Below are 57,671 nucleotides of genomic sequence, written 5' to 3'. Positions count from 1 at the left end.
TAATAAGTCAATTTCGGTAGAATCGATGTCATTATAAAATACTTTACCCTCGGCAGGAGTATATAAACCGACTAATAATTTAACTAAAGTAGTTTTTCCAGAACCAGATGGTCCTACAAAAGCTACGGTTTGTCCTTGCTTAATATCAAAGTTAATATTCTCTACAGCTTTATATTTAGCTGTTTTGTGTTGGAAACTTACATTCGAGAAAAGTAAAGATCTAATAGCGCCCACGTGTTTAGGATTCTTTGGGCGAAATTCTTTTGGAGCGCTTAATAAGGTTTTAAAATTCTCCATTGAAACTTTTGTTTCATTTAGCGCAATTATAAAATTACCTAATTCTTGTAAAGGGCTAAAAATGAAAAAAGTAAAGAATACCATAGTAAGTAAATCACCCACAATGATTTTTTGTCCAAACAAAAAATAATATAGAGTAAACACTACACAGGTTCTTAAAAAGTGAACCGTAGTACCTTGAATAAAACTTAAACTTCTTATAAAACGGATTTTTTGTAATTCTAGTTGTAAAATTTTAAACGTATTTAAATTCAAACGTTTTTCTTCCTGGTATGTTAATCCAAGACTTTTTACAAGTTCGATATTTCTTAAACTTTCGGTAGTAGAACCAGCTAATGCATTGGTTTGATTTACAATTTTGCGAGAAACAATTTTTATCTTCTTACCCAGATAAGAACTTACTAAAGCAATAATTGGAGCAGTAACTAAAAAGATTAAAGAGATACGGTAATCAATACGAGCAACATAAACAATTACAAATATGAATCCGATAACAGTTTGAAAAATTAAAGAAATAGATAGTGTAATTAATTTTTCGGAATCAGAACGTACTTTGGTTAATTTACTTAATGTTTCCCCACTACGTTGGTCTTCAAATTCTGCAAAAGGTAAGTCGAGTGATTTTTTAATACCATCAGTATACATTTGAGCGCCGGTACGCTGGATGACTACATTGGTGAAATAATCCTGAAAGTTTTTGGTAATTCTGGAAATCATCGCCGCACCAAGCGAAAGACCTAGCCAAAAGGCTACAGATTTAATAAAACCGATTTCATTTCCTTTGTATTTAGCTAATCCAACACCGCAATCTTGCATTAATTTACCAGTAATAACAGAATCGGATAAACTGAAGCAGATGTTTATAGATGCCATAATCAAGGCTAGAAACAACAGCATTTTATGTTTGATTATATAAGAATAGAGTAATTTCATTTGAGAATTTTAATTTATAGGAGATGCAAAAGTAGTAAATAGATTGGCTTAGTAATTCTGATTATTGTATTAAGTTTTTAAATGTATCTCGCAAAGTCGCAGAGTCGCAAAGTTTAAAATTGCCTTTTTTTTTTGTTGTCTTTTTATCATTTTTGAAAAGCAATTAGCTAAATCAAAGACTTATTATAATTTTCATCAGTAGATTAAAGTTTAAAGATTGCTTTGCGACTCTGCGACTTTGCGAGATTTTTGTTTGATATGCTTAAAATGTAAGTTTTTACTTTAATTTAGTAAAAAAAATAAAAATGACAGAAAATGAAATTTCAAGTATTGTAGTTGATACTTGTTATAGGATACATGTAAAGTTAGGGCCAGGTCTATTAGAGTCTGTTTATGAGGCTATTTTGTATTTTGAATTAACGAAAAGAGGATTAAAAGTAGAAAGACAGAAGCCGTTACCCGTTATTTGGGATGAAGTAAAATTAGATATAGGATTTAGAGCTGATTTAATAGTTGAAAATAAGGTAATTTTAGAAATAAAATCGATTGAACAAATTTCAAATGTTCATCCTAAACAAGTTTTAACTTACCTCAGAATAACAAAAATGAAGTTAGGATTGCTGATTAATTTTAATGTACCAATTATTAAATTAGGTATTACAAGAGTTGTTAGTAATCTTTAATTTTTAGTCTGGATAAAAAATGATGATTTTCAGAGCATAAATTTTATTGATGAGATCTTAATTGTTTTTATCGGTTGCATCTTACTACAAATAGTATTGGGGATCTTTAATGAAAATAAAATCTCATCAATAAGTTGTGCCTTAAAATGATATTTTTAAACCTTTTTTTGTGACCTAATTACAGTTAAAATCTTTCTTTTTGTTGCTTATTATCATGTCGACATTATGGAAAAAAAATTACACTATTTTTTAGTTGCTTCTTTGTTAATACTGACTTCGTGTTCTAAAAACAATGCTGAACAAGGAGATGGGAATATAAAATTACCTAAAGCCAAATATTATAAATACATTGATTTTCCTTCAGATAATTATGAATCCACTTATAGGTATAATGGTAACAAAATCGAAAGTATTCTGGATGATAATGGATCAAAAACAGTTTTTACCTATACTGGAGATTTAATTACGAAAAAAGAAGATTTTTCTAATAAGAAGCTATTGGTTTATTGTACTTTGTATGAATATGAAAATAATAAGCTAAAAGAAGCTGTTCATATATTTAATAATCAGAAGTTCTTAAAAAAGTATACTTATAATAAGGATAAAACAGTAAGCTATAGCGTACATCTTTATAATGATAAATTGAATACTACAACAGAAATTGCGACTGGAACATTTACATTAGAGAATGGCAATATTATAAAACAGGTAGATAAAGAGAGTAAAGATTATGGCAGTGCCGATATTGTAGCTTTTAAGTATGATACAAATAACAGCCCACTTAAAAATGTTATAGGAATTGGTTTGTTGTTAGATGTCGACTATTCTATTAATAATATTATTGAAACTACACATACTACATCTTCACAGGATTTGGCGATGCATATAACTTCTTTTCGAAATTCAATAACGCCTTATAAATCTACAAATACAGCTACTTACACTTACGATTCCGAAGGGTATGTACTAACAAAAGCATTTTATAATGATGGAAAGTTAGGATACAGATTATCATACACCTATTAAAAAAGCGGAATGTCATTGCATCGTGCTTTCGTATTTATAAAAAATAGACGAAATTTACACGAAACAACGATTATGCAATTCAGAACCCAAATTCCTATTTCGCAAAGTAACAATCCTATCGATTATAATTCTAGAGTATTGTCCTTTGGTTCTTGTTTTGCAGTAAATATGGCAGAGAAATTGGATTATTTTAAATTCGATAATAGTTGTAATCCGTTTGGAATTTTGTTTCATCCGTTGGCGATTGAAAAATTGATAAACTTTGCAGTTTCACAAAAGACATTTACCGAGAGCGATGTGTTTTTTCATAACGAACGATGGCATTCGTTTGATGTACATTCAGATTTGAGCAACACAAATAAAGAAGATTTAATTAATAATCTGAATGAGATTATTAAAAAATTGTACCAACAATTAACTGAATCTACTCACATCATTATTACCTACGGAACTTCTTGGATTTATAGAAATATAGAAAGTAATGAGATTGTGGCTAATTGCCATAAAGTACCACAAAAGCAATTTATAAAAGAGCTTTTATCTGTAGATATAATAAAAGATAGTATTCAGAAAACAATAGATTTAATCACTTCGATGAATCCTGAAGCAAAGATTATTTTTACCGTTTCGCCAGTCCGACATATAAAAGATGGTTTTGTGGAGAATCAATGGAGTAAATCCAACTTAATTTCTTCACTGCACGACACCTTGAATACTGAATGCTATAAACTGCAAACTAAATATTTTCCTTCGTACGAAATCATGATGGACGAACTTCGTGACTATCGTTTTTATACCGAAGATATGTTACATCCTAACCAAGTTGCTATCGATTATATTTGGGAACAATTCAGTGAAAACTATATTGCTAAAGAAGGGATTCTTATCATGAAAGAGGTATCCGAAATACAAAAAGGACTTTCTCATCGAAGCTTCAATCCTGATTCTGAACAGCATCGTACTTTCTTATCAAAACTAAGTGATAAAATAAAAAAGATAGAACAGAAATGGCCTCATATTAAGTTTTAAATCCGTTCTTTGTTTTGAAGTTAAAGTAGAAATATACTTACAATAGTCCTTAATTTTAAAATAAGTTTGGATAATTATGTAAAGTATTGAGGTATATTTTTTACAATTTTGTAAATTGGATATGGTTAGTTAAATTTAGTAACCATATATCGATAATCTAAACCAGTTATTAGCCTTATTTTCTTTATATGAATAAGAAACGAATTTCTTTTCTGAAAAAAATACTTCGAGTGCTACTTTGGTGCGTCATTACATTAGTAGCATTATTGTTATTAATTACAATTTTAATTCAGGTTCCGGCAGTACAAAACTACGCCAAGGATAAGGCAATTACTTATTTGCAAAAAAAGATAAGAACCAAAGTAGCTTTAGATAGAATTGCCATTAATTTTCCTAAAGAAATCGTATTAGAAGGTTTTTATTTTGAAGATCAAAAGAAAGATACTTTACTTAGTGGAAAACGATTAGAAGTTGATATCGATTTATTTAAACTCATAAGTAGCGAAGTAGAAATAAATTCTATTTCACTTGAAAATACAACTGCAAATATTTCCAGAAACAAAGACGGAGTTTTTAATTTCGATTATATAATTGCAGCATTTGCTTCCAAAGAACCAGAACCTGCAGATCCCAATAGTAAACCTTTTAAAATATCGGTAGTTAAAATCAATTTGGATAAAATCAATTTTAATTTTAAAGATGATTTGTCCAAAAATGATGTTCGTGTTAAACTAGCTAATTTTCAAACAGAATTTAAAAAATTCGATTTGGATAAAATGGATTTTGATATTCCGAATATAGATTTAAACGGATTAAAATTAGTTCTAAACCAGGATTTAGTAGAGAAGATAGCTGAAACATCAGTAAAAACTGTAGATACAATTTCGAAAAGACCAGATTTTAATTTAAAACTAAATAAAATCAACTTGTCTAAAATCGATATTTCTTATGACAATAAAGATTCTAAACTCGCTTCAGGAATAACTCTGGGGAAATTACAGTTACTGGTTAATAAATTAGATTTAAATAATCAGTTGTTGGATTTTGATACTTTCGAACTAAAAGATCTAAAAGGAAATCTACAATTAGGCATAAAAGACAAACAACTTAAAACGCCCGATTTAGATTCTACAGCAATTCCTCAAGCAGGCTGGAAGTTAAAACTGAAGTCAGCCGATATACAAAATATTGCTTTTAAATATGATGATATGCAATCAAAACCTACTAAGAAAGGGATTGATTATGGACATCTTGATTTGGATAATTTTAATTTAAAAGCCGAAAAGTTGTATTATGCAAATGATACTGTTTCAGGGAGCGTAAAATCATTTACAGTAAATGAAAAAAGCGGGCTTAAAATCGAAACGTTTAAAACAGATTTTTTCTATGGGCCTAAAAATGCATATTTGGATAATCTGTATTTAAAAACACCACAAACTTTATTGCAAAAGAATATTAAAGTTGCCTATCCATCAATCGCGGCGGTAACTAAAAATATTGATAATCTAAGTTTAGACGCCAATTTAAGTCAGGCAAAAGTTGGATTTAAAGACATATTGCTTTTTGTTCCAGATTTACAAAATACCAATCCGTTTAAGAGTAATCCTAATGCAGTTTTATCTATAAATGCACGAGTAAGTGGGAAAGTAAAGGATTTAACAATTCCGCAGTTTGAAATGAGCGGAATAGGAACGACAAAAGTCTCTATTTCAGGAAAAATTACAGGAATGCCAGATGCACAAAAAGCATATTATGATTTGGATATAAAAAACTTTGTGAGTACATCTAAAGATGTGATTTCGTTTGTGCCAGCAGGAACAATCCCAAAAAGCATTCAGTTACCTTCTCAATTTAATTTAAAAGGAAAATTTAAAGGTTTAGTCAATAATTTTAAAACTAATTTGGCGCTAAATAGTAGTTTCGGAAATGCCAAAGTAGATGCTTTGTTTGATCAACGAATTAAAAAATCTGAGAAATATGATGCTACAATTTCTTTTTCAGAATTTGATTTAGGTAAACTAATAAAAAACGATTCAATAGGAAAAATTACGCTTAAAGCAAAAGTAAAAGGAAAGGGACTAGATCCTAAAACAGCACAAGCACATCTGGACGGAATTGTACAAAAAGCGGTATTTAATAAATATACCTACCGAGATTTAACTTTAAAGGGAGAGATTGCAAAAGGAGCATTTGCAATAAATTCAGGGATTAAAGACCCAAATTTAAATTTTGGTTTAGTTGCCAACGGAAGATTTGATGATAAATATCCCGCAGTAAAACTAAAATTAAACCTTGATATTGCCGATTTAGAGAAACTAAATCTTCATGCAGGCCCGATGAAAATTAGAGGAAATGTTGATGCAGATATTGCCAATAGTAATCCTGATTTTTTAAACGGAAAGGTTTTCTTGTCGAATATTCAGGTTTTAAAAGATGCACAACCAATTGTATTAGATTCCATTAAAATTTTGGCTTATGCCGATAAAGAAAAAAATAATATCAAGGTAATATCTCAATTCCTGAAAGCAGAAGTTGATGGAAAATATAAACTGACAACATTATCGGCAGCATTAAAAAAATCGCTATCAAAATACATGGATTTGCAAGTTCCTAAAACAAAAGGAGATTCAGATGAGCAGCGATTAACATTTAATTTATCTGTAGATAGTGATCCATTACTTTTTCAATTAGTTCCAAAGCTTAAAGGTTTAGAACCTATTAAAATTACAGGAAAATATAATAACGTAGTAGATTCTCTAGAGGTTAAAGGAACTATCCCTAAAATTATTTATGATACAAATACAATTTCTGATGGAAAGATAAATATAGAAGCAAAAGAGAATGCGTTAGAATATCAGGTTTCTGTAGCTCCGGTAGAAAGCGGAGAATTTAAAATTCCTTTTGTTAGTTTATCAGGTAAAATCGAGAATAACATCTTAGGGTATGCATTACAAATAAAAGACAAAGAAGATAAAGAACAGTATTTTATTAAAGGAGAATTGCTTCATGAAAATGCCAAAAACACTATAAAATTTGATTCAGATAATTTTGTATTGAATTATGATAAATGGAATTTAGATCAGGAAAATTCTATTGAATTTGGAGATAAGAGACTTTACATTAATAAGTTCTTTTTGAGCAATTCGGGTAATGAACTAAAAATTCAATCACAAAACGACGGAAAGAACGCGCCTTTACAAGTCGATTTTGTCAATTTTAAAATTGAGACCATTTTAAATATGGTTAAAAAAGATGAATTATTAATGCAAGGATTGATTGATGGTTCAGTTTTGGTCGAAAATGTGATGACAAAACCAACTTTTACTTCCGATCTAAAAATAGTTGATTTTGCTTTTAAAGGTGAACCAGTTGGTAATATTGGTATAAAAGTAGATAATAAAACCGATAATTTATTAGTAGCAAATGTTACATTAACAGAGAATGGAAATGACGTAAACCTAACAGGTAATTATAAAATAGATGATAGTACTTTTGATTTTGATATAGCCATCAATCATTTAAATATTAAGAGTATTCAAGGTTTTAGCATGGGTAATGTTACCGATGGTTCTGGTTATTTATCAGGAAAATTTAAAATTACTGGTAATGCCGATTTACCTAAAGTAAATGGAGAATTAGATTTTAATGACGCTGCTTTTAAAGTGACGAAGTTTAATTCTATTTATAAAATAGCCAATGAGAAAATTAGGTTTGAAAACGAAGCGATTGTCTTTGATAATTTCTCTGTTTATGATGAAAACAAGAATGAATTATTTGTAAATGGAAATATCAACTCCAAAGATTTTAGAAATTATGATTTTGCTTTAACCATAAAAGCAGATCAGTTTAGAGCCATTCACTCTACAGAAGCTGATAATGATTTGTTTTATGGGGATTTATCATTAGATGCAAATCTAAACATAAAAGGAACATTAGATAATCCAGTTGTTGGAGGAAATATAAAAATTAATGAGGATACAAAATTTACAGTTGTTATGCCTCAATCAGATCCTTCGATTGCCGATAGAGAAGGAATTGTAGAGTTTGTAAATGAAGATAATTTACTACTGAAACAAACTGCTGCGATGGAAAGCAAACTCAATCAATCGAAACTGATTGGAATGGATGTGAGCGTTGCTATCTCTATAGATAAAAAAGCAGAACTTACATTGGTAATAGATAAAGGTAACGGAGATTACCTGAGATTGCTTGGAGAAGCAGATCTTATTGGTGGGATTGATCCATCTGGAAAAACTACACTTACAGGAAAATATGAGTTTAGTGAAGGTGCTTATGAGATGAGTTTTAATATGATAAGACGAAAATTTGATATCCAGAAAGGAAGTTATATTTTATGGACTGGAGAGCCTACAATGGCAAATTTAAATTTAACAGCTATATATAAAGTAAATACTGCGCCGATAGACTTATTAGGAAACCAGTTAGGAACTATCCCGGCAGCAGAAAAAAACACATACAAACAAAAAATTCCGTTTCAAACTTTATTAAAGATGAACGGAGAATTGATGAAACCTGAAATCTCGTTTGATATCGTTCTTCCAGACGGTAACTATGATGTCTCATCAGATATTATAACAAAGTCTCAGGCAAGATTGCAACAATTACGTCAAGAGCCATCCGAATTAAATAAACAGGTATTTGCACTTTTACTCTTGAACAGATTTGTTGGTGAAAACCCTTTTGCAAGCGAAAGTGGTGGTACAAGTGCCGAATCTATGGCGAGACAAAGTGTGAGTAAAATACTTTCGGATCAATTAAATAATCTGGCAGGAGATTTAATAAGTGGTGTTCAATTGGAATTTGATTTGGAATCTACAGATGATTATACTTCGGGAACCAAGCAAAACAAAACAGATTTGAATGTAGGAGTTTCTAAAAAACTATTAAATGATAGATTAAAAGTAACCATAGGAAGCAGTTTTGGACTAGAAGGACAAGATAACAATGAGCAGGATACTAATATTGCTGGAGATGTTGCTATAGATTACCAACTTACCAAAGACGGACGATACATGGTTAGAGCATATCGTAAAAACCAATATCAGGTTGCTGTAGAGGGGCAGGTTGTAGAAACTGGAGTTGCATTTATTATTACGATGAATTATAATAAGTTTAGAGAATTATTTCATCGTAGTGAGAAAGAAAAAGAACTGATTAAAAAAGAAAAAATACGCAAAGAAAAGGATAAGCAAAAAGAGAAAGAAGAGAAAAAGAAAGAAGAATTAGATAATGAACAAGAGCAAAAAACGTAGTAATATGGAAACTAAATATCTAAAATATTTTATACTACTTTCTTTGTTTTTTGCTTTAGGATGTAGCAATACCAAATATTTGCCAAAAGGGGAATTGTTATATACAGGAGCTTCGGTAAAAGTAGAAGACACCATTCTTACAAAGAAAGAAAAAAAAGAACTACAGACTGAGCTAGAAGGTTTACTACGTCCTTTACCTAACAAACAGTTTCTGGGATTGCGTCCTAAATTATGGATTTACAATGTGGCTGGGGAACCTAAGAAAAAGAAAGGAACAAGATATTGGTTAAGAAATAAAGTTGGAGAAGCACCTGTACTTTACAGTAAAGTCGATTTAGATTATAACTCGGCAGTGTTGCGAAATTTTATTGAGAATAAAGGTTTCTTTAAAGTGAGGGTTAGTGCCGATTCTACAGCAAAAAATAAAAGAGCAACAGCAGAATATACCGTTTTTCCTAAACGACAGTATAAAATTAAAAGTGTTACGTTTCCTGATGATTCTTCGGCTATAGCCAAAGAAATAGGAAAAACTAGTCGTAGATCATTATTAAAAGTTGGTAAGCCATATGATTTAGACGTTATAAAATCCGAGAGAGAACGTATTGATTCCCGATTAAAAGAAAAGGGATATTATTATTTCAATCCAGATTATATCTTGGCACAAGTAGATAGTACCAAAGGAGATTATGAGGTAAATATAAAATTAAAAATAAAAGGCGAAACACCTGCAAAAGCCAAAATTGCTTATAAAATTAATGATATAGTAGTGTATCCTAATTTTTCGATTTTAAAAGATAGTGTAGCTTATAAAAAAGAAGACATCTTAAAATACAAAGATTTTACGATTATAGATTCTACAAATACATTTAGACCAAGAGTATTTGACAGAGCTTTGTATTTTAAAAAAGGAGATTTTTATAATCGATCAGATCATAATCTTTCCCTTAATCGATTTGTAAACTTAGGAACATTTAATTTTGTTAAAAATGAATTTAAAGAATCCGATAGTATAAAAAATGCTCTCGATGCATATTACTATTTAACCTTATTGCCAAAGAAATTCATTCGAGTTGAGGTTTTAGGAAAAACCAATTCGGCTAGTTATACAGGTTCAGAAATTAATGTAAACTGGAATAATAGAAATTTACTAAGAGGAGCCGAATTGTTTACCGTATCCATATTTGGAGGAGCCGATTTTCAGATTTCAGGACAAAATAAAGGAAATAATATCTACAAAGTAGGAGGAGAAGCCAGTTTAACCTGGCCAAGATTAATTACGCCTTTCAATTTCCAAGGCTCTAGCGAGTTTGTTCCTAAAACAAAAGCGACTTTAGGATATGAATATCAAAACCGAATAAATCTTTATGCCTTAAATTCTTTTAGAGGGTCATTTGGTTACTTATGGAAAGAAAATATTCGTAAAGAACACCAACTGGATATTATAGAAGTTAATTATGTAAGTCCAAATCATGTAACGCCTTATTATTTACAGCAAGTTGCAGAAGATGAATCATTATCTAAAGTACTCGAAAAACAATTAATCTTTGGACCTACGTATTCGTATACTTATACCAATACTATGCGAAAAAGAAAAAAGAATACATTCTATTTTAATGGAGAAATTGATCTTGCAGGTAATATTACAGGCTTGGTAACAGGAGCTAATGTCAAGAAAAACGATACTATAAAAATATTTGATGTTCCTTTTAGTCAATATGTTAAAGTAAGAGCCGATTTTAGACATTACTTAAAACTAGGAAAAGAGAGCCAATTAGCAAGTAGAATTATTGTAGGAGCTGGTTTGCCTTATGGTAATTCCTCTTCTTTGCCATCGATCAAGCAATTTGTAGTAGGAGGAACTAATAGTATTCGTGCCTTTAGAGCACGCTCAATAGGACCAGGTAGTTTTAAAAGTCCAGACACAACAAGTACATTTTTGCCAGATCAATCAGGAGATTTAAAACTAGAGTTTAGTACAGAATATAGAGCAAAACTTTTTAGTATAGTAAGAGGAGCCATTTTTCTAGATGCTGGAAATGTTTGGTTGGTTAATAATGATCCAAATAAACCCGGAGCAAAAATCAGTAAGAACTTTATGAAAGAACTTGCAATTGGTGCTGGAGCGGGATTACGCTTTGACTTATCATTCTTGATATTAAGAACCGATATTGCATTTCCGTTAAGAATACCCTATTTACCCGAAGGACAACGCTGGGTAATAGATGATATTAACTTTGGAAGTGGCTCTTGGAGAAAAGACAATTTAATACTCAACATCGCGATTGGGTATCCTTTTTAAGGATATCCCAACATCAATTTAGTAGTTAAAAATGTAGTTTTGTTAACATAAAGAGTTAAAAAAGCACCGTACTATTAACATCTATACCTTTAAGTAATTGGACGTTTGTTTTTAATAAATTAGATAAAAGCAATTTTTTAGATTTATCCTTATTACCGCTTATATCTCTGATAATTCTGTAAATATATCTTTTGGTGATATATTTAATTTTTCTGCTAGTTTTCATAATTAAGAGGTTTATGATTTGTTATCTAAAGTTACAAAAAATAACTTTTGGATTCATCAAGTTATCCTAAGAAATTTTGTGGCTTCGAACTATTATGTAACTATTCAAAATAAGAGATTTTTTTCTATCGACGTTATATTTATTTAACGGCGTTAGAATTTTACAATTCAATTAACAATTAAAAGGTTATTAATGTCTAATTTTGTAAAAAGATTAATTAAACATGAACAATAATATACCTATATCCTTATTAGAATTAGCATTTATTACTGAAGGTAGTAATGCAGCAGAAACTTTTCAGAAAACCAAAGAACTTGCACAACTAGCTGATAGTTTAGATTATAACCGATTCTGGCTGGCCGAACATCATAATATGGCACATGTGGCAAGTACTGCAACAGTAGTCTTAATTGGTTACATAGCAAGCCAGACTAAAAACATCCGTGTAGGTTCGGGCGGAATAATGCTTCCTAATCATTCGCCACTTATTATCGCAGAACAATTTGGAACGTTAGAAACACTTTACCCAAACCGAATAGATTTAGGGTTAGGCAGAGCACCAGGAACAGACTCGTTAACAGCACAAGCAATCCGAGAGGATTTTTATGAGCAATCACAGAAATTTCCAAAAAATGTACAAGCAATTCATGATTATTTTTCACCAGATAATGCTTCCGCAAAAGTACGTGCATTTCCTGCAGAAGGGGCAAATGTACCTGTTTGGATATTAGGATCTAGTATGGATAGTGCTGCTCTTGCTGCTGCAAAAGGATTACCGTATGCATTTGCAGGACATTTTGCGCCAAAGATGATGTTGCAGGCATTTGAGTTTTATCGCAAAAACTTTATTCCTTCAAAATATTTGAGCAGTCCTAAAACAATGGCTTGTGTAAATGCGATTGGAGCAGATACAAATGAAGAAGCAGAAATTCTCTCGACTACATTATATCAAATGTTCTTAGGATTGGTTCGTAATAATAGAAAACCAATGCAACCACCACTTGAGTCATTAGATGGATTGATGAGCGAAGAAGAAAAATTTCATGTAGATCAAATGACAGCTTGTACCTTTAAGGGAAGCAAAGAGAAATTAGAAAAAGATCTAAAGCATTTTATAGACTATTCAGGTATAGATGAATTGATGATTACAAGCCCAATTTTTGACCATCAGGATAAAATGAAAAGTATAAAAATTCTTAAAGAGGTTATCGATAACATCAATAAAGCATAGTGATGCTTTCTGAAAAAATCACTAAATTGGCTTCATAATAGCCATCATTAAAACATAATTATGTTGAGAAGAATTTTAGTCGGAATCGTAATCATAGTCGGAATTGTCCTTGCATTCAAGTATTGTGAATTCAAGAAAGATGATTCGACAAGTTTGGATTATAATACCAATTTAATACAACAACAAATTGTAAACGTTGGGAAACTGGTAGTTACCGAAGGGCATTTCTCTGAAGTAGTAACCTATAAAAACTCAAATAAGTATTTATTAGATATGATATCTTTCGAGAAGAAAGCATTGATTATTGTAAATGCAAACGTTACTGTTGCCTACGATTTGCATAAGATGAAATATGAAATCGACGAAAAAAACAAAGTAATAAAGATAGTATCAATTCCAAAAGAAGAAATTACAATCAATCCAGATATTCAGTATTATAATGTAGAGCAAAGTCAGTTAAACGAGTTTACAGGAGATGATTATAATAAAATAAATAAATCTGTAAAAGCGAGTTTAGCCAAGAAAATTGAGAAGTCTTCGCTTAAAGCAAATGCACAAAACCGATTAATCAGTGAATTGTCTAAAATTTTAATCCTGACAAATACAATGGGTTGGAAACTACAATACGACGGCAAAACAATCCAAAACGAAACTGATCTTAGTAATGATTTGAAGTTGTAGGTTATAATAAGGTTCAAAGTTGCAAAGGCTCAGAGTTGCAGAGGTTTAAAGCTGCAAAGGCACAAAGTCTTTCCCGTAATCTTGTCTTTCTCTCAAACTTGTCTTTCCGAGGAACGAGGAATCTCCACGAGTAGCTCCACAAACGTAAGACACTTTGTGTTAGTTTCTAGCGGAGATTCCTCGTTCCTCGGAAAGACAAGTTTATGGATGAAAATGTTTCTAACACTTCTCTTTATCAAAAATCAGATCCAAACCTCCTGAAATTAAGTGAGCAACTTCAGGTCTTCTTGTTTTTAAATTTTCAAGATTTGCTAATACTTCCTGTAATAATTGAGGTTGATTACTATTTTTTAAAAGTTCAGCTATTTCTACAGATAGTAACCAATCATTAGGATGATTTGCTTTGATTTTTTCGAATATAGAAGTTAGTAAAGTTTCATGAGAATTAGTTTCTCTTATAGTTCTAACTTGTTGGTATAATTCTTCTAGTTCATCACGCTCTTTAGAATGCTTGGCTTTGATGGTTTTTGTTTTTGGAATAGAATCGACTAAATCAAAACTATTTACATCGGCAGGTCCAGAAAAAGCAGAAACTACTTTTTTGCCAATTGCCATGTCATAATTACCCCACTCAGGTTTAAATAAAATAGTATCTCCGTGAGTTACGGTACAATTTTTAAAACTGATTAAAATAATCTCACCGTGTAAGTTTCTAGAGCCAGTAATGATGTCTCCTTCTACAATAATCCCGCCTTCAAATTCTAGTTTTATAGTTTCATTCTCGACTATTTTATAAGCATTTAAATCCATCGGACTCATATCTTCAATAGCCAGATTAAAGCCTTTTAGTTTTCCGATAGGACTACCAAAACCTTCAGAATGCGTTAAAATTCCGTGTCCAACTAATTCTTTTTCACGGTAAGATAATGCTGTTTTTCCTGTTGTTTGTACGTAAACGGGTTTTCCTTCTGCTTCAATAACATTAGTAAAAACTCCAGAAATTTGTAAACCTGTACTTAGTTCTATTGTTCCTAATGCATTCGAGTTTATTAATTTTTGAATGCTGGAAATTCCTCCCGTACGTAAAGCCATTTTATTAGCAAATTCTTCAAGAACAAGATTTAAATGAGCAAAAGTAGGCGTAACATATAGTTGAGGTTGCAATTTTGTGATATCAAAACTCTGGTTTGCTGCCGAGATATCGTAAGGAATTTTAGTTACATTATCGGTCATACACCAAGCACTTTCTCCAATTGATGATAATAAACCAGCACCGTAAATCTTAGGATTTTCGACTGTACCAATTAAACCATATTCAACTGTCCACCAGTGTAAGTTTCTTATTTGTGCCATTTCAGACAATTCGCCCATATTATTTTGCAAATCTTCAACTGCTTTTTCGGCTTGATCGATATCGGCTTGCGGAGTACCTTCGGCTTCTTTTAAAATCGAAAGTAATCGAATCGCTTCATACATTTGGTAATCTTTGTGCGAAGAAATGGCTTTGCAGCCAATTTCGCCAAAACGACGCAAGTATTCAGCATATTCAGGATTAGCAATAATAGGAGCGTGGCCAGCACCTTCGTGAATAATATCGGGTGCAGGAGTATATTCAATATGTTCTAGCTGACGAATATCCGAAGCAATTACCAAGACATTATAAGCCTGGAATTCCATAAAAGCATTTGGCGGAATAAACCCATCAACGGCTACAGCAGCCCAACCAATTTCGGTTAAGATTCGGTTCATGCCATACATGCTCGGAATATTATTGATTTCGATTCCAGTTTTCTTTAATCCGTCTAGATACGAATGGTGAGCAACTTTAGATAAATAGTCAACATTCTTACGCATTACATATCTCCAAACCGCTTGATTAATTGGCGTATAATCGCTGTAATCTTGAGGTTTAATAAATTGCTTTAAGTGTTTAGGCAATCTGTCCAATAACGGATTTGTTTCAATAGTTGGGTTCATTTCGAAATCGTTGTAGTTCTTCTGCGAAATTACGAATTTATGAAGCTATTTTTAGCTTTATTAGTAATTTTTTGTGTTATCATTTAGATAGAAAATTTGGAGTCTATTTTAGATTCATAATTTCTTTATCAAAATCTGACATGATTCTTTTGTGTTTTACAAAATTTTCTACATTTAGGCAGTTAGTTCCATTTTACAACTAGCTAATTTATATTAGAGCTATTTATGAATTTTTTCCAGCATTCCTAAAATATTCAATTTTGTAATTGAACATATAAGCCATATTAGCTGCTCGAACTTTTGCTTCTTCAGCAACAATTCCTATAAAAAGACCATCTACCGTTTTTGTGAAAATTTCCATCCATCTATTAAAATGGGATTGGTCAACTGGTAAATGTTTGTGTGGAGGGAATGGACTTCCGGAATAAGTATGTTCTTCTAGCAAAATTGTTTGCCAAAATCTATACATCTTTTCTAAATGTTCAGGCCATCTTCCTTGAATCTTTTCATTAAAAATCGAACCAATGAGTTCGTCTTTTTGAACTTTAGCATAAAAAGTATTCACTAATAGTTTTATGTCTTCGATTGTTGTAATGTCTAAAATAACCATGGCTTTATGTGGAAAAAAATTAAATACAAAAATAACACAAAACAGAGGATTTATCTTATATATTTAGTTAAATGAATCTAAAATGGTTCTTAAATAATTTGATCATTTATAAATCATAAAATGAAAAATAATGGTATTGAAAAGGATTACTAGGTTTTCAAGTAGTCCTTTATTTTTTATCCAATTAACTGCGTATATAAATCTTGATTTTCATTGAGATATTGAAACTCGAATCCCTTGGCAACCATATTGGTTTTAATATTTACGATGTCTTTTTTGTTTTTAAGTTCCAAGCCAACTACCACTGAACCAACTTCTCGGCTGTTTTTCTTGGCAAACTGAAAATAAGTGATGTCATCATTAGGACCTAAAATATCATTTACAAATTCTTTAAGCGCACCAGGACGTTGAGGGAACTGAATCATAAAATAATGCATCAATCCTTCGTAAAGTAACGAACGTTCTTTTATTTCGGCAGTGCGCTCTATATCGTTATTGCTTCCGCTTACCACGCAAACGACTGTTTTGCCTTTTATTTTATCTTTATAAAAATCTAATGCTGCAATTGTTAATGCTCCGGCTGGTTCTACAACCATAGCTTCTTCATTGTATAAGCGTAAAATCGTTGTACAAACTTTGCCTTCGGGAACAAGAATAATATCATCTAAGTTTTTGCGACAAATACCAAAAGTCATATCGCCAACTTGCTTTACTGCTGCACCATCTACAAATTTATCAATGGTTTTTAATGGTGTGTTTTTGCCATCAATAATAGATGTCTTCATCGATGGAGCACCTTTTGGTTCTACTCCAATAATTTTGGTTTCAGGACTTAAATGTTTAAAGACTTCAGAAAGTCCCGATGCAAGTCCGCCACCACCGATGGGAACAAAGACATAATCAATAGGTTCTTTGTATGATTCCAGAATTTCTAATCCTACAGTGCCTTGTCCTGCAATAACTTTTAAATCATCAAATGGATGGATAAAGATTCTATTGCTTTTTGCAGCATCTTCAGTTGCAGAGGCATAAGCATCATCAAAAGTATCGCCAATAAGAACAATTTCAACAAAAGATTTCCCGAATAATTGTACTTGCTTTACTTTTTGTTTTGGAGTTGTTTTCGGCATATAAATCTTGCCTTTTATTTGTAGTAAATTACAAGAATAAGCTACGCCTTGAGCATGATTTCCTGCGCTTGCACAAACAACACCTTTTGCTTTTTCAGTGTCATTTAATGATGAAATTTTATTATAAGCACCTCTAATTTTATACGAACGTACAATTTGTAAATCTTCTCTTTTTAATAAAATAGTCGATTTAAACTCGTCCGAAAGATTAAGGTTTTGAGTTAGTGGGGTAGCGGCAACTACTTTGCTTAGTTGTTCTTTGGCTATAATTACTTCATTAAATAAATTCATGGTGTTTTTTGGTTGTTTTTTAAAATAAAAAACCTCCCGATTTGGGAGGTTCTAATAAATTGTATTTTGTTTACTTATTTATATAACACCTCGCCATTATTGCATAATTACAATAATGTTAATAGCGATAATAATGTTATTTAAGTTTTTCATTGTTTATTATTTGAAAAAACAAATGTATTAATTATTTAATAAGAACAACAAAAAAGATTATTTTTTTGCAATTGTAGGTGGATATTGTGCTAATATTTTAGTCACAAAATTGGTTACTATTTTATCTTTTTGCTCTCCACCTTGTTGAGTTAAATAACCTACACCTTCACCTTGCCAGATCATTTCTTTTTTCTTAGCATCGATAAAATCAATGTATAAAGTTCCTTGGGTAGATGTTGTTACAGAAGTTTGATTTCCCATCATTAAGTAAGGATTCCATCCATATCCCCATCCGTAACCCCATCCAGCGCTAAACTGGTTTACATTCACTTCTTCTCTGGCTTTTGTAAAAATGTTTATTAATAAATCTGGATTATCACTTTTAGTAAAACCTTTTGCTGCCATTTGCTCATCGATAGCGCGTAAAATTCTTCTTTTATCTAAATCAGAAATCTCTACTTTATCAATACCGGCTTTAAAATAGGCATATGTTTTATAATTAGTAAAATCCACATTTTTATCATAATCTGAATAGACTGAAACAGAACTACAAGAGCTTAGAATAAAAAGGAATAGAATCGGTAAAATAAATAATTTTTTCATGTTTAAATAATTTAAAAGTTTAATATCGACTTTAATTTAGAATAACTTTTCGTCTACTATATTAGGGATGGTCACTTTTAATAAAGGTTGCGTGTCCATGGCTCTTTTTATTGCAAAAATTGCTTCGTCATTACGAGCCCAGCTTCTTCTTGAAATACCATTGTTAACATCCCAGAAAAGCATTGATGCTAAGCGTTTTGACGCCTCTTTAGACCCATCAAGAACCATACCAAAACCACCATTTATAACCTCTCCCCAGCCTACGCCACCACCATTATGTATAGAAACCCAAGTTGCTCCTCTGAAGCTGTCACCAATGACATTTTGTATTGCCATATCGGCTGTATATCTTGATCCGTCATAAATGTTAGATGTTTCTCTGTAAGGAGAATCTGTTCCCGAAACATCATGATGATCACGACCTAAAACGACTAGTCCAATTTCGCCTTTGGCAATAGCCTGGTTAAAAGCTTCAGCAATTTTTATACGACCTTCGGCATCAGCATATAAAATACGTGCTTGTGATCCTACAACTAGTTTATTTTCCTGAGCACCTTTTATCCATTTAATATTGTCCTGCATTTGTTGCTGAATTTCATCGGGAGCAGTTTTTGCCATTTCTTCTAAAACCTGAGAAGCTATAGCGTCTGTTTTTTGTAAATCTTCGGGTTTTCCAGAAGTACAAACCCATCTAAAAGGACCAAATCCGTAATCAAAACACATTGGCCCCATAATATCCTGAACGTAACTAGGATATTTAAAATCGATATTGTTTTCGGCCATTACCTGAGCTCCTGCACGAGAAGCTTCTAGTAAAAAAGCGTTTCCATAATCAAAGAAATAAGTTCCTTTGGCAGTATGCTTATTTATAGCATCGGCATGGCGACGAAGTGTTTCTTGTACTTTTTCTTTGAATAACTCAGGGTTATTAGCCATCATTTCATTGGCAGCTTCAAAGGTAATTCCAACAGGATAATACCCACCAGCCCAAGGATTATGTAGCGAAGTTTGATCAGATCCCAAGTCAATCTTAATATTTTCCTGGTCAAATTTCTCCCAAACATCTACTACGTTTCCTAAATAAGCAATAGAGACTACTTCTTTATTGGCTTTCGCCAAAGAAACTCTTTTTACCAATTCGTCAAGGTCTTCTACAATTTCATTAATCCAACCTTGTTCATGACGGATTTTAGTAATCTTAGGGTTTACTTCGGCACAAACGGTGATACAACCAGCAATATTTCCTGCTTTAGGTTGTGCGCCACTCATTCCGCCTAATCCAGAAGTTACAAATAAGTTTCCTTCGGGATTTAGTTTTATTTTTCTGAAACCATTCAATACTGTAATTGTAGTTCCGTGTACGATTCCTTGTGGCCCAATGTACATATAACTTCCTGCAGTCATTTGTCCGTATTGAGAAACCCCAAGTGCATTCATTTTCTCCCAATCATCCGGTTTAGAATAATTTGGTATAACCATTCCGTTAGTAACAACTACACGTGGAGCTTCGGCATGTGAAGGGAATAATCCCATTGGGTGTCCAGAATACATAGTTAGTGTTTGCTCATTTGTCATTTCCGACAAATATTGCATCGTAAGCAAGTATTGAGCCCAGTTCTGGAAAACAGCACCGTTACCGCCATAAGTAATTAATTCATGTGGATGTTGTGCCACAGCATAATCCAGATTGTTCTGAATCATTAACATAATAGCTTTTGCTTGTTCTGATTTTCCAGGATATTCGCTAATTGGTCTGGCGTACATTCTGTAATCAGGACGAAAGCGGTACATATAAATACGTCCGTATTTTTCTAATTCTTCAGAGAATTCAGTTATTAATTCCGCATGATGTTGCGGTTCAAAATAACGTAATGCATTTTTTAAGGCAAGTTTTTTTTCTTCTGCCGAAAGGATTGCTTTACGCTTTGGTGCATGATTTATAGCTAAATCGTATACTGCTTTTGGAGGTAATATAGATGGAATTCCTTGTTGTATTTGTTCTTGGAAAGTCATTTTTATAAAGTTGCTTAGTTGCTAAGATTCTAAGTTGCTAAGGTATTTTAGCTAGATTAACAACAGATTAATTTTTTGTTTTTTAGATTATTGTTGACCCGCTGGGGTTCAAATACTAATCGATAAATTCTATTTCTATAAAAATAAAATTCCAACGAATTTATTTTTTCAGCCTTTTAAAGGCGTAATATTTATAGAAAACAATACGATCAGTTGGTAAAAGCTCCATAGGAGCGAAATACCTATCAATGAAAATTCGATTTCAAATAATTATCTAATTTTTAAATTGACACATTTTCAAATTGACACATTTTCTAATTAACAACTAGGGATACCGAATATCCGACCTATGATAGGATTTGTGGATAGTAATCCTATATTTTTGAGAGCAGATATCCATATTTCGTATTTAAAGATTTAAGTATTTAAAGATTGAAAAATCCATTTAAGTAGAATTTTTTAATCTTCAAATTGATACATTTTCTAATTATCGTATTTTAAAGATTTGGAAATTTAAAGATTATATAATTTGTTTCAAAGGAATTTAATATTTCTTAGGGTTTTTAGGTTTTGGAGCAGTCGAATAATCCAAAAAACCAAAAGTCTAAGAAGTCTAACAATCTAAGAAGTCTAATAATCTATTTCCTAATTTCTCCTGTTTTTTTATCATATCCATAAGGGCAATGGCGACAACCACTTTTGCAGCAATACCCTCTTTTTAAATGATGTTTTTCGGTAAAACATTTATATCCTTCGGGGGTATAATAAAAATCTTCGCCCTCAATTAATTTATTTTCCTTATTTTGTTCATTCATAATTCTGAATTTGGCAAAATGCTATTTTTATGTTTAATTTTAAGTAAATTCAATTGATTATGATTTTCTTTGTATAGAAGTAATTTACTACTACAAATTTATAAATTTTACAGCGAATGTTTTTGATTATTGCTAAATATTTAATTCCGAAAGGATATCGAGGAATGGCTGTATTTCCGTTTGTATTGGTAAAATACCCTTCGGACAAAAACAATCAGGTTTTTGTTAATCATGAAAAAATACATTTACGCCAACAATTAGAGTTATTGATATTACCATTTTTTATTTGGTATGTAATAGAATATGTGGTGCGTTTATTTCAATATAAAAATGCAAGTTTAGCGTATCTGAATATAAGTTTCGAAAGAGAAGCGTATAAAAATGAGGCTAATATGAATTATTTAAAGAGCAGACCTTTTTTTAGGTTTGCGAAGTATTTAAATCAAAAATAAAATTAGATTTTGAATCAAAAGATCCATACCGTTTTTCCAAACAATATTTCACTTACAATTAAAAGAGAAGATTTGATTCATCCTTTTATTTCTGGAAATAAGTACCGAAAACTCAAATATAATTTACTTCAGGCGAAAGCCGAAAACCAAGAAACGTTGCTCACATTTGGCGGAGCATTCTCTAATCATATTGCTGCTGTTGCTTATGCAGGAAAAGAAAGCGGATTTAAAACCATCGGGATTATCCGCGGGGATGAACTTGTTGATAAAATCGAGGGGAATCCAACTTTAAAATTTGCTCAGGAAAACGGAATGCAATTTGAGTTTGTTTCTAGAGAGGATTACCGTCTTAAAAGCGAAATAAACTTTTTAGATAATCTAAAAGCAAAATTTGGAGATTTTTACCTGGTGCCTGAAGGGGGAACAAATGAGCTGGCAGTTCGGGGTTGTGAGGAGATTTTAACGCCCGAAGATGCCGAGTTTAATTATGTATGTTGTGCAGTAGGAACGGGAGGGACAATCTCGGGAATTAGCAATAGTGCGTTACCAAATCAAAAAGTTTTAGGGTTTCCAGCGTTAAAAGGGGATTTTTTAAAAGATGAAATTCGTATTTTTGCAAAGAATCAAAATTGGGAATTGATTACAGACTACCATTTTGGCGGTTATGGTAAAGTAAATTTAGAGCTTATTGCCTTTATTAATCAGTTTTTTGATGAAAATCAAATCCCTTTGGATCCAATTTATACAGGAAAGATGGTTTTTGGCGTTATAGATTTAATTAGGAAAAATTATTTCCCCGAAAATTCAAAAATCCTGCTGATTCATACTGGCGGATTACAAGGAATACAAGGAATGAATATGAAGCTGATGAATAAAAATTTACCAATAATTAAAAGCAATGTTTAAAAAAACACTCGTACTATTAATAACGATAACACTAATAGGTTGTAACGCAAGCAAACCTGCTATTGCAACAACCAAAAAGGCTGCTACTACCCAACAAAAACAAAGAGTAGCGATTCAAACTAAGAAAAAGCCGGTTTATACCAAGACAGATACTAAAAAAACTACATCAAATAATACGACTGAAGTTATCGAGTCGACTTCAAAAACAGTTGTTACCAATACTTCTATAAGTGATTACATTGCTCAATACAAAGATATTGCGATGGGTAATATGAAAAATTACGGAATTCCTGCAAGTATTATTCTGGCACAAGGTATTTTAGAGTCGGGTGCAGGAAAAGGAGATTTAGCCCTTTCATCTAATAACCATTTTGGTATAAAATGCCATAAAGACTGGGTTGGAGAAAGTGTTCGTCATGATGATGATTCGGCTCAGGAATGTTTTAGAAAATACAAAGATCCATCGGAATCGTTTCGCGATCATGCTTTATTCCTGACAGGAAAAAGCCGATATGCGACCTTGTTTACTTACGAAAAAGGAGATTATAAAGCATGGGCAAAAGGATTAAGAGCAGCAGGTTATGCAACAGATCCTAGATATCCAGAAAAATTAATTAGTTATATTGAGCGTTACGAATTACACCAATACGATAATATAGCTATGGGCAAAGACTATGTAGTAGTAGAGAAAACTACAACTGTTATTGCTGCAAAACCTAATACACAAAATAATAATAATTCGGGTAATCTTTCCTTGTACGAAGTGCAGAAAGGAGATACATTATATTCTATTTCTAAAAAATTCAACGTACTTGTTGATGATTTAAAGCAAAAAAATAATCTTGTAGATAACACCCTTTCTATCGGACAGAAGTTAATTGTGAAGTAAGATTTAATTCTAAAGAAACCAGATACATAAAAATATTTTTAATGAGCTTATAATTGATTTTTAGATTTAAACTTATCGTGTAAATCTAAAATCAGAACTCTAAAATCTAAAGTTAATAATGATATATCAAAGAAGCAGTCAGCTTTTTGCTGAAGCAGAAAAAGTAATTCCGGGTGGTGTAAATTCGCCTGTAAGAGCATTTAAAGCAGTAGGAGGAACTCCAATTTTTGTAAAAAGCGCCAAAGGAGCTTATTTATATGATGAAGACGGAAACAAATTGATAGATTACATCAATTCATGGGGACCAATGGTTTTAGGTCATGCGTATGCTCCAGTTGTTGATGCAGTAATTGAGAAAGCTAAATTAGGAACATCTTTTGGGATGCCAACAGAGTTGGAAACACAAATCGCAGCTTTGGCAGTTTCGATGGTTCCAAATATCGATAAAATTCGTTTTGTAAATTCTGGAACAGAGGCTTGTATGAGCGCAATACGTTTGGCAAGAGGATTTACAAAGAGAGATAAAATTATAAAATTTGCAGGTTGTTACCACGGACATTCAGATTCATTCCTGATTCAGGCGGGTAGTGGGGCTGTTACTTTCGGAAGTCCAAATAGTCCAGGAGTTACAGAGGGAACGGCTAAAGACACTTTGCTGGCAAAATACAATGATTTAGAAAATGTAGCGACATTAATTAACGCTAACAAAAACGAAATCGCAGCCATTATCATAGAACCTGTTGCAGGAAATATGGGTTGTATTCCGCCAAATAAAGGCTTCTTAGAAGGTTTACGTGAATTATGTACAGAAAACGGAATATTATTAATCTTTGATGAGGTTATGACCGGTTTTAGACTTGCACGTGGAGGAGTTCAGGAATTATTTAATATTAAGGCTGATATCGTAACGTTTGGTAAAGTAATAGGTGGTGGTTTGCCAGTAGGAGCATTTGCTGCTCGTGCAGAAATCATGAATTATCTGGCGCCAATAGGACCAGTTTATCAAGCAGGAACATTATCAGGTAATCCGCTGGCAATGGCAGCAGGATTAGCAATGTTGCAAGCGTTAGATAATGATCGTGCTATTTTTACTCGTTTAGACGAGAAAACAGCTTATCTAGAAGCTGGAATTGACAGAGTTCTTAAAGCTAATAATGTAGTTTTTACAATAAATAGAGTAGGATCTATGATTTCGGTACATTTTGATGCTGCTCCAGTTACTGATTTTAAAAGTGCTGCCAATGGGGATAACGAAACATTTAAGAAATTCTTCCACGGATTGTTAAATGAAGGAGTTTACATTGCACCTTCGGCATATGAAACTTGGTTTATTACTGATGCATTAACATACGAAGATTTAGACTTTACAATTCAGGCGATTGATAAAGTTTCTAAAACTTTTTAAATATTTTTTTCACCATTAAGAAATTAAGTTTCATTAAGGGAATTCAAAGGTTGCAATCCTGCAAGGTTTTTAAATCCTGAATATACTAAAGCTTAATTTTCTTAATCTCTTAATGGTAAAAACAAAAAAACTTCCAGTTTACGCTAGAAGTTTTTTTTTGGATTATTGTTTGTTTGCTCTGTCTTTCATTTTTTCTTTCATCTTCTCTTTATTTTCTTCTCTCATTGCAGTCCATTTTTTGTATTGGTCGGCATTTAAGATAGATTTCATTTGAGTTTCAGTCGCTGTTTTCTCGTCCATCATTTCTTTTTTAAGAGCAGCTTTTTCTTCGGCAGTTGGTTTTGCATTGCTGTCTTTTCTAGCTTTTCGAGTTTCCATGTATTTTTGTGATTTGGCACTTTTCTCGGCAAGTAATTTTCCAACTTGAGCTTGTTGGTTGGCATCTAGATTTAATTCGGTAGTCAGTTTCTTTAAATGTTTTTCATTTCGTTGTTCAGGAGTTAATCTTTCTTTTTGTTGCTTAGGAGTCGTTGTTGTAGCGTCTTGAGCAAAGCTTACCATTCCAACGAACAATAAAGCAGCGATAAATAATTTTTTCATGATTTGTTTGTTTTAAAGGTTATAGTCGTTAGACATTGATGAAATCAATAGGTTTAATTGATTTTTTTTAATTATAATTTATTTAACAGATGATAAAATAAAATTTGTTTCTTAAATTCGCATGGTGAAAAAAATGGTCTTCATATTGATTCTAGCTATTTTTCTAAAACCTGTATTCCCGGTTATAGAATATATTGTCAATTATGATTACATTTCGACCGTACTTTGCGAGAACAAGGCACAACCTGTTATGCAGTGTAACGGAAAGTGTCACTTGATGAAAGAATTAGCCAAAGCAGCCGATGCCGAAAAGCCATCTTCATCTGATAAAAAAAATACCCTTCTGGATAAAGTCGATTTAATGTTTGAATCAACTAAATTGTTTACCCTACAATTTTATCCAAATAATACCAAATCACAAATTAATGCGGCTTACGCTAATTTGTATTCTCATCTTAATGCGGATTTGTTTTTTCATCCACCAGCACGTATTTCTTAAATTTTAATTAAAACACTTTTGTGACCTGCTATTTCATTTGATTATTATCATTTGAAGTAAGCCTATGCACATACTATTTTAAAGACTTATTAAAGATATACAACTCAAAAATGAAAAAAATATTATATAAAGCAATAGCTATTTTGGCTATAACAGCTACTATTTCAGCATGTTCAAGTGATGATAATAATGAATCAGTTTCTGGAACTGGAAAAATCGGATTAAAATTTGATAACTCTTTTGGATCAAACGATTTAATTCTTGAAACCCAGCCAAACACAACTACAAATAAGGAAGTTTTAAAAATTACAACGGTAAAATACATCGTGAGTAATATTGTTTTAACAAAAACTGATGGAACTACATTTACATACCCAAAAGCAAAAAGCTATTTTATTGCTGACGAAGCAAGCGCGGCTGGTTACAAATTTGTCTTATCAGATGTTCCTGCGGGAGATTACATAAAAGTAAAATTCGGAATAGGAGTAGATAAAGAGCAATGGCAATTGGGAGCATCAGGACAAGGAGATTTTCTGGCACAAGCTCAAGCTGCCAAAATGTTATGGAACTGGACTGCAGGATATAAATTCCTTGCTTTCGAAGGTAATTTTACTTCAGAAACCGTTACAACTGCACTTCCTTTTATGATCCATACAGGACAAACAGGAACCGATTATAACTATACCGAAGTAACGCTGGATTTCCCAACCAAAGCCTTGGTAAGAACTAATATTTCGCCAGATGTACATATTATAGCCGATTTGTCTAAAATTCTTGACGGACCTAATAAAATCAAACTTTCAGATTACAACATGGGCGGAACAGGCGCTATGATTATGGGTGGAGCTGCTTTGCCTTTAATTACTGCCAATGTAGCAACAATGTTTAGAGTAGATCACGTACACAACGATTAATTTCATTTCTAGGAGCACAAAAGTTGTTTTTCATTAGGAACTCTTGTCCCGCTTTTTGCTATATCTTTTTTATTTTAAAGAAAAATAAAAAAGGATATCGTGGCAATCGGGGCTAGAATCGAGCTTTTGTGCTTCTTTTTAAATTTAGAAACCATGAGAATAAAATATTTTCTTTGGGTTATGATTCCGTTATTATATAGTTGTAGTGATCAGGATGATGAATATATAAATGTGCCTTTAGACTTTAAGGTGCCATCTAATTTTCCAGCTTTGGTTTATGATATTACCACAAATCCGCCAACAGAAAAAGGGTTTGAACTGGGTAAAAAACTATTCTATGATGGGCGTTTGGCCTCTGATGGAATCGTTTCCTGTGGGTTTTGTCATATTCAGGAAAACGCTTTTACACACCACGGTCATACTGTAAGTCATGGTGTTGGAGATGCTTTAGGAACCCGCAATGCACCACCAATCCAGAACTTGGCTTATCAGAGAACTTTTATGTACGATGGCGTAACCAATCATCTGGACTTACAGCCCATAATTCCGCTAACGAGCGATATCGAAATGAATGGCGATTTAAATGCTATTCTCGAAATGATGCGAGGCGATAAAACGTATCGAACTTTGTTTGGGCAAGCTTTTACCGATGGGGCTATTACTACGGAGAATATGCTTAAAGCACTTTCGCAATTTATGGTAATGGCAACATCATCTAATTCTCGTTTTGATAAATACCGTCGTAATGAATCTGGAGGAACTCTTACTGCCGATGAATTAGCTGGATATGCTTTGTTTAATTCTAAATGTGCTTCGTGCCACGCAACCGATTTAATGACCGACGATTCATTCCGTAACAATGGTCTTGCGGTAAATCCTAAAGTAAACGATGTGGGACGTTACAAAGTGACTGAGTTAACAAATGATTATTATAAGTTTAAAGTGCAAAGTTTGCGAAATGTAGCCGTTTCTGCTCCTTATATGCACGACGGACGTTTTGGAACGTTAGAAGCGGTTCTTAATCATTATGCCAGCGGAATTGAAGCTTCGGCAACTTTGGATCCAATCCTGAAGCAAAATGGAAAATTAGGAATCGAACTTTCGGAAATGGATAAGAAACAAATTATCGCTTTTCTGAAAACCTTGACCGATAATCAATTCTTGACAGATAAACGATTCTCGGAGTTTTGAGATTCTCCTAACAGGTTTTAAAAAACTTGTAGGTATGATAATTAATGTGAAGATATTTAAACAATTTTAATGGCTAGAAGGTTTAAATCTTGTAATCCTATAAGGTTGAAAAAAAACTTGCAGGATTAAATAATATAATAAAAATAGAAGTTTTAGCCCCGATTGTAGTGAAAAGCCTTTTTGAGAAAAGCCCTTATTTTTTCTTGGGTTTACAAAGTGACCAGCGGAAACTTTGTAAACGTATAGAAAAATGGGATTTTAAGAAAAGCTTGCAACGGAAAGCGGGTCCCGAAGCTATCGGGAGCTCCTAAAAAAATAAAATACAATGAAAAAAATAATAGTTTTAAGTTTAGTTCTAGTTTGTAATCTAACTTTTGCTGCAACGGTAAAAGATAGTATTTCGAGCTTTACATTTCAGCGTTTGGCAATGATGGAAGACTTTGATTGTGATGCTTGCGGTTGTTCGGCAAGTGGCGGAAGTATGGGTTTTAGCTCGATGTTAAACACAAATTTTGTTGGAATACGTTATTTCAATCAGAGTTATACGAGCCGTGATGGTATTTTTGCTAATTCTCCCTGGATTGATGAGAACTTTAATACGGTTCAGGCTTGGGCAAGAATTCCTGTTACAAAGAGAATTCAGATTTCGGCATTGGTTCCGTATCATTTTCATAATCGCGAATTAACGACCGGAACCGAGAGTATTTCGGGATTGGGAGATATTTCGGTAATGGCACTTTATACGGTGTTTGAAACGCAAAAGGACAGCACAGTTTTTACGCATAAAATAGAACTTGGTGGTGGTGTAAAAATGCCAACAGGAAAGTTTAATGAAGCTAATAATGTGGGGAGTGTAAACAAGAGTTTCCAACTAGGAACGGGAAGCTGGGATTATTTACTGGTTTCGGAATATGTAATTAAGAGAAAAAATTTGGGTTTAAACACAATGCTTAATTATGTTATAAAAACCGAAAATGAACAAAAATACCAATACGGAAACCAGTTTAATTACTCAGGAACGTTCTTTTATTTGTTCGATTTACCATCGGTACAATTAGTTCCTCAGCTTGGTTTTGCGGGCGAAGTTTATGCTACAAACAAACAACATGGCTTGGATTTGCCAAATACGGCTGGAGATATCTTGTTTGGGAAATTTGGTATTGAGGTTGGGAAAGATAAATTTTCTGTTGGTGTAAACGGAATGCTTCCTATAAACCAGAATTTATCTAATGGCGCAATGGAGGCTAATTACCGCTGGAGCGTAAACCTGAATTATAGTTTGTAAAGGGATTTAATATGTTTTTTTGATTTTATGGGTTTGATGGTTTAGTTTTACTAAGGTTTAATTTAGATACATGAAATTAAGAAAAATAACTGTCGAGGATAATGTTTATCTCTATATAATGACTGGTAAGGTCGATTTGCCTGCGCAGGTAGGAACATTGACAATAAAAATATTTTTAAAGGATTATAAGCTAACTCCATTATTAGTTAATTTTCTGACATGGGATGATCCGATAATTGGGCTTCCTTTAAATTTTGGATTTCCACTTGTTAAGTCATTAACTGACGAAAAAGAAGTTGTGAACCTGAATAGACCTAAATATGTTAGAGAATGTATTTTATTTGGTTTGCAAAAAGGATGGACTGGTAAAAACAAGTTGGAACCTCTTGATGGATTAGAGGTGTTACGTAATCTAGGATATGATGTTTCTGTCTTATCTGTTAAGAAGGGCGATAGTAAATAAAAAGACTTTTAATAATTTAAAGACTTCTATAACAATGAGTTTAATGACTTGTTGTTATAGGAGTTTTTTTATGTGTTGTCTTGCTGCTTTTGTAAGGATAGGTTTTTAAATTTGTAAAGAGATTGAAATAATTAAAATAGTTATTACTAAGAGAAAAAATGGAGTTTAATAAGAAAAGTAAAAATCGGGTTCTTAAAGCTGTAAATGGCGAGATGTCTTATAAGAAATTAACTGCTGCCGAGTTGCATCAGTTTGTGCAACATTGGAATTATGATGATGGAATTGAGCCTTTTGATTGGATTATTAAACAAAAACATTGTGATAAAGGAACTGCATTGTGTTTGTATTGGTTTCTTCAGCCAGATTATTTTTGCAAGTTTGCAAATGAGGATGAAGCAAAAGAGGATATTAACTATGAGAGTTATAAACTGATAAAAGAAATTGAGCAGCGATATTGTGCGGGTTTTTATGAAGATGAAAATTTCTCGTTTAACCCGAAAGATGAATTTCTTGATGAATATTCTAACACGAAATGTATTCCAGCAGAAATGCTTGAAAAATCTAATGGAGCTTTTTTTGAACGACAAGATATTGAATTTGCTTTTTTAAGAAAGCCAAATGAAAAGGAATTAAAAACAATTGATACTAAGATAAAAGATGCTATAAAGATTATTCAGATTTCAAATTCTGGTTTTATTTATGACGGAACAGATTCCGCAATACAAGCTATAATAGAAAGTGTTGAATACTGGAAAGGAAAAGAATTAGGGAAGATGAAAATTAAAAATCTGTCATATTTATGGATGGATTGTGTACATAAACAACATAGTTGGGATTGGATAATTTGGGACTGGGAAACGGGTAATAATATAGGCGTAACCAACTCGACAAAAGAACTAACTTGCCTTGCCGATACTATTATAAACCATACAATAGATGGTTTCCAGCCTAGTACAATAATTGCTAGTTTATATAAAGATTTAGATGGAGTAACTAATTTTTATGATTTAAAAAAAGATCCTTATAGCGGTATCGGATTGCTGTTTAGTTCTGACCATTTAAAATTTAGAGAATAAAATAATTGAGGTTGCATAGATTTAAGATTGTAATAAAAAAAGGTAACCATATAAGTAATGTAAGTCCATTTAAATTTTAGGCTGATTAAGTCGCGCTTATATTTACTTAAATTACTTATATGGTTAAAATAATTTCACTTTTTATAGGGCTTTACATAGTAGGAATTGCTTAATTTTGCAATCCAATTTTAATAAATATAATATGTTTCAGAATAAAAGTTTGTGGCTTGCAGTTTTAGTTTCTTTCATTTTTAGCTTTGGTTTTGCCCAGGAAAATGAATATTTATTAAAATTTAAAACTTCTAAAGAATTACAGAAGTTTTTAAATTATTCTAAGAAAACAATTCCGTTGGTAAGTGCACACCGAGGTGGTCCAACAGTTGGATTTCCAGAAAACTGTACACCAACATTTGCCAATGCAATAAAATATAATCCTACGATTGTAGAAACAGATATTGCTTTGAGTAAGGATTCAGTTTTAGTAATGATGCATGATAATACACTAGACAGAACAACAACTGGAACGGGTGTTATCGAAGGATATACGTATAAAGAGTTACAAGAGCTTTTCTTAAAAGATACTGAAGGAAAAGTAACTCCATATAAAATCGAAACTTTAGATCAAATCCTACAATGGGGTAAGGGTAAAGTAATTTATAATTTGGATATCAAGAAAGGTGTTCCGATGCAAATGATTATCGATGCAGTAAGAAGAAATAAAGCCGAGGCTTATTCGGTAATTATTACTTATACAGCAACACAAGCTGCTGAGGCTGCTAAACTTGCACCAGACTTAATGATTTCGGTTTCGGCAAGAGGAAAAGAAGATGTGGAACGTATGGAGAAATTAGGTGTAAAAGCCAATAAAATGATTGCATTTGTAGGTACTTCTGAACCAAAACCAGAAGTATATGAATATTTACACAGCCGAAAAATTTCTTGTATTCTAGGAACTATGGGGAATCTTGATAAAAGTGCTGCTGCAAAAGGAGATGAGTTATATTACAAACTTATTACCAATGGTGCTAACGTGTTATCATCAGATCGTAATGTAGAAGCTGGTAAACAACTATTAAAATATGCAACCGATAAAAAATTAAAATCGAAATATATTGTAATTAAGAAAATAAAATAACAAACACGAATTTCACGAATTTGCACAAATCTTAATGAGTAGCTTAGTTTGTGAAATTAATTTCACAAACGGATTAGTGACAATTCGTGAAATTCGTGTTTAAGATTGATTTATAATTTTGTGTCAAACGAGCTTCAATTGAAGCTCTTTTTTTTTGCCTGGAAATTTACTTTGCGATTATTTGTTTAATTTTAATGAATAAACAATTATAATTTTAAAGAAAGCATATATGGATTTAGATAGAGTAGCAGGCATGAATAAAATAACGTTTTTCTCGGCTCAGCCTTATGATAAGACTTTCTTTAATAAACATAATTGCGAGTTTGGTTTTGACTTAGAATTTTTTGAAACACAGCTTAATAAACATACAGTAAGTTTAATTCAGGGTTCGAATATTATTTGTGTTTTTGTAAATGATATTGTGGATGAAGCGGTGATAAAACAATTGGCAGAAAAGGGTGTGAAGATTATTGCTTTACGTTGTGCTGGTTTTAATAATGTAAATCTGGAAGCAGCAAAGAAACACGGAATTCATGTGTGTCGCGTTCCTGCTTATTCACCCGAAGCTGTTGCCGAACACGCTATGGCAATGATTCTTACACTTAATCGCAAAACACATAAAGCGTATAACAGAGTTCGTGAGCAAAATTTCTCGCTAAATGGGTTATTAGGATTTGATTTGCATGGTAAAACAATTGGTATAATAGGAACAGGGAATATAGGGAAAGCTTTCTCTAAAATAGGAAAAGGCTTTGGTTGCCGAATTCTTGCTTATGATATTGTGAGTAATCCCGAAATGGAAAAAGAGGGAGTTGTATTTACCGATTTAGAGACAGTTTTTAAAGAAAGTGATATTATCTCGTTGCATTGCCCATTAAATGAAAAAACAAAGCATATCATAAATAAAGATTCGCTTACGCAAATGAAAAACAGTGTTATGATAATTAATACTAGCCGTGGCGGACTAATAGAAACTGCTAGTGTTATAGAAGCGCTAAAAGATGGTAAAGTAGGATATTTGGGAATTGATGTATATGAGCAGGAGGAGAAATTGTTTTTTAGAGATCTTTCAGAAGATATTATAAAAGATGATGCAATCCAGCGATTAATGAGTTTCCCGAATGTATTGGTAACTGCACATCAGGCTTTTTTTACGAGCGAAGCATTAACTCAAATTGCGCTTGTAACGTATAATAATATCAAAGAATTGCTGATAAGAAAAGATCTAGAAAATAAATCGGCTTTATTGGTTTAAAGTACGTTTATTGCCAATGCATGACTTTAAGAAACCCTCTAAAACAAACGTATTTATTTAATTTTTTTGTAAATTTAACGGTAATAAAAAAAATAATAAAATCATGAAAAAGACATTTTTAATAGGCTTAGCAATGCTTAGTTTATATTCTTGCCAGAAAAAAGAAACGGCTACGGATACAGCAAAAGGAGTGGACTCAACAGCCATTGACTTATCAGTAACAACGGAAACCAATAAGGACTCAGCGGCAGTAAATAATAAAACAGCTCCAATAGATTCTAAAGTAGTCGATATGATTCGTAAGCAATTAACCACAGTTTTGTTAAACAAGGATTTGCCAGCAATGACAAAAGAAGACCGATTTTTTTACTATGATGCTTTCGATTTAAATAATGATAAAAAAGACGAGTACTTTGTAGGTTTCTCTAATCCTTATTTTTGTGGTACAGGCGGATGTTCTGGTTTTATCTTGAACAATGACGGAAGCTTATTGAATAAATTTACAGTAACCGATTTTCCTATTTTTGTTGGAACAACTGCTTCCGAAAAATTCCAGGATCTTATAGTGAGTAGTAAAGGAATTCTTTATAGTGTAAAAATGAAAAATGGTAAGTATCCTTCTAATCCATCAGTTCAGGAAAAATGGAAAGGCGCAGTTCCTGATCAATCTCAAGCAATCCTAGATATAGATAATAAAAAACTAGAGAAAATTTCTTTTTAAGGGAAATACAGAGATATAACAAAGAAGAGCTTCATGATTGAAGCTCTTCTTTGTTATTCAAAAGCAATATAGTTGCCTTCTGAAAATTCTGAATTATATTGTTTAAATAAAACTTTACGTGCTTGGTCTCCAGCTTTAATAACTCTTGATTTTGATTGGAAACATACTTGAGAAAAAATTGAAATGGAATCTAAATCAATCTTGGATTTATAAAATTCAATAGTTGTAATTAATTGTTTAATTGCATCATTTCTTTCTTTATTTCTACTTCGTGGTTTAACATCTTTTGATTCAATGAAATAAAGTTTGCTGTTTTCGAATATTACCCAATCGCATTTTTTTGAAACTTCATTTTTCATGATTGAATTTTCGTTTTCTAAAAATAAAATCTCTTTTAAATTTTTATTTTCCAAACAGAGGTTCCAATATTCTTCTTTAGTTTTGAGTTGAACTATAGAATCTTTAATTTCTTCAAGATAGTAAATAGAATCTTTTAACGTTTTGTAGCAAACATCTTTTATTAAATCAGGAAAATGAGCTAATAATTCTTCGGAACTCATAAATCTAATAATTTATCAAATTCATCTGCAAAAGTATCAGAGACAGAATCAATCATATTTTCGGCAATTTGTCCTAATTTATCATTCATAATCTTTTTTGCTTTTCCATTTTTTAATTCATAAGCAATAAAATTTTTTGGGTTTAACCAAGATTCTTTCTTTATAATTTTATTTACTTCTTTTGGATGTTTTTGTCCCTTGTCATGAGCTAACAATAAATTATTTATTGAGGCTAAAACAAATGGACTATGTGTTGTGAGTATTAAATTTTTTCTTTCGTATAAACAATTTTTAACTAAATATTTAATTAATTCGTGCTGTGCTTTTGGATATAAATTTAATTCTGGTTCTTCGACAACAAAATTAAAATTGTATTGTTCTTTTAATGATTTTGAATATTCAACTAAAAGTAGAATTGGGATTATTGATTGTAAACCTGAGGCAGATTCTAATAAATCAACTTTTTTATTCTCATTGTGATATATGTAAGAAGTTTTTCCCTCTCTTTTATATTTGAATTTTTTATTAATAATAGTTAATGATAATTCTTTTATTGTATGAATTGCTTTCTCGTATTCTTGTCCAATCTCTAAAAGATGTTTTGGAATTTGAATATTATTATTAATCAATCCTAAGGTATTTTCAATAATCAAGTGAAGGAAGTTTCTTTCAGAAGGAATATATAATGAATCAAATTTAATGTTTATTCCATATTCTGTTAATATATTTTCATAATGGAGAAAAAAATCTACTATTGAAATCTCATATGGTTTAGTACCATTATTGAAATAAGCATTTAATTTTTTAAAAATATCGTTAACTATTTGTGGAGTAAATTGATTTTCCCAATTAGATATTAAATCATGTTTCAGAAGATTTTTGAATTCGTCATTTTTCTCTTCATTAGACTTACTATTTTTTAAAAAATCTACAAATTGTTCTTTAATTAACTCTCTAGGATTTGTCTTTGAATATTTGTGATTTTTAAATGTAAAATTATAATCCCCTTTGGAATAAGTGATAATAGTTCCATCATTGGGAAATGATTTCATATTATACTTGTTCAGCTCTTCTTCAAATGTAATTTTACTATTTCTTCTAAAATTTTCATCTTCTAATATAGAAATTAACTTAGCCAAAGTACTTTTGCCAGAAGCCTGCGCTCCAATAAAAGTAACCATTTCTCTAACTTCGATATCAATATCTTTTAGAGGTCCGAAATTTTTAACAATAAGTTTTGCTCTTTCCATATTTTCAAAATTAAGGAAAATTTTTATATAAGGAAAAGGAGCTTCGATAAAAGCTCCTTTTTAATTTAATATGAGTTAAATAAAACTACCCTACCAATTCTACAGTTTTAAACTCACCTTCAACAGCAACTTTAGTTAAACCGTGCTTAGATAAGTTTTTCATAGAAGCATCCCATTTTTTACCGCTTAAATTAGCAGTAATTTTTAATTGCTGAAGATCCATTTTATTTTCATTTCCTTTCAATAAATCTACGATGAATTTTTCTTCATCAGAAAGTTCAATCTGAGCTAATTTTTTCTCAGGACGCATTTGTGGGAACAATAATACTTCTTGTATAGATGCATTATTTGTTAAGTACATAATCAAACGATCCATACCAATACCCATTCCAGATGTTGGAGGCATACCGTATTCAAGTGCTCTTAAGAAATCTTCGTCGATGATACCATTAGCCTCATCATCACCTTTTGCAGCCAAACGCATTTGATCTTCAAAACGCTCACGTTGATCAATTGGGTCATTTAATTCAGAATATGCATTTGCTATTTCTTTACCACAAACCATTAACTCAAAACGCTCTGTAAGTTCAGGATTATCGCGGTGCTCTTTACAAAGAGGTGACATTTCTTTAGGATAATCAGTGATGAAAGTTGGCTGAATGTAATTTCCTTCGCACTTAGCTCCAAAAATTTCATCAATTAGTTTTCCTTTCCCCATTGTATTATCCACTTCAATTCCCATTCCTCTTGCAGCTTCAAATAACTCTTCTTCTGTTTTTCCAGAAATATCAAAACCAGTAAAATGTTTGATAGAATCAGTCATTGTAACGCGAGCGTAAGGTGCTTTAAAGTTTATTTTATGCTCACCAAAAGTAACTTCGCTAGTTCCGTTTACAGCAATTGCACAATGCTCAAGCAAACCTTCAGCAAATTCCATCATCCAGTTGTAGTCTTTGTAGGCTACATATATTTCCATTGCGGTAAATTCAGGATTATGCGTTCTGTCCATCCCTTCATTTCTAAAGTTTTTAGAGAACTCATAAACACCTTCAAAACCACCAACAATTAATCTTTTTAAATACAATTCGTTTGCAATACGCATATAAAGCGGAATGTCAAGCGAATTATGATGCGTGATAAAAGGTCTTGCCGAAGCACCACCTGGAATTGATTGTAAAACCGGAGTTTCAACCTCAAGATAACCTGCATCGTTAAAATAACCACGCATTGCAGTATATAACTTTGTACGTTTAATAAATGTTTCTTTAACGTGTTGATTCACTGTTAAATCTACATAACGCATTCTGTAACGTAACTCAGCATCATTAAATGCATCGTGTACATTTCCGTCTTCATCAACTTTCGGTAAAGGTAGCGGACGCAATGTTTTACTTAAGAAAGTAAATCCATCTACACGTACACATTGTGCACCAACTTTTGTAGTAAACAATTCTCCTTCGATACCAATGAAATCACCTAAATCGGTTAGTTTTTTAAATACCGTGTTGTATAAAGTTTTATCATCACCTTCACACAAAACATCGCGATTAACGTATAATTGCAAACGTCCTTCGCTATCCTGCAATTCAGCAAAACAAGCTTTTCCTTGGTCACGAACACTCATCAAACGTCCTGCAACGATAACCTTCTTTCCTTCTTCAAAAGACTCCTTAATTTGCTTAGAAGTATGATTTACAGGAAAAAGATTAGCTGGATAAGGATTGATTCCTAAGTTGCGTAAGTTTTGAAGTTTTTCTCTTCGGATAATTTCTTGTTCTGATAATGCCATTTTGCGCTTTTTTTATAAGAGTGCAAAGATAAAGAAAAGAATGTAGATTTTAGAATGCAGATTTTAGATTTTTTGTAGCAGCAATTTATTGTATTTCAATCACCTTAAGTCCCGCTATGCGCTTGTATCTTTTTTTGCAGAAAAAGCAAAAAAAGGATACCGCTGTTATCGGGGCTAAGTTAGTTCGTATTGTTTTTATTAAAAGAGGGATAAAGGTTTAGAGGTTCAAAGACTCATTTTGTAACTCTCTGTGTGTTTTCTTTGTGAAGCTTTGCGAAATAATACGGAATAGTACGTTTCTGAAATAGCTTTTTTCTTTCAAAACTTGCTTATATTAGCAAATTAGATTCTAAGCCTTTTAAAAAAATGAAAAATTATTTCTTCTCTTTTTTGCTCGCAATACTTTTTACAAGTTGTCAAGTTACCGAAACAATAAATCTAAACGAAGATGGAAGTGGAACTATCGAAGCAATACAACTTAGAGATGAACATAGTTATATGCTTTTGATGGGAGAAAAGTATTCTAAAGAAGATAAATTTCAAGATACAACCTATGTTTTTCGAGATTATATTACAAAATATAACGAAACATTTTTAAAATATACTCAACCAGAACAGCAGTTGTTCCAAAAATATGCAAATGCAAAAGTGCATGCAAAGAAGAGTTCTTTCGATAAGGAATTTAAAACTTCTATTACATTTCCTTTTACCAAAATAGATGTTGTTCCTAATTTATACAATACTGAAGATTATGCAAATGATCTTGAAAACAATTATGCACTTACGGCAGAAAGTCATTTTTTTGATTTAAAATATAGCTTTGACGGAACAACATTTAAACGTATTGTTAAGGTTATTAATGAGGCTGAAATTGAGAAGAATAAAAGGCAAATAAATAATTTTAAATCTAAATTCAATATCTTAAATTTTACCCAAACCTATGCACTTAAGTATAATTTTCCTCGTAAAATAAAGTCGGTTTCTAATTCAGCGGCAATTCTTAGTTCAGACAAAAAAACAGTAACACTTACATTCCAGCTTTCCGACTGTTTAGAGAATCCTGAAAGTACAAATCTGGAAGTAGTTTTAGAGTAAAATCTAAAAGTATTAAGGTCTTTATATCTTAGAATCTTTGCCGTTATTTTTTTAAATAGACTTCGTATCTTTGAGAAAAAATATAATCTACTCATGAAATTAATAAAATTCCTCAGTCTTTCCCTTTTATTAGCGACGTTAACAAGTTGTACTTTTACCGAGAACATTGATATTACAGATAATGGGTCGGGTAAATTTTCGTTAGATATGGATGGTTCTGCACTTATGGCAATGGCAGGACAGCAACTAGGAAATGAAGTTGGTGATGCAACGAAAAGTATAGATTCTACTTTTTCATTTAAAGAAATGTTCAAGAACAAGAAAGACAGTATAGCAAAACTTTCTCCCGAAGAGCAAAAAGAGCTTAAAAAACTAGAGAATTTCGTCGTTCATATGAAAATGAATACAGAACAGAAACAGTTTATGTTAGATTTAAAAACTGATTTCAAAAATGTAAATGAATTACAGGATATGATGAAAACTATGAGTGCGCTTCAGAATATCGAGAAAAATAAAGCTTCGGATAATAAAATGCCTTTTAGCGGAGATTTCAGTAACAATAGTACCGTAAGTTTTAGCTATGACGGGAAAAAGTTTAATCGTAAAGTCATTTTGAACCCAAAAGAAACTAATAAACCAGCAGAGGATTCATTAGGAATGTATAAAATGATTTTTGCATCTTCAAGCTATGTTATAAAATATCGTTTCCCTAAAAAAGTAAAAAAAGTATCTAATACAAATGCTTTGTTTAGTGAAGACAGAAAAACAATAACTATCCAATATCCGTTTACAGATTATATGGAAAATCCAACTAAATTGGGACTTGAGGTAGAGTTTGAAAAATAATACAATGAACAAAAAAATCCAACTACAAGATTTAGGTCAAAAAGATTATAAATCGACTTGGGAATATCAAGAACAATTATTTAAGGATGTTGTTGACTTAAAAATTAAAAATAGGAGAGAAGAACTTGATTTACCAACTCCTAATTATTTCATTTTTGTAGAGCATCCACATGTATATACTTTGGGTAAAAGTGGCGATTTGAGCAATTTACTTTTATCCGAAAAACAACTAGAAGACAAAGGAGCTACTTTTTATAAAATAAATCGTGGTGGTGATATTACGTATCACGGTCCAGGACAAATTGTAGGATATCCTATTCTGGATTTAGAAAATTTCTTTACCGATATTCATAAATACTTGCGTTTCCTCGAGGAATCTATTATTCTTACGCTAAAAGAATACGGATTAGAATGCGGTCGAAGCGAAGGAGAAACGGGTGTTTGGTTAGGAGTAGGAACGCCGTTTGCCCGTAAGATTTGTGCGCTAGGCGTACGTGCTTCACGCTGGGTAACGATGCATGGATTTGCCTTAAATGTAAATGCCGACTTAGGTTATTTTGATAATATAATTCCGTGTGGAATACGCGGTAAAGCCGTTACTTCACTTCAGGTAGAGCTTGGTGTAGAAAAAGTAGATGAAGCCGAAGTAAAAGCTAAAATCCTAAAGCATCTGACAGAATTATTCGAAGCCGAATTCGTTTAAAATAATATGATTTTCGTAATGCGTTCCAAAATAGACATTGTCTAAGAATGGAACGCGTTTGAATAATTTTACTCTGAAGACTCAAGAATTATGTATGTTCTTTTATAAGACTTGTTGGGTTGTATCCAAATTGTTTTTTGAAAGCAAATGAAAAATGAGAAATGTTTTCGAAGCCTAAATCAAGATAAATATCAGATGGTTTTTTTCTTTCTCTTTGAATTTGAAAATGTGCTTCCTGCAATCTTTTCTGCATCAACCAGCGATTAGGAGTGTCATTAAAAATCTTTTTAAAATCCCTTTTAAAAGAAGACAAACTTCTGCCAGTTAAAAAAGCCAATCTTTCCAGACTTACATTAAACTTATAATTTCGATATACAAACGCTTCTAGATCTAGTTTTTCGGGAATACTTTGGTCAAATAAAATACTCGAAATTTCAGGATTAGTCTGTAATAATATCAATAAAAGTTCTTCCCTTTTTACTTTAGAGAACGTTTCGTCTATAACTCCACCTTCGTTGTAATAAGGCATTAATGAACGTATGAAATTAGGAATCAGAACATCTTTTTTAAGAATGATAAATGCATTTTTAGAGTTTGATTTTACATTCGCAATAGCGTGATTTTTTTTAAATTCTGTCAAAAATGCTTCATCAAAAATGATTACTACTTTTTCAAATTGTCCGTTGTCTTTTTGTTTTTTGTATTTAGCCAGATGATTTTTCCTTACAATACAATAATCTCCCGATTTAATAGTATGCATTTCATGTCCATCATAACCTTCGATTTCTCCCGCAGCCAGATATAAAAAGATATGCTCTGGAACAAATTGTTCAGGTGAAATTTCAGGGCCAATATGACACGATTTTATTTCGGTAATTTTCATCTTGATTCAGCTTAAGTTAGTGCTAATTTACACCTTTCCACCATTCTTTAAAAACTTGTGTACTATCATTTAAATTTACAACTTCACCAATCATAGGTGTTACTAGTGGTAAATGAGCAGTTTTGCTAAGTGTCGATAATTTATTCAATGGTTCATCCCAAGAATGCATTGCTAGTTTAAACTTTGAAGAATGCACAGGGAAAAGTCTTTTTGCTTTTAAATCTTGAGCTGCTTTAAGTACTTGTTCAGGAAGCATATGTATGGCTTCCCAAGCCAGATTATATTGTCCGTTTTCCAGAATTGCAAAATCTATTGGGCCGAATTGCTCTCCAATTTTGGCAAAATGTGTATCGTAGCCGCTATCGCCACCAATGTATATTTTAATACTTGGCGTTTGCAAAACATAAGAAAGCCATAAGGTATTATTTTTAGAAAAACCTCTTCCCGAAAAATGTCTTGCAGGAGTTGTATGTACTTTAAAACCATCTTCTAAGACAATTGTTTCATTCCAATCTTTTTCGATTATTTTATCTGTAGGATATCCCCAACGTTCAAAATGTCCTCCAACTCCAAGACCACAAATTACTTTTTTTACTTTAGATTTTAAAGTAACTATAGTTTCATAATCAAGATGGTCGTAATGATCGTGGCTAATAAACAAATAATCAATTGTAGGTAAATCTGCCACGGTGTAACCATTTGATCCTTTAAATGCAGTTACAGTTCCTGGTAATGGCGAAGCATTTCCGCTAAATACAGGATCAATCAGAAAACGTTTTCCATCTATTTGCATAAAATAAGACGAATGCCCAAACCAAACCAATACATCGGCATCTGGAGAAAGATTATGCAAATCGGTTTTTATAGATGGGATAGAATCAACAGGTTCGCGTCTTGGATGATTTCCAAATAATTGATCATAAAGAATACCTCCAAAACTGTAGCCGTTTGTTAGATTAGGTGTGTCATGCGTGTTTTGAAATTTTCCATCGCTATAATTGCTAGATTTTTGTATTAATTCTAAACGATTACCTTCTGGCGCTTTACCAAATTTTGGATGCATCATATATAAAAAAGTAACCAAGGTTAAAAGGACTAAAATGCTTATTACTACTATCATAATTCTTTTTGTGATTTTTAGAAATCGTTTCATTCGATTTATTTTATTTTTGATTTGTTTTATGGAATCAAATTCAAGTAAGCTATATGTGGTTGCAACACTTTTTAATTAAATTTCCCATAAGTATCTGAATTGATGTTACAAAATTGCATCAAAATAAATTGTGTCACTTTGTTTAAAAGTCCAATTTTACTTTATTGAAAAGTTCACTTTAAATCTTTGGCATAAAAAAAGCTAACATTTTTTAAAGTTAGCTTTGTTATAGAAAATTATGAATTGTTTTAGTTTTTAATTTTATTAAATCCTGTTACATAATCATATCCAAGTTTCCCTTTTACCATACATAATTCAATTTTGCCACCTTCGGTTAGTTCTTCATGAAGTGCTTTTTTTATCGAAAAGCGTTCTTCCGTATTATTTTCAGTGATAATATGAATGAAGTGTTCTTTGTTACGCGATCCGCTGGTTCCTTTTCTTATAATTGTATAGTTTTTATATGATTTATCGGTAGCCGCATAGAAATGATTTATAAAACTAGTTGAAGCAGCTGTAAGTAAAAACATCCCGACAAATAGCCCAAAGTGGACTGTGTACCTTCTTTTATTTTCAAAATATACAGAAGGATTTGTAATTTTTAAAATTATTGTAAGCAATATGGCTAAAGCAATTCCTGCGAAACCTGCTCTCCAAAATAGTTGAGTACCGTTTATAGTGTTGTCAATTTTTCTTATTTCAAAAAGCAAAAATACTAAACTTGTAAAAAATAAAGCAGAAGAAAAATAATATAGAAACTTGTCAAATGGTTTGGCAACTTTTTCAAAGGTAACTTTAGGAGGAAAGAAGTCATAAATTATAAATGGTGATAAGCTTATTATTAAGAGTAAATTGTACATTCCGATTAAAAAAAATGGCAGAGGAACTAATCTGAAAGTTCCTTTCTCGTCTCCAAATAAAACAATAGGAATTATACAGAGCCCAATATAAAGAAGTCGTTTGTAGAACTCTTTTCTCATTCCAAAGGACTCAAATTTCTTCTTTTTTAAAGGGGTATATTTACGTTTAAACATTTTAGATTTATGGATTTATTTGAGGTTATAATCTAGGTTTATAGTTTGTTATTGACTTTTTAGTTTTTTCATGAATTCTCCAAATGCAGGAAAAAAATCTTCAAAAAGAGGATGCTTTCTATTTTTAAGCATTACTTCACTGAACATTTTTAAACCAATGGCAAATTCTGTAGATTGATTCTCATCTCCAAATAGTTTCTTTTCTTTAATTTTCTTGATAATTGTAAAAATTTCATCGTGATTTTCAAATTCCAATGATAAAGGTTCAGCTAAAGTTGCATCTTCTTTCATTAAAGAAACTTGTTCCAGAGTAAGTCTGTATTTATTTGCGCGTTTAGTCATGATTAGTTTTTTTTTATTGGTTTTTGTCTAGAATAATCAAAGAGGTTTTTGTAAATGTTGCGCTTAGCTAGATTCGATGATATGGGATTTGAATTATTGTAGTATTTAGAAAACTAAAATACAAATTAAAGCTGTAATTCTATACAAAGACTAATCTTCAAACAGTAGCTCCAACTGATCTGGCAATAACCTAAAAGACATTCTATGATACTTAGTAGGTCCATATTTCTTAATTGCTTCGCGATGTTCCTTGGTAGGATATCCTTTATTTTGTTTCCAATTGTACATCGGGAACTCTTCATGAATTTTATCCATATACTCGTCTCGATAGGTTTTGGCAAGTACAGATGCAGCAGCAATGCTCATAAATTTGGCATCGCCTTTTATAATGCTTTGATTTGGAATCGATTTTAATAACTCAATTTCCTTTTCAGAAAATTGTTTTCCAACGGTATTTTTCAAACCTAGTTTTGCATTTAGCATTCTATTTCCATCAACAATAATAAACTCAGGAATTTGATTTAGTTTCAGGATGCATTCCTGCATTCCTTTCATTGAAGCATTTAGGATATTTATTTCATCAATTTCATCTGGATGTAAATGAGTAATAGCAAACGAAATGGCTTGTTCTTCAATTATAGGTTTTAATTTTTCTCTAGTTTTTTCGGATAATTGCTTACTGTCGTTTAGTGTTTTATTCTCAAAATTTAGGGGCAAAATTACGGCTGCTGCGGTTACTGGTCCAGCAAGGCAGCCACGACCAGCTTCGTCGGTTCCGGTTTCTAAATCATATCCTGAAAAATTGAGTTGTAGCATGTTCTTTTTTTAGAATTACAAAGATTAAATTTTTTCTGGGAAATAGATTAATGAAAGTACCGAAACTTATAACATGAGGACAAATTAATCTTCTAGTATTTTTACCTGTAGATGTTAAAATTTAACATTTTTTTTATTGTTAATATGGCTTATTAAAGGTTTGTTATTTATCACAATAATTGTCAAAAAATCTAAATCACTGTTATTTTTGTAAATTTTTTCTTTTTTGTTAACGTTTTTAAGTAGGAAAAATAATAATTAACAAATTGTTAAAATTGTTATTGTAAGAAAAATTTATCATTTTTGACGAATTATTAACCAAAAACAATTTAAAATGAGGGTGAAATTTAAATGGATTTTAACATTATTAACAGCATTAACCATGCAGTTTTCTTTTTCACAGGAAAGGAATATTTCTGGAATTGTTTCAGATGCAACAGGCCCTATACCAGGCGTGAATGTTATCGTTAAAGGAACAAAAAATGGAGTACAGACGGATTTTGATGGTAAATATTCTATCAAGGCAAAAACAGGAGATGTGCTAGAGTTTTCTTATATGGGATTACAGGATAAGAGTGTTGTAGTTGGAGCTTCTTCGGTGATTAATACAAAGATGCAAGAAGGTGGGAATGAATTGGATGAAGTGGTTGTTGTGGGGTACGGTGTACAGAAAAAAAGAGAAGTAACAGGTTCTATATCTAAAATTGCAGGTCGAGATATTGCAAATTTAGTGACTCCAAGTTTTGAAGGAGTGTTAGCAGGAAGAGCGACAGGCGTTCAGGTAACAACAAATACAGGTATAATTGGGCAAGCTCCAAAAATAAGAATAAGAGGAGTTGCTAGTATATCAGGAAAAACAGATCCATTAATCGTGGTAGATGGTATGCCAATATTTACAGGAGATGTTGGCGGTGCATCTGCAACTAACGGATTGGCAGATATTAATCCTGAGGATATAGAGTCTTTTGATATATTAAAAGATGGAGCCTCTACAGCTATTTATGGCTCTAGAGCTGCTAATGGAGTTATTTTAATAACTACTAAGACTGGTAAAAAAGGGACGATGAAGCTAAACTATTCAAGTACTTTGGGTGTTGCAAGTGCAGCTAAAAAATATGATTTACTACAAACTCCTGATTTCTTAATAATCTCTAATGAAAAAAGAACTAACCGTGGCCAAGCACCGTGGGCTATTGGAGATACTTATAATACAGATTGGCAAAGTGCTGTTTTAAGAAATGCACCCCAAATTAATAATACATTATCATTAAGTGGAGGTACAGACAAAACAAAGTATTATTTGTCTTTGGGTTTGACTGATCAAAAAGGGATCAATTTAGCCAATGAAATGAAAAGATATTCTATAAGAGCTAATATTGATCAAGAAGTAAATAGATGGCTAAGTATTGGTACAAATATAAGTTTAACAAGAACTGAATATAATGGATTAAGCACTAGTGCTAATGGTATCTCAGGGAACATTTTTAATGCCATTAGACAATTACCTAATACACCAATTTATAACTCTGCGAATCCTACTGGATATAATCTTTCAGATGATAATGTTACTGTTGGAAAATGGGAGAATACAGATCCAGCGGGTGATAATATAACAAACATAAGATATATATTAGACCATAATAAGTATTACTCAAAAGTAAACAGAACCTTAGTAAATGCTTTTGCAAATGCAAAAATCACTTCTGATTTGAGCTTCAAATTACAATTAAGTAGTGATGATTCCAATACAGGAGGATTTCAGTATTGGAATCCAATTCATGGTGATGGACGTAATGCGAATGGATATTTAATAAATGACAATAGTGAATATTTTAGATGGAACTGGCAGAATATCTTAAACTACAAGAAGACCTTTGCTGAAAATCATAATATAGGAATTACTGCAGTTGCAGAATACCAAAAACAAAAGTATCAATATTTTTATGGTTCTGGAAGTGATATATTAAGTGATTTTTATAATGAGAATTTAGTTACTAATTCTTATACAACTAAAGATTCTGGGGGATCAGTTACAGAAAATGGAATTATTTCATATTTAGCACGAGCCACCTATAATTATAAAGAGAAATATTTTATTCAGGGATCTATAAGAAGGGATGGTATTTCTAAGTTAGGAGTAGATACAAGATGGACTAATTTCCCTGGTGTTTCAGTTGGTTGGACAGTTTCTAAGGAGAATTTTATGGACTCAATTGGTAGTACTGTTTCAGATTTAAAGATTAGAGCATCTTATTCAGAAGTAGGAAATACTGAAATATTAGATGGTGCTAATTATCCTTATTTAGGGCTTACTATAAGTTCTCCTTATGGAAATTTAAATGGTTTAGGGTATTCTCAATTCGGGAATGATCAACTAAAATGGGAAGCTAGTAAAAAAATAGATTTAGGTATTGATTTAGGTCTATTTAAAAATCGTGTTAATCTAACGTTTGATTATTATAGAAATAATATAGATGGTATTGTTTTGGCAGTTCCGACTGCTCCATCATTGGGTATTCCTAGCAGTACGATTAATAAAAATGTTGGAAAAATGTACAATGATGGGTATGAATTCGGCGTGAATTTTAAAGCAATTAATACTGAGAATTTTTCTTGGGATATATCTACCAACTTGACACTTGCTAAAAATAAGGTAGTGAGTTTGAATCAAGGACAAGATATAATTGGAGGATCATCTACCGATTTTGTTAATATAGCTCCTAATTTAATAATCAGAGAAGGAGAATCAATAAACTCTTTATATGGCTATAAATATTGGGGAGTGAATAAAGCAAATGGTAATCCGGTTTACTATAAAGGAGATGGATCATTAGTACAAGGAAATATTTCTACTGAAACTTATTCGGTTTTTGATCCAAATAATCCAACTGATTTATCTACTGCATCTTCTTTAAGTGCTTCAACTGATAAAGTAATCTTAGGAAATACGCTGCCAACTTATTATGGAGGGTTTAGTTCAACGATGAAATACAAAAGAATTGATTTTGGATTCATGTTTAGATTTAGCGGTGGGAATAAAATATTTAATGGAACAAGAAGAGAATTAATGAACCAGAATTTAAATAATAATGGAACTGAAATTTTAGGGAGATGGCAGAGCGTTGATAACCCTGGGGATGGTTGGACTCCTAGATTGTATGCAAGCTCTAATACTTTCACGAATCTTTCAGGAAGTGCAACTTCTAGGTTTGTTGAAAAAGGAGATTTTATATCTCTGGATAATATAAGTGTTGGGTATTCTTTACCAAAATTGCTATTAGACAAAATAAAAGTTGATAGTTTTAGAATTTTTGCACAGGCTCAAAATATTTGGTTAATCACTAATTATAAAGGTCTCAATCCTGAAATGGAAACATTAGGAGTGGACATTAATGGTACACCACGTAGTAAAGTTATTTCAATGGGGATAAATGTAAGTTTATAAAAAATATATGAAAAAAGTAATAAAAACATTTCTATTTTCTGTAATCGTATTCGGGATGAACGCATGTACAGAAGAGAAAATATTAGATCTTAAGCCTGTAAATAATATAGCCGAGAGCGATGCATTTTCAACACCATCGTTCATTGAGTCTTCGATGAATGGAGTTTATAATGCAGCGGCTATTGGTCAGTACACTTCAACTAGTTCAAATGGAGGTAGAGGATATGTATGGGGGGCTGCTTTTGTGGAACAAGGAGAGTGTAGAGGAGAAGATGTTGTAAATACAGCGACATTTTACCAACTTACTTACACGGCTACTTACGATGCTACAACTGCTAATAATGTGTATTATTGGGTAGATGGTTACAGGTTAATTAATAGATGTAATTTAATGATTGAAGGAGTTAATACTGCTGTCTCAAAAGGAATTATTACTGCAGCAGTTGGAAATGATTATATTGGACAGGCTAAGTTTTTAAGAGCAATTACACATTTTGAATTATTAACTTATTTTGCAAGACCATACAATTTTACTCCAGCAGCCACTCATCCTGGGATACCATATAGAGAGGTAGGTATTAATACTCAAGGGAAAATAGATTCGGAAGCTTTAAAACCTAGAAATACAGTGGCAGAATGTTATGTAAAAATTTTAGCAGATTTAAATGATGCTGAAAACTTGATAACAACTAAAACGACTGCTAAGGCATCTAAAGGTGCTGCAATCGCTTTTAAAACAAGAGTATATCTTCATAAAAGAGATTGGGAAAATGTTATTACTGAAGGAAATAAATTAAATGGAGTTTATTCTTTAACAGCAAAACCAGTTGAGCCATTTATATTGGCTAATAATTTGACAAATTTAGAATCAATATTTTCTATACAACATTCTTCAACATCTAACCCTCAAACTAATGGTGCTTTAGCAAGTGTCTTTAAATCTAGAAAATTAGTAGCTATTAGTCCTATTATTTGGAGAAACCCAAGTTGGTTGGTAGATGATAAAAGAAGAGAAGATGGAGTAATGGTTACAACTGTTTCTGGCAGAAAGTATACTAATAAATATACAGATGTCACAAATATGACTGATGCAGCTCCAGTAATTAGATATGCAGAAGTAGTTTTAAATATGGCTGAAGCTGAGGCTCGTATGGCAACTCCTAATTTAGTTAATTCATTGGCATTATTAAACTCTGTAAGAAATAGGTCTCTTGCTATTCCAGAAACACAAGCATACACTGCAGCTTCATTTAGTTCGTCTAATGATTTGGTTAAAGCAATCTTGATAGAAAGACGAATTGAATTTTTAGTTGAGGGACGTAGATGGTCCGATATTCATAGACTTCAAAATGATGATATTGCCCCAATTGACGGAATTCCTGCAAAAATTGCTAATGGCACACCAGATGGTACTTTATTTACTTTGGGGACAGCTTATTCAGGACCTTATGGTGTAGCAGCTATATCTAGTGAAGGTTTTAAATTTTTATGGCCAATACCACAACTAGAAATGAACACTAATCCAGGATTAGGCCAAAATCCAGGTTGGTAAAACAAAACGAACTTTAAGTACGTTTTAATTAAATTATTAAAAACTGCCCAAAATATTTTGGACAGTTTTTTTTTGGATAAAAATTAGTACAAATTCAAAATAGTAATATTTAGAATATATTTTAAGGAAGATATCATGACTTAGAAAATTGATCCGGAAATTTTAGTAATCAGATTCAGGATAAAGTTGAGATGTAATTTTAAAAGCAGTTATATTAAAAACATTTTCAGTTTATAATGTTTTAATTTTGTTATTTTATTGTAAGTTAAAAACTACTTACGTGTTAAAATATTTAATTCAAGACTAGGAATTAACTTACTTTATTTGTTAATTATTTGTTAAAATAAATATTAAATAAAGTTTAGTATTTTAAAGATAAAATTAGGGATAATGCTATTTATCTACTAATTTACTGAGTTGACACGTGGTAGTGTTAAAGAAATATTAAAAAAAAAGTTTTCAAGAGCTTGGTTTTACTTGTTATTTTAAGAAATTATTATGATGTTTGCGGCATACTAATTCAAAATTTAAAAAATGAAACTAAAGTTTAACGGATTCTTAGTGCTACTGGTAGTACTTATGACGCAACTCACCATTGCGCAAGAAAGAACTGTTTCTGGAATTGTTTCCGATAATGCAGGAATGCCTTTGCCAGGTGTAAGTGTATTAGTTAAAGGAACACAATCGGGAACTCAAACTGATTTTGATGGAAAATATTCTATCAAAGCAACTCCAAGCCAAGTCTTGGTATTTAGTTATATTGGGATGAAATCTCAAGAAATTACAGCTAGTTCAGCTACAGTAAATGCTAAGTTAGCAAGTTCATCAGTCGAACTTGAGGGCGTTGTTGTAACTGCATTAGGGATTAAAAGAGAGAAAAAATCTTTAGGTTATGCTTCACAAGAGATCAAAGGTGCTGATTTAAATTCAGGTGCTGCAAGTGGAAACTTTCTTAATGAGCTTTCTGGTAAGGCAGCTGGTGTAAACATCAGAAAAAATACCAACTTTGGTGGTTCTACAAACGTAGTATCCAGAGGGGTTAAAAACCTTACAGGAGATAACCAAATGCTTATCGTTATTGATGGTATGCCAATTAATAATGCTAACACTAACTCAAGTGTAGGTAAACAAACAGAAGGTGCTCGTAATACATATGATTACGGAAATGCAGCGATGGATATTAACCCAGATGATATTGAGACTTTAAATATCCTGAAAGGTGCTGCAGCTGCTGCATTATACGGATGGCAAGCTGGAAATGGGGTAATCATGATTACGACCAAAAAAGGTAAAGCAAGAAAAGGAATGGGAGTTACCATTTCTAGTGAATTTACAGTAGGTACAGTTGATAAAAAAACTTTTCCTGTTTACCAAAATAAATACGGACAAGGTTACGGACCAACTTACGATGATGCTGGTAACCCAAAAGGAATTCCAGTGGGACCAACAGGAGCATTCTTTACTATAGATAGTAACGGAAATCAAGTTGCTACTACAACTGATGATGCTTCTTACGGTGTTGCTTTTGACCCAAATCTTTCTATTTACCAATGGGATGCTTATACTAAATATTCTCCAAATTACGGAAAGAAAACAACATGGAAAGCAGCTGAGAATGGACCTATTACATTCTTTCAATCAGCTACAACCTTTAATAATTCGATCTCTATAGAGGATGGTACAGAGAAAACAAATTTTGTTTTGAACTACAACAACTATAAAGAAAATGGGATTTTACCAAATAGTGAATTAAAGAAAAATAATATCAGTCTTAAAATTAACCATAAGTTCACAGATAAATTATCAGCTAGTGCATTTGCAAATTATATGGCGCAAACTACAGTTGGTAGAAATACAACTGGATATGGAGGAGACAACATTATGGGGTCATTCCGTCAGTGGTGGGCTACCAATGTAGATATCCAGGCTCAAAAAGATGTTTTTGAAAATTCTGGAGGACAAAACATTTCTTGGAATATGGCAAATCCTGCTAACGGTAACACTAGTGCTAAGTATGCAGATAACCCTTATTTTACAAGATATAAAAATTACCAATCTGATGAGAGAAACCGTTTTATAGGATATGTTCAATTAGATTATAAGGTAGCAAATTGGTTATCTGTAACAGGAAAAGCTAGTACAGATAGTTATTCTGAATTACGTGAAGAAAGAAAAGCAGTTGGTTCTTTAAATGCAACTTTTGGAATAAACAGATTAGCTGTAGGTTCAGGATATCAAAAATATGCGGGTATGTTTTCTGAGCAAAACTATCAGCTTACTTTGAATTTCAATAAGAAAATAACACAAGATATTTCATTAAATGGTTTAGCAGGTCTTAACGCTTTAAGAACAAGACGTACTTCTACACTTGCTTCTACAGATGGTGGACTTATTATACCAGGAATTTTTGCATTATCAAATTCATTAAGCCCTTCTCCATATCCTGTAGAAGAGGAAGATAATTCGGGAGTAAATAGTGCTTATGCTTCTGTTTCTTTAGGATATAAAGACTTTTTATTCTTAGATGGAACGGTACGTAATGATGTATTCTCTACATTACCAAAAGGAAGTAACTCAGTAAATACATTCTCTACTTCTGCGAGTTATGTTTTTACAAATCATATTAATCAGCCATGGTTAACTTTCGGTAAATTTAGAGCGAGTTATGCTGAGAACCCACAAGGAAATATTGATTTGTATTCATTACAAAGTGTTTTTAGCAAATTCAATAATTTTGGTTCAAATCCATTGTACTCAAGACCAAACATAAGTGCTAATCCAGACTTACATACTGTAAAAACTAAATCGGAAGAGCTTGGTTTAGAGATGCAATTCTTTGATAGAAGAGCTGGATTTGAGGTAAGTGTATATAAAAGTTTAAGTTCAGATCAAATATTCCCTGTAGATTATTCTACAGCAACAGGATATTCTTCAAGATATGCAAATGCTGGTTCTGTTGAGAATAAAGGTATCGAGGTACAGTTTAATTTGACTCCTGTAAAATTGAAAGATTTTCAATGGGATGTTTTTGTAAACTGGTCTAAAAATGAAAATACAATTAAAGATTTAGCACCTGGAATTGAGGTGTTAACATTAGGAAGTTTTCAAGGGGGTGTGAGTATAGTTGCAAAACCAGGTAACGCTTTTGGTGATATTATTGGTAAAGATTATGTGTATGCGGCCGATGGACAAAAAGTTACTAAAGGAGGTACTTATTTAATGACAGAGTCGGTTACTAATGTTATCGGAAATGTTACTCCAGACTGGATTGGTGGAATCCGTAATAAATTTACTTACAAGCAAGTTTCATTAGGTTTCTTAATTGATATGCAAAAAGGAGGAGATATTTTCTCTTTAGATCAATACTACGGACAAAACTCTGGTTTATATGAGTCTACTGCAGGATTTAATGAGTTAGGAAATCCAGTAAGAAATACATTAGCTAATGGTGGTGGAGTTATACTTCCAGGAGTAAATGTAGATGGTACTCCTAATACAACTAGAACACCAGGACCAGAAGTTGCAGGAGGTATTTATGGATATAATAAAAATCCACAGAAAGCTTTTATTTATGATGCAAGTTATATAAAATTAAGAGAGGTAACTATTACATATAGTTTCCCATCAGCGTTGGTTTCTAAATTAAGTTTAACTGATTTAAGACTTTCTTTAATAGGTTCTAACTTATGGATAATTCATAAAAATCTTCCAGATGCAGATCCAGAAAGTGGTCTTAGTTCAGGTAACTTGTCTTCAGGTTACTCAGGAGGTTCACTACCTACAACAAGAAACATTGGTTGTAACCTAACATTAAAATTCTAAATCATGAAAAAAATATTTTTATTAATATCTTTTGTTAGTATTGCTATCTCATGTAGTACTGATATTACAGATATGAATGTTGATCCTAAAAAACCAACATCGACCAAACCAGAATATATGTTTACTAATGCTCAAAAGAAATTAGTAGATCAGATGGTAAGTACCAATGTAAATAATAACGGGTTTAGATTGTTTTCTCAACAATGGGCAGAAACTACTTATCCTAGTGAAAGTCAGTTTGATCTTACGACTAGAAAAATTCCAGATAATCATTTTCGTATTTTGTATAGAGATGTTTTAGCTGATTTTTATGATGCTAAAAAGATGATTAATGGTCAGGTGACTGAAACTGAAGACGCTGCTATTATTAAGCAAAATAGGTTAACTCTTATTGATATTTTGGAAGCTTATACATATAGTATCTTGGTAGATACTTTTGGAGATGTTCCATATAGTCAAGTAGGAGATATTGTAAATTATCCTTTGCCAGCTTATGATGATGCTAAAACAATTTACAAAGATCTTATAAAAAGATTGACAGATGATGTTGTAATATTGAAAAAAAATGCTGCAAGCCCTAATTTTGGTAGTGCCGATATTATTTATGCAGGAGATGCAGCAAGTAATGGAAAATGGGTAAAATTTGCCAACTCATTAATTGTGAAATTAGCAGTAAATATTTCGGATGTAGAACCTGCTTATGCAGCTACAGAACTTAAGGCAGCTTTGGCTTCAGGTGTTTTAACAAGTAATGCTGAAAATGCAAAGTTGGTATATTTAACTACATCAGGGAATCAAAATCCGTTATATGCTGATTTAGTTACGGCAAACAGAAATGATTTTATTCCAGCTGAAACTTTTGTTGCAGCAATGGACGCTGTTGTTCCAGGTGGAGATCCTAGAATGGTGAAGTATTTTGTTAATGGTACAAAACCAACTCCAGTTATTCCTCCAGGAAGAACTTTTGTAGGAGGTACTTATGGAGAAGCTAACGTTTTTGAAACGTATTCGCACATAACTGCTACATTAAATAATCCTGTATTTCCAGGAACAATATTTGACTTTTCAGAATTACAATTCTTGTTGGCAGAAGCTGCTGAGAAAAATTTAATTCCAGGAGGATCAGCTGTGGCTAAAGTTTATTATGAGGCAGGAATAACGGCTTCAATGGCAGATTGGGGAGTACCAGCAGCTAGTATTACTACTTACTTAAGTCAACCGAATGTGAATTATTTAAATATTCTAAGTGGGGCAACTTGGCAAGAAAAAATAGGTAAACAAGCTTGGTTTGCTCTTTATAATAGAGGATTTGAAGCATGGACTTCGTACAGAAGGTTAGATTTTCCAAAATTAAAATCACCTACTTCTGCTATAAATAAAAATATATTGACTGTTCCAGTAAGATATACATATCCAGGAGTTGAGCAATCAATAAACGGAACAAACTATAATAAAGCTGCTGCTGCTATTGGTGGTGATTTAATGAATACTAAAATATTCTGGGATAAATTCTAGTTTTGATTATAATAAATCAAGGATAGATTTGGTAGAATAAACAATAAATATTTTGAGTTTTTAGAGCCCCGATTGCATTTTTGTAATCGGGGTTCTTGCATAAAATAGGATTCATTGCGTTTTTATATTAATCTATTGTGTTTTTTTATTTATACGTTTTTATAATTTACCTTTGCCACACTAAAATAGTCAAAAATAATATCTATATATAACCCTTTCAAATGAGAATTCTCTTTTTAATTTATCTTTTAGTACTACCCACACTATTGTTTTCTCAGGTAAAACCATTAGACATGAATGGAGAACATCGTGGTCTTAATGATACTATAAAAGCCAAAAAGAAAGTTGCAAGAATAGATCAATACCGGTATATAACGCTGGAACGTGATACAACTTACGTAGATACATCGCTTACAATTCAAAATGAATACAATCATAATTATTTACGAAAGGATAATTTTGGACTTTTGCCATTTTCTAATATCGGGCAAACATACAATACATTACAATATAGCTTAACAAGCTTTACTCCTTATCCAGAAATGGGGTTTAAAGCTAAACATTTTAATTTTCTAGAAGCGAATGATGTTAAGTACTACTCGGTTGCAACACCATTAACCGAATTGTATTTTAAATCTACGATTAATAAAGGGCAGACATTAGATTCTTTTATAACCTTGAATCTATCAGAACGATTTAATGTGTCCGCAGAATATAAGGGATTAAGGTCTGAGGGTAATTATATCAATCAACTGTCGAGTACAGGGAATTTTAAATTTACAACAAGTTATAGCACAAAAAAAGGACAGTATCATATTAATGCGCATTATACCTACCAAGATGTTTCGAATGAAGAAAATGGAGGGATAACAACGCCTGAGGATTTTGAAAGTGGTGATCCAGATTTTAAAAACCGACAAAGGCTGGAAGTGTATTTAACAGATGCAAAATCGTTTTTAAAAGGTAAGCGACTGTTTTTTGATCACGCATACAGAATAAATGAAACAGAAGGAAATAATAATTTGTATGTAATGCACCAGTTTAATTATGAAAATAAATTTTTCGAATACTATCAGCCAACAGTTTTATCAAGAGTAGGTAATGAAAATGTACTTCGATTTGGAAATTCGTATGTAACAAGTAATATCAATGATCAATCTCATTATAATAAAATGTATAATAAGGTAGGAGTTGCTTATGAAAATGTATTATTAGGGAAATTTCATTTTTTTGTAGATGATTTTAGAAGTAATTCGTATTATGGAAGAGTTTTGCTTTTTGATGATGGAACAATTATCCCTAGTTCATTAAGTCAGGATATTAATAGTTTTGGTGGACAATATGAATATCAAAAAAATAAATGGAACGGAAGATTTTTATATTCAAGATCAATAACAAGTCAGTCGCTTTCGGATTTAGAAGCAAAGCTTAAATATGATTTTAGCGATAAGATTAAATTTTTATTTGAGTATCAAAACATAAACAAACTACCTAATAATAACTATAATTTATACCAAAGTAGTTATGTAGAGTATAACTGGTCGAAAAATTTTAAAAACGAAAAAATTAATTCATTAAGTGCTAGCGCTATTACGCCATGGGTTAATATGTCATTTCAATATTCAGTTTTGAATGACCATTTGTATTTTGAGGATCAATCAACAGCTGCCGAAGCTGCTTTGAAAACACAAATTATAAGACCAGCACAATATAGTAATACAATTAATTATCTAGAGGTAAAGGCAAGTAAAGAATTTAAATTTGGCAGATTTGCATTAGATAATACCGTTTTATACCAAAAAGTAGATCAAACAGATGCTATTTTGAATGTGCCAGAAATTGTTACAAGAAATACATTGTACTACACTAATTATTTCTTTAAGAAAGCACTTTACTTACAAACAGGAATTGTGTTTAATTATTTCACCAGCTATTATGGTAATGATTATAATCCTGTAATTGGTGAATTTTTTGTTCAAAATAAGAAAGAAATCGGAAATTATCCGAACTTTGACTTTTTTATAAACGCCAGAATTAGACAAACTCGAATCTTTTTAAAAGCAGAGCATTTTAACTCATCGTTTTCGAGTAGTAATTACTATTCAGCACCTAATAATCCATATCGTGATTTTGTCATCCGATTTGGTTTAGTTTGGAATTTCTTCCAATAAAATTAATTAATAATAATGGGAATCAGACCGTATAATTTCCAAACTTAATATAATGAATTACTCAAAAAATATTTTAGAAACAATTGGCAACACACCGTTAGTCAAACTAAATAAAACCGTAGCAGGAATTGATGCATTGGTTTTAGCAAAAGTAGAAACTTTTAACCCAGGAAATTCTGTTAAGGATAGAATGGCTGTAAAAATGGTTGAAGATGCCGAAGCAGATGGGCGCTTAAAGCCAGGAGGAACTATTATCGAAGGAACCTCAGGAAATACAGGAATGGGACTGGCTTTGGTTGCAATTATAAAAGGATACAAACTTATTTGTGTAATCTCGGATAAGCAATCAAAAGAAAAAATGGACATCTTGCGTGCAGTAGGCGCTAAAGTAGTAGTTTGTCCAACAGATGTAGAGCCAACAGATCCGCGTTCTTATTATTCTGTTTCAAAAAGATTAGCAGAAGAAACTCCAAATTCATGGTATGTAAATCAATATGATAACCCATCAAATGCATTGGCACATTATGAACAAACAGGACCAGAAATTTGGGAACAAACAGATGGAAAAATAACTCATTTTGTCGTTGGAGTAGGAACAGGAGGAACAATTTCTGGAGTAGCAAAATACTTAAAA

Annotated in this window: 45 protein-coding genes (2 of these 45 cut by a window edge); 29 read left to right on the top strand and 16 right to left on the bottom strand. The window is 32.0% G+C overall.

Translation table 11 applies throughout. From position 1 onward, the window contains the following. Positions 1-1,230, bottom strand: the 5' portion of a protein-coding gene (locus ACJ6WR_RS05655; protein ID WP_409417288.1) for an ABC transporter ATP-binding protein. It extends 516 nt beyond the left edge of the window; 1,230 of the gene's 1,746 nt are visible here — the first part of the coding sequence; its start codon is at positions 1,228-1,230; the stop codon falls past the left edge of the window. 305 nt (positions 1,231-1,535) lie between these two features. On the opposite strand from ACJ6WR_RS05655, the gene ACJ6WR_RS05650 reads away from it, so the two are divergent. The 7 genes from ACJ6WR_RS05650 (at position 1,536) to ACJ6WR_RS05620 (ending at position 13,678) form a co-directional block, all read left to right on the top strand. Then, the gene (locus ACJ6WR_RS05650; protein ID WP_039111437.1) at positions 1,536-1,913 is read left to right on the top strand and encodes a GxxExxY protein; all 378 of its coding nucleotides are present in this window, start codon (positions 1,536-1,538) and stop codon (positions 1,911-1,913) included. A 225-nt stretch (positions 1,914-2,138) separates the two neighbouring features. Continuing rightward, on the top strand, positions 2,139-2,939 hold the full coding sequence (locus ACJ6WR_RS05645) for a hypothetical protein (RefSeq protein WP_039111436.1): 801 nt from the start codon (positions 2,139-2,141) through the stop codon (positions 2,937-2,939). A 72-nt stretch (positions 2,940-3,011) separates the two neighbouring features. Continuing rightward, positions 3,012-3,968: a GSCFA domain-containing protein gene (locus tag ACJ6WR_RS05640; protein WP_409417920.1), complete on the top strand. Its 957-nt coding sequence runs from the start codon at positions 3,012-3,014 to the stop codon at positions 3,966-3,968. Between the two features lie 188 nt (positions 3,969-4,156). Next, the gene (locus tag ACJ6WR_RS05635; RefSeq protein WP_409417287.1) at positions 4,157-9,241 is read left to right on the top strand and encodes a translocation/assembly module TamB domain-containing protein; all 5,085 of its coding nucleotides are present in this window, start codon (positions 4,157-4,159) and stop codon (positions 9,239-9,241) included. A 4-nt stretch (positions 9,242-9,245) separates the two neighbouring features. Next, on the top strand, positions 9,246-11,540 hold the full coding sequence (locus ACJ6WR_RS05630; protein ID WP_409417286.1) for a BamA/TamA family outer membrane protein: 2,295 nt from the start codon (positions 9,246-9,248) through the stop codon (positions 11,538-11,540). 449 nt (positions 11,541-11,989) lie between these two features. Continuing rightward, positions 11,990-12,997: an LLM class flavin-dependent oxidoreductase gene (locus ACJ6WR_RS05625; protein ID WP_039111431.1), complete on the top strand. Its 1,008-nt coding sequence runs from the start codon at positions 11,990-11,992 to the stop codon at positions 12,995-12,997. Between the two features lie 60 nt (positions 12,998-13,057). Beyond that, positions 13,058-13,678, top strand: a complete 621-nt coding sequence (locus ACJ6WR_RS05620; RefSeq protein ID WP_039111430.1) for a DUF4230 domain-containing protein — start codon at positions 13,058-13,060, stop codon at positions 13,676-13,678. Positions 13,679-13,897: 219 nt separating this feature from the next. Here ACJ6WR_RS05620 and ACJ6WR_RS05615 read toward each other — a convergent pair whose 3' ends face one another. The 6 genes from ACJ6WR_RS05615 to ACJ6WR_RS05590 form a co-directional block, all read right to left on the bottom strand. Further along, complete coding sequence (locus ACJ6WR_RS05615) at positions 13,898-15,655, bottom strand: aromatic amino acid hydroxylase (RefSeq protein ID WP_409417285.1); 1,758 nt, start codon at positions 15,653-15,655, stop codon at positions 13,898-13,900. A gap of 223 nt (positions 15,656-15,878) precedes the next feature. After that, positions 15,879-16,265, bottom strand: a complete 387-nt coding sequence (locus ACJ6WR_RS05610; RefSeq protein WP_086894156.1) for a group III truncated hemoglobin — start codon at positions 16,263-16,265, stop codon at positions 15,879-15,881. A gap of 176 nt (positions 16,266-16,441) precedes the next feature. Continuing rightward, positions 16,442-17,686: a threonine ammonia-lyase IlvA gene (gene ilvA / locus ACJ6WR_RS05605; RefSeq protein ID WP_409417284.1), complete on the bottom strand. Its 1,245-nt coding sequence runs from the start codon at positions 17,684-17,686 to the stop codon at positions 16,442-16,444. A 210-nt stretch (positions 17,687-17,896) separates the two neighbouring features. Further along, on the bottom strand, positions 17,897-18,442 hold the full coding sequence (locus tag ACJ6WR_RS05600; protein ID WP_039111423.1) for a DUF4136 domain-containing protein: 546 nt from the start codon (positions 18,440-18,442) through the stop codon (positions 17,897-17,899). Positions 18,443-18,478: 36 nt separating this feature from the next. After that, positions 18,479-20,455: a urocanate hydratase gene (locus ACJ6WR_RS05595; protein WP_409417283.1), complete on the bottom strand. Its 1,977-nt coding sequence runs from the start codon at positions 20,453-20,455 to the stop codon at positions 18,479-18,481. Between the two features lie 638 nt (positions 20,456-21,093). Beyond that, positions 21,094-21,270, bottom strand: a complete 177-nt coding sequence (locus tag ACJ6WR_RS05590) for a DUF5522 domain-containing protein (RefSeq protein WP_165571403.1) — start codon at positions 21,268-21,270, stop codon at positions 21,094-21,096. Positions 21,271-21,386: 116 nt separating this feature from the next. Here ACJ6WR_RS05590 and ACJ6WR_RS05585 point away from each other — a divergent pair, with 116 nt between their 5' ends. From ACJ6WR_RS05585 to hemL, 4 genes are all read left to right on the top strand, one after another. Further along, entirely contained in the window at positions 21,387-21,722 is a 336-nt protein-coding gene (locus ACJ6WR_RS05585) for a hypothetical protein (protein WP_409417282.1), read from the top strand. A 9-nt stretch (positions 21,723-21,731) separates the two neighbouring features. Continuing rightward, positions 21,732-22,628 (top strand): 1-aminocyclopropane-1-carboxylate deaminase/D-cysteine desulfhydrase, encoded by an 897-nt coding sequence (locus tag ACJ6WR_RS05580; protein WP_409417281.1) that lies wholly within the window; start codon positions 21,732-21,734, stop codon positions 22,626-22,628. Then, the gene (locus ACJ6WR_RS05575; protein ID WP_409417280.1) at positions 22,621-23,517 is read left to right on the top strand and encodes a glucosaminidase domain-containing protein; all 897 of its coding nucleotides are present in this window, start codon (positions 22,621-22,623) and stop codon (positions 23,515-23,517) included. Before ACJ6WR_RS05580 ends, ACJ6WR_RS05575 begins: the two co-directional genes overlap by 8 nt. A gap of 118 nt (positions 23,518-23,635) precedes the next feature. Continuing rightward, the gene (hemL, locus tag ACJ6WR_RS05570; protein WP_086894150.1) at positions 23,636-24,922 is read left to right on the top strand and encodes a glutamate-1-semialdehyde 2,1-aminomutase; all 1,287 of its coding nucleotides are present in this window, start codon (positions 23,636-23,638) and stop codon (positions 24,920-24,922) included. A 162-nt stretch (positions 24,923-25,084) separates the two neighbouring features. On the opposite strand, the gene ACJ6WR_RS05565 is transcribed toward hemL, so the two are convergent. Then, complete coding sequence (locus ACJ6WR_RS05565) at positions 25,085-25,522, bottom strand: hypothetical protein (RefSeq protein WP_409417279.1); 438 nt, start codon at positions 25,520-25,522, stop codon at positions 25,085-25,087. A 133-nt stretch (positions 25,523-25,655) separates the two neighbouring features. On the opposite strand from ACJ6WR_RS05565, the gene ACJ6WR_RS05560 reads away from it, so the two are divergent. From ACJ6WR_RS05560 to ACJ6WR_RS05520, 9 genes are all read left to right on the top strand, one after another. Continuing rightward, positions 25,656-26,021: a hypothetical protein gene (locus tag ACJ6WR_RS05560; RefSeq protein ID WP_039111590.1), complete on the top strand. Its 366-nt coding sequence runs from the start codon at positions 25,656-25,658 to the stop codon at positions 26,019-26,021. 110 nt (positions 26,022-26,131) lie between these two features. Then, on the top strand, positions 26,132-26,935 hold the full coding sequence (locus tag ACJ6WR_RS05555) for an MbnP family protein (RefSeq protein WP_323488863.1): 804 nt from the start codon (positions 26,132-26,134) through the stop codon (positions 26,933-26,935). A 153-nt stretch (positions 26,936-27,088) separates the two neighbouring features. Continuing rightward, the gene (locus ACJ6WR_RS05550) at positions 27,089-28,126 is read left to right on the top strand and encodes a cytochrome-c peroxidase (RefSeq protein WP_409417278.1); all 1,038 of its coding nucleotides are present in this window, start codon (positions 27,089-27,091) and stop codon (positions 28,124-28,126) included. 325 nt (positions 28,127-28,451) lie between these two features. Beyond that, positions 28,452-29,411: a transporter gene (locus ACJ6WR_RS05545; RefSeq protein ID WP_323488865.1), complete on the top strand. Its 960-nt coding sequence runs from the start codon at positions 28,452-28,454 to the stop codon at positions 29,409-29,411. Positions 29,412-29,481: 70 nt separating this feature from the next. Beyond that, positions 29,482-29,874, top strand: coding sequence for a hypothetical protein (locus tag ACJ6WR_RS05540; RefSeq protein WP_086894146.1), 393 nt, complete (start codon positions 29,482-29,484; stop codon positions 29,872-29,874). Positions 29,875-30,032: 158 nt separating this feature from the next. Beyond that, a complete protein-coding gene (locus tag ACJ6WR_RS05535) occupies positions 30,033-30,950 on the top strand; it encodes a DUF4274 domain-containing protein (protein WP_409417277.1) in 918 nt (305 codons plus the stop codon). A 202-nt stretch (positions 30,951-31,152) separates the two neighbouring features. Beyond that, a complete protein-coding gene (locus ACJ6WR_RS05530; protein WP_409417276.1) occupies positions 31,153-32,085 on the top strand; it encodes a glycerophosphodiester phosphodiesterase family protein in 933 nt (310 codons plus the stop codon). Positions 32,086-32,314: 229 nt separating this feature from the next. Next, positions 32,315-33,340, top strand: coding sequence for a 2-hydroxyacid dehydrogenase (locus tag ACJ6WR_RS05525; protein WP_242667431.1), 1,026 nt, complete (start codon positions 32,315-32,317; stop codon positions 33,338-33,340). A gap of 103 nt (positions 33,341-33,443) precedes the next feature. Then, on the top strand, positions 33,444-34,061 hold the full coding sequence (locus ACJ6WR_RS05520) for a hypothetical protein (RefSeq protein WP_409417275.1): 618 nt from the start codon (positions 33,444-33,446) through the stop codon (positions 34,059-34,061). 53 nt (positions 34,062-34,114) lie between these two features. On the opposite strand, the gene ACJ6WR_RS05515 is transcribed toward ACJ6WR_RS05520, so the two are convergent. The 3 genes from ACJ6WR_RS05515 to lysS form a co-directional block, all read right to left on the bottom strand. Further along, positions 34,115-34,621: a hypothetical protein gene (locus ACJ6WR_RS05515; protein WP_409417274.1), complete on the bottom strand. Its 507-nt coding sequence runs from the start codon at positions 34,619-34,621 to the stop codon at positions 34,115-34,117. Then, positions 34,618-35,871: an AAA family ATPase gene (locus tag ACJ6WR_RS05510; protein ID WP_409417273.1), complete on the bottom strand. Its 1,254-nt coding sequence runs from the start codon at positions 35,869-35,871 to the stop codon at positions 34,618-34,620. The genes ACJ6WR_RS05515 and ACJ6WR_RS05510 overlap by 4 nt, the downstream gene beginning before the upstream one ends. 85 nt (positions 35,872-35,956) lie before the next feature. Continuing rightward, positions 35,957-37,660, bottom strand: coding sequence for a lysine--tRNA ligase (gene lysS / locus ACJ6WR_RS05505; RefSeq protein WP_039111405.1), 1,704 nt, complete (start codon positions 37,658-37,660; stop codon positions 35,957-35,959). Between the two features lie 366 nt (positions 37,661-38,026). On the opposite strand from lysS, the gene ACJ6WR_RS05500 reads away from it, so the two are divergent. From ACJ6WR_RS05500 to lipB, 3 genes are all read left to right on the top strand, one after another. Next, positions 38,027-38,755, top strand: coding sequence for a hypothetical protein (locus ACJ6WR_RS05500; RefSeq protein WP_409417272.1), 729 nt, complete (start codon positions 38,027-38,029; stop codon positions 38,753-38,755). A gap of 93 nt (positions 38,756-38,848) precedes the next feature. Continuing rightward, the gene (locus ACJ6WR_RS05495; RefSeq protein WP_409417271.1) at positions 38,849-39,601 is read left to right on the top strand and encodes a hypothetical protein; all 753 of its coding nucleotides are present in this window, start codon (positions 38,849-38,851) and stop codon (positions 39,599-39,601) included. A 4-nt stretch (positions 39,602-39,605) separates the two neighbouring features. Further along, positions 39,606-40,304, top strand: a complete 699-nt coding sequence (gene lipB / locus ACJ6WR_RS05490; protein WP_409417270.1) for a lipoyl(octanoyl) transferase LipB — start codon at positions 39,606-39,608, stop codon at positions 40,302-40,304. Between the two features lie 88 nt (positions 40,305-40,392). Here lipB and ACJ6WR_RS05485 read toward each other — a convergent pair whose 3' ends face one another. The 5 genes from ACJ6WR_RS05485 to ACJ6WR_RS05465 all read right to left on the bottom strand — a co-directional run bounded on the left by ACJ6WR_RS05485 (position 40,393) and on the right by ACJ6WR_RS05465 (position 44,532). Continuing rightward, positions 40,393-41,187, bottom strand: coding sequence for an AraC family transcriptional regulator (locus ACJ6WR_RS05485; RefSeq protein ID WP_039111401.1), 795 nt, complete (start codon positions 41,185-41,187; stop codon positions 40,393-40,395). Between the two features lie 22 nt (positions 41,188-41,209). Further along, entirely contained in the window at positions 41,210-42,340 is a 1,131-nt protein-coding gene (locus tag ACJ6WR_RS05480) for an MBL fold metallo-hydrolase (RefSeq protein ID WP_409417269.1), read from the bottom strand. 248 nt (positions 42,341-42,588) lie between these two features. Continuing rightward, positions 42,589-43,320, bottom strand: coding sequence for a hypothetical protein (locus tag ACJ6WR_RS05475; protein WP_409417268.1), 732 nt, complete (start codon positions 43,318-43,320; stop codon positions 42,589-42,591). Between the two features lie 102 nt (positions 43,321-43,422). Then, positions 43,423-43,716, bottom strand: coding sequence for a DUF3861 domain-containing protein (locus ACJ6WR_RS05470; protein ID WP_409417267.1), 294 nt, complete (start codon positions 43,714-43,716; stop codon positions 43,423-43,425). 150 nt (positions 43,717-43,866) lie between these two features. Beyond that, entirely contained in the window at positions 43,867-44,532 is a 666-nt protein-coding gene (locus ACJ6WR_RS05465) for a ribonuclease HII (RefSeq protein ID WP_409417266.1), read from the bottom strand. Positions 44,533-44,866: 334 nt separating this feature from the next. Here ACJ6WR_RS05465 and ACJ6WR_RS05460 point away from each other — a divergent pair, with 334 nt between their 5' ends. From ACJ6WR_RS05460 to ACJ6WR_RS05435, 6 genes are all read left to right on the top strand, one after another. Next, the gene (locus ACJ6WR_RS05460; RefSeq protein WP_409417265.1) at positions 44,867-47,977 is read left to right on the top strand and encodes a SusC/RagA family TonB-linked outer membrane protein; all 3,111 of its coding nucleotides are present in this window, start codon (positions 44,867-44,869) and stop codon (positions 47,975-47,977) included. 7 nt (positions 47,978-47,984) lie between these two features. Beyond that, positions 47,985-49,529 carry a RagB/SusD family nutrient uptake outer membrane protein gene (locus ACJ6WR_RS05455; RefSeq protein WP_409417264.1) on the top strand — a complete coding sequence of 515 codons (1,545 nt, stop codon included), beginning with the start codon at positions 47,985-47,987 and terminating at the stop codon, positions 49,527-49,529. Between the two features lie 534 nt (positions 49,530-50,063). Then, positions 50,064-53,351: a SusC/RagA family TonB-linked outer membrane protein gene (locus ACJ6WR_RS05450; protein WP_409417263.1), complete on the top strand. Its 3,288-nt coding sequence runs from the start codon at positions 50,064-50,066 to the stop codon at positions 53,349-53,351. Positions 53,352-53,354: 3 nt separating this feature from the next. Continuing rightward, positions 53,355-54,866: a SusD/RagB family nutrient-binding outer membrane lipoprotein gene (locus ACJ6WR_RS05445; protein ID WP_039117570.1), complete on the top strand. Its 1,512-nt coding sequence runs from the start codon at positions 53,355-53,357 to the stop codon at positions 54,864-54,866. 221 nt (positions 54,867-55,087) lie between these two features. Next, positions 55,088-57,037 (top strand): putative porin, encoded by a 1,950-nt coding sequence (locus ACJ6WR_RS05440; RefSeq protein WP_039117571.1) that lies wholly within the window; start codon positions 55,088-55,090, stop codon positions 57,035-57,037. Between the two features lie 52 nt (positions 57,038-57,089). Further along, positions 57,090-57,671, top strand: the 5' end (the start) of a protein-coding gene (locus tag ACJ6WR_RS05435; RefSeq protein WP_039111390.1) for a pyridoxal-phosphate dependent enzyme. Its footprint extends 780 nt past the window's final position; 582 of the gene's 1,362 nt are visible here — the first part of the coding sequence; the start codon lies at positions 57,090-57,092; its stop codon lies beyond the right edge, outside the window.

It is taken from the genome of Flavobacterium sp. PS2, from assembly GCF_046250155.1.
Lineage (GTDB): Bacteria > Bacteroidota > Bacteroidia > Flavobacteriales > Flavobacteriaceae > Flavobacterium.
This window is presented reverse-complemented; position numbering and strand designations above follow the sequence as displayed.

Excerpts from the sequence above, each read along its gene's own strand:
- ACJ6WR_RS05650 (WP_039111437.1), top strand. The coding sequence starts at position 1,536 with ATGACAGAAAATGAAATTTCAAGTATTGTAGTTGATACTTGTTATAGG.
- ACJ6WR_RS05645 (WP_039111436.1), top strand. The coding sequence starts at position 2,139 with ATGGAAAAAAAATTACACTATTTTTTAGTTGCTTCTTTGTTAATACTG.
- ACJ6WR_RS05640 (WP_409417920.1), top strand. The coding sequence starts at position 3,012 with ATGCAATTCAGAACCCAAATTCCTATTTCGCAAAGTAACAATCCTATC.
- ACJ6WR_RS05635 (WP_409417287.1), top strand. The coding sequence starts at position 4,157 with ATGAATAAGAAACGAATTTCTTTTCTGAAAAAAATACTTCGAGTGCTA.
- ACJ6WR_RS05630 (WP_409417286.1), top strand. The coding sequence starts at position 9,246 with ATGGAAACTAAATATCTAAAATATTTTATACTACTTTCTTTGTTTTTT.
- ACJ6WR_RS05625 (WP_039111431.1), top strand. The coding sequence starts at position 11,990 with ATGAACAATAATATACCTATATCCTTATTAGAATTAGCATTTATTACT.
- ACJ6WR_RS05620 (WP_039111430.1), top strand. The coding sequence starts at position 13,058 with ATGTTGAGAAGAATTTTAGTCGGAATCGTAATCATAGTCGGAATTGTC.
- ACJ6WR_RS05615 (WP_409417285.1), bottom strand. The coding sequence starts at position 15,655 with ATGAACCCAACTATTGAAACAAATCCGTTATTGGACAGATTGCCTAAA.
- ACJ6WR_RS05610 (WP_086894156.1), bottom strand. The coding sequence starts at position 16,265 with ATGGTTATTTTAGACATTACAACAATCGAAGACATAAAACTATTAGTG.
- ilvA (WP_409417284.1), bottom strand. The coding sequence starts at position 17,686 with ATGAATTTATTTAATGAAGTAATTATAGCCAAAGAACAACTAAGCAAA.
- ACJ6WR_RS05600 (WP_039111423.1), bottom strand. The coding sequence starts at position 18,442 with ATGAAAAAATTATTTATTTTACCGATTCTATTCCTTTTTATTCTAAGC.
- ACJ6WR_RS05595 (WP_409417283.1), bottom strand. The coding sequence starts at position 20,455 with ATGACTTTCCAAGAACAAATACAACAAGGAATTCCATCTATATTACCT.
- ACJ6WR_RS05590 (WP_165571403.1), bottom strand. The coding sequence starts at position 21,270 with ATGAATGAACAAAATAAGGAAAATAAATTAATTGAGGGCGAAGATTTT.
- ACJ6WR_RS05585 (WP_409417282.1), top strand. The coding sequence starts at position 21,387 with ATGTTTTTGATTATTGCTAAATATTTAATTCCGAAAGGATATCGAGGA.
- ACJ6WR_RS05575 (WP_409417280.1), top strand. The coding sequence starts at position 22,621 with ATGTTTAAAAAAACACTCGTACTATTAATAACGATAACACTAATAGGT.
- hemL (WP_086894150.1), top strand. The coding sequence starts at position 23,636 with ATGATATATCAAAGAAGCAGTCAGCTTTTTGCTGAAGCAGAAAAAGTA.
- ACJ6WR_RS05565 (WP_409417279.1), bottom strand. The coding sequence starts at position 25,522 with ATGAAAAAATTATTTATCGCTGCTTTATTGTTCGTTGGAATGGTAAGC.
- ACJ6WR_RS05560 (WP_039111590.1), top strand. The coding sequence starts at position 25,656 with ATGGTCTTCATATTGATTCTAGCTATTTTTCTAAAACCTGTATTCCCG.
- ACJ6WR_RS05555 (WP_323488863.1), top strand. The coding sequence starts at position 26,132 with ATGAAAAAAATATTATATAAAGCAATAGCTATTTTGGCTATAACAGCT.
- ACJ6WR_RS05550 (WP_409417278.1), top strand. The coding sequence starts at position 27,089 with ATGAGAATAAAATATTTTCTTTGGGTTATGATTCCGTTATTATATAGT.
- ACJ6WR_RS05545 (WP_323488865.1), top strand. The coding sequence starts at position 28,452 with ATGAAAAAAATAATAGTTTTAAGTTTAGTTCTAGTTTGTAATCTAACT.
- ACJ6WR_RS05540 (WP_086894146.1), top strand. The coding sequence starts at position 29,482 with ATGAAATTAAGAAAAATAACTGTCGAGGATAATGTTTATCTCTATATA.
- ACJ6WR_RS05535 (WP_409417277.1), top strand. The coding sequence starts at position 30,033 with ATGGAGTTTAATAAGAAAAGTAAAAATCGGGTTCTTAAAGCTGTAAAT.
- ACJ6WR_RS05530 (WP_409417276.1), top strand. The coding sequence starts at position 31,153 with ATGTTTCAGAATAAAAGTTTGTGGCTTGCAGTTTTAGTTTCTTTCATT.
- ACJ6WR_RS05525 (WP_242667431.1), top strand. The coding sequence starts at position 32,315 with ATGGATTTAGATAGAGTAGCAGGCATGAATAAAATAACGTTTTTCTCG.
- ACJ6WR_RS05520 (WP_409417275.1), top strand. The coding sequence starts at position 33,444 with ATGAAAAAGACATTTTTAATAGGCTTAGCAATGCTTAGTTTATATTCT.
- ACJ6WR_RS05515 (WP_409417274.1), bottom strand. The coding sequence starts at position 34,621 with ATGAGTTCCGAAGAATTATTAGCTCATTTTCCTGATTTAATAAAAGAT.
- ACJ6WR_RS05510 (WP_409417273.1), bottom strand. The coding sequence starts at position 35,871 with ATGGAAAGAGCAAAACTTATTGTTAAAAATTTCGGACCTCTAAAAGAT.
- lysS (WP_039111405.1), bottom strand. The coding sequence starts at position 37,660 with ATGGCATTATCAGAACAAGAAATTATCCGAAGAGAAAAACTTCAAAAC.
- ACJ6WR_RS05500 (WP_409417272.1), top strand. The coding sequence starts at position 38,027 with ATGAAAAATTATTTCTTCTCTTTTTTGCTCGCAATACTTTTTACAAGT.
- ACJ6WR_RS05495 (WP_409417271.1), top strand. The coding sequence starts at position 38,849 with ATGAAATTAATAAAATTCCTCAGTCTTTCCCTTTTATTAGCGACGTTA.
- lipB (WP_409417270.1), top strand. The coding sequence starts at position 39,606 with ATGAACAAAAAAATCCAACTACAAGATTTAGGTCAAAAAGATTATAAA.
- ACJ6WR_RS05485 (WP_039111401.1), bottom strand. The coding sequence starts at position 41,187 with ATGAAAATTACCGAAATAAAATCGTGTCATATTGGCCCTGAAATTTCA.
- ACJ6WR_RS05480 (WP_409417269.1), bottom strand. The coding sequence starts at position 42,340 with ATGAAACGATTTCTAAAAATCACAAAAAGAATTATGATAGTAGTAATA.
- ACJ6WR_RS05475 (WP_409417268.1), bottom strand. The coding sequence starts at position 43,320 with ATGAGAAAAGAGTTCTACAAACGACTTCTTTATATTGGGCTCTGTATA.
- ACJ6WR_RS05470 (WP_409417267.1), bottom strand. The coding sequence starts at position 43,716 with ATGACTAAACGCGCAAATAAATACAGACTTACTCTGGAACAAGTTTCT.
- ACJ6WR_RS05465 (WP_409417266.1), bottom strand. The coding sequence starts at position 44,532 with ATGCTACAACTCAATTTTTCAGGATATGATTTAGAAACCGGAACCGAC.
- ACJ6WR_RS05460 (WP_409417265.1), top strand. The coding sequence starts at position 44,867 with ATGAGGGTGAAATTTAAATGGATTTTAACATTATTAACAGCATTAACC.
- ACJ6WR_RS05455 (WP_409417264.1), top strand. The coding sequence starts at position 47,985 with ATGAAAAAAGTAATAAAAACATTTCTATTTTCTGTAATCGTATTCGGG.
- ACJ6WR_RS05450 (WP_409417263.1), top strand. The coding sequence starts at position 50,064 with ATGAAACTAAAGTTTAACGGATTCTTAGTGCTACTGGTAGTACTTATG.
- ACJ6WR_RS05445 (WP_039117570.1), top strand. The coding sequence starts at position 53,355 with ATGAAAAAAATATTTTTATTAATATCTTTTGTTAGTATTGCTATCTCA.
- ACJ6WR_RS05440 (WP_039117571.1), top strand. The coding sequence starts at position 55,088 with ATGAGAATTCTCTTTTTAATTTATCTTTTAGTACTACCCACACTATTG.